This window comes from Longispora fulva (genome assembly GCF_015751905.1).
Classification (GTDB): Bacteria; Actinomycetota; Actinomycetes; order Mycobacteriales; family Micromonosporaceae; genus Longispora; species Longispora fulva.
In genome coordinates, this window is the sequence record NZ_JADOUF010000001.1 from 3,380,875 (window position 1) to 3,438,056 (window position 57,182).

Annotated in this window: 51 protein-coding genes and 1 pseudogene (2 of these 52 only partly in view); 21 read left to right on the forward strand and 31 right to left on the reverse strand. The window is 72.9% G+C overall.

The genetic code is table 11. The features are described from left to right. Positions 1-16: the 5' end (the start) of a hypothetical protein gene (locus tag IW245_RS14855; protein WP_197003763.1), read on the reverse strand. Its footprint begins 920 nt before the window's first position; the window shows 16 of its 936 coding nt (coding positions 1-16); the start codon lies at positions 14-16; its stop codon lies beyond the left edge, outside the window. 260 nt (positions 17-276) lie between these two features. On the opposite strand from IW245_RS14855, the gene IW245_RS14860 reads away from it, so the two are divergent. The 3 genes from IW245_RS14860 to IW245_RS41635 all read left to right on the forward strand — a co-directional run bounded on the left by IW245_RS14860 (position 277) and on the right by IW245_RS41635 (position 3,227). Further along, on the forward strand, positions 277-789 hold the full coding sequence (locus IW245_RS14860; RefSeq protein ID WP_197008513.1) for a SigE family RNA polymerase sigma factor: 513 nt from the start codon (positions 277-279) through the stop codon (positions 787-789). Further along, positions 779-2,191: a PQQ-binding-like beta-propeller repeat protein gene (locus IW245_RS14865; RefSeq protein ID WP_197003764.1), complete on the forward strand. Its 1,413-nt coding sequence runs from the start codon at positions 779-781 to the stop codon at positions 2,189-2,191. The genes IW245_RS14860 and IW245_RS14865 overlap by 11 nt, the downstream gene beginning before the upstream one ends. 259 nt (positions 2,192-2,450) lie before the next feature. After that, complete coding sequence (locus tag IW245_RS41635; RefSeq protein ID WP_197003765.1) at positions 2,451-3,227, forward strand: M23 family metallopeptidase; 777 nt, start codon at positions 2,451-2,453, stop codon at positions 3,225-3,227. 118 nt (positions 3,228-3,345) lie between these two features. On the opposite strand, the gene IW245_RS14875 is transcribed toward IW245_RS41635, so the two are convergent. Next, positions 3,346-4,149, reverse strand: a complete 804-nt coding sequence (locus IW245_RS14875) for an MBL fold metallo-hydrolase (RefSeq protein ID WP_197003766.1) — start codon at positions 4,147-4,149, stop codon at positions 3,346-3,348. 236 nt (positions 4,150-4,385) lie between these two features. Between IW245_RS14875 and IW245_RS14880 the strand changes: the two genes are divergently transcribed. Both IW245_RS14880 and IW245_RS14885 read left to right on the forward strand, forming a co-directional pair. Then, on the forward strand, positions 4,386-5,090 hold the full coding sequence (locus IW245_RS14880) for an MOSC domain-containing protein (RefSeq protein WP_197003767.1): 705 nt from the start codon (positions 4,386-4,388) through the stop codon (positions 5,088-5,090). A gap of 258 nt (positions 5,091-5,348) precedes the next feature. Continuing rightward, positions 5,349-6,668: a hypothetical protein gene (locus tag IW245_RS14885; RefSeq protein ID WP_197003768.1), complete on the forward strand. Its 1,320-nt coding sequence runs from the start codon at positions 5,349-5,351 to the stop codon at positions 6,666-6,668. Positions 6,669-6,677: 9 nt separating this feature from the next. On the opposite strand, the gene IW245_RS42205 is transcribed toward IW245_RS14885, so the two are convergent. Further along, positions 6,678-7,484 (reverse strand): FAD-dependent monooxygenase, encoded by an 807-nt coding sequence (locus tag IW245_RS42205; protein ID WP_197003769.1) that lies wholly within the window; start codon positions 7,482-7,484, stop codon positions 6,678-6,680. 141 nt (positions 7,485-7,625) lie between these two features. Next, positions 7,626-8,093 carry a cupin domain-containing protein gene (locus IW245_RS14895; protein ID WP_197003770.1) on the reverse strand — a complete coding sequence of 156 codons (468 nt, stop codon included), beginning with the start codon at positions 8,091-8,093 and terminating at the stop codon, positions 7,626-7,628. Between the two features lie 107 nt (positions 8,094-8,200). Between IW245_RS14895 and IW245_RS14900 the strand changes: the two genes are divergently transcribed. Then, on the forward strand, positions 8,201-8,680 hold the full coding sequence (locus IW245_RS14900; protein ID WP_231398805.1) for an RrF2 family transcriptional regulator: 480 nt from the start codon (positions 8,201-8,203) through the stop codon (positions 8,678-8,680). Between the two features lie 34 nt (positions 8,681-8,714). Here IW245_RS14900 and IW245_RS14905 read toward each other — a convergent pair whose 3' ends face one another. From IW245_RS14905 to IW245_RS14930, 6 genes are all read right to left on the reverse strand, one after another. Further along, a complete protein-coding gene (locus tag IW245_RS14905) occupies positions 8,715-9,908 on the reverse strand; it encodes an FAD-dependent monooxygenase (protein ID WP_197003771.1) in 1,194 nt (397 codons plus the stop codon). 274 nt (positions 9,909-10,182) lie between these two features. Next, positions 10,183-10,545, reverse strand: coding sequence for a YciI family protein (locus IW245_RS14910; RefSeq protein WP_197003772.1), 363 nt, complete (start codon positions 10,543-10,545; stop codon positions 10,183-10,185). Positions 10,546-10,753: 208 nt separating this feature from the next. Beyond that, positions 10,754-11,002, reverse strand: a complete 249-nt coding sequence (locus tag IW245_RS14915) for a hypothetical protein (RefSeq protein ID WP_197003773.1) — start codon at positions 11,000-11,002, stop codon at positions 10,754-10,756. 179 nt (positions 11,003-11,181) lie between these two features. Beyond that, positions 11,182-11,460, reverse strand: a complete 279-nt coding sequence (locus IW245_RS14920) for a YciI family protein (protein WP_197003774.1) — start codon at positions 11,458-11,460, stop codon at positions 11,182-11,184. A gap of 451 nt (positions 11,461-11,911) precedes the next feature. After that, positions 11,912-12,178, reverse strand: a complete 267-nt coding sequence (locus IW245_RS14925) for a hypothetical protein (protein WP_197003775.1) — start codon at positions 12,176-12,178, stop codon at positions 11,912-11,914. A gap of 126 nt (positions 12,179-12,304) precedes the next feature. Continuing rightward, positions 12,305-12,613 carry a hypothetical protein gene (locus tag IW245_RS14930; RefSeq protein WP_197003776.1) on the reverse strand — a complete coding sequence of 103 codons (309 nt, stop codon included), beginning with the start codon at positions 12,611-12,613 and terminating at the stop codon, positions 12,305-12,307. Positions 12,614-13,208: 595 nt separating this feature from the next. Here IW245_RS14930 and IW245_RS14935 point away from each other — a divergent pair. The 3 genes from IW245_RS14935 to IW245_RS14945 all read left to right on the forward strand — a co-directional run bounded on the left by IW245_RS14935 (position 13,209) and on the right by IW245_RS14945 (position 15,737). Then, entirely contained in the window at positions 13,209-13,415 is a 207-nt protein-coding gene (locus tag IW245_RS14935; protein ID WP_197003777.1) for a hypothetical protein, read from the forward strand. A gap of 86 nt (positions 13,416-13,501) precedes the next feature. Continuing rightward, positions 13,502-14,035: a hypothetical protein gene (locus tag IW245_RS14940; RefSeq protein WP_197003778.1), complete on the forward strand. Its 534-nt coding sequence runs from the start codon at positions 13,502-13,504 to the stop codon at positions 14,033-14,035. A 187-nt stretch (positions 14,036-14,222) separates the two neighbouring features. Beyond that, on the forward strand, positions 14,223-15,737 hold the full coding sequence (locus tag IW245_RS14945) for a chitinase (RefSeq protein ID WP_197003779.1): 1,515 nt from the start codon (positions 14,223-14,225) through the stop codon (positions 15,735-15,737). Positions 15,738-15,970: 233 nt separating this feature from the next. Here IW245_RS14945 and IW245_RS14950 read toward each other — a convergent pair whose 3' ends face one another. From IW245_RS14950 to IW245_RS14960, 3 genes are all read right to left on the reverse strand, one after another. Next, the gene (locus IW245_RS14950; RefSeq protein ID WP_197003780.1) at positions 15,971-16,354 is read right to left on the reverse strand and encodes a VOC family protein; all 384 of its coding nucleotides are present in this window, start codon (positions 16,352-16,354) and stop codon (positions 15,971-15,973) included. 119 nt (positions 16,355-16,473) lie between these two features. Next, positions 16,474-17,733 (reverse strand): MFS transporter, encoded by a 1,260-nt coding sequence (locus IW245_RS14955; RefSeq protein WP_197003781.1) that lies wholly within the window; start codon positions 17,731-17,733, stop codon positions 16,474-16,476. Positions 17,734-17,858: 125 nt separating this feature from the next. Continuing rightward, complete coding sequence (locus tag IW245_RS14960; RefSeq protein WP_197003782.1) at positions 17,859-18,893, reverse strand: PHP domain-containing protein; 1,035 nt, start codon at positions 18,891-18,893, stop codon at positions 17,859-17,861. A gap of 122 nt (positions 18,894-19,015) precedes the next feature. Here IW245_RS14960 and IW245_RS14965 point away from each other — a divergent pair, with 122 nt between their 5' ends. Beyond that, positions 19,016-19,420: a DUF6855 family protein gene (locus IW245_RS14965; protein WP_197003783.1), complete on the forward strand. Its 405-nt coding sequence runs from the start codon at positions 19,016-19,018 to the stop codon at positions 19,418-19,420. On the opposite strand, the gene IW245_RS14970 is transcribed toward IW245_RS14965, so the two are convergent. The 6 genes from IW245_RS14970 to IW245_RS14995 are packed head-to-tail and all read right to left on the reverse strand — an operon-like array spanning position 19,410 to position 37,253. Continuing rightward, complete coding sequence (locus IW245_RS14970) at positions 19,410-20,786, reverse strand: condensation domain-containing protein (RefSeq protein WP_197003784.1); 1,377 nt, start codon at positions 20,784-20,786, stop codon at positions 19,410-19,412. The genes IW245_RS14965 and IW245_RS14970 overlap by 11 nt on opposite strands. Continuing rightward, the gene (locus tag IW245_RS14975) at positions 20,783-21,028 is read right to left on the reverse strand and encodes a phosphopantetheine-binding protein (protein ID WP_197003785.1); all 246 of its coding nucleotides are present in this window, start codon (positions 21,026-21,028) and stop codon (positions 20,783-20,785) included. Before IW245_RS14975 ends, IW245_RS14970 begins: the two co-directional genes overlap by 4 nt. After that, a complete protein-coding gene (locus tag IW245_RS14980) occupies positions 21,025-24,156 on the reverse strand; it encodes a non-ribosomal peptide synthetase (protein WP_197003786.1) in 3,132 nt (1,043 codons plus the stop codon). Before IW245_RS14980 ends, IW245_RS14975 begins: the two co-directional genes overlap by 4 nt. Beyond that, positions 24,153-25,643 (reverse strand): class I adenylate-forming enzyme family protein, encoded by a 1,491-nt coding sequence (locus IW245_RS14985; protein WP_231398807.1) that lies wholly within the window; start codon positions 25,641-25,643, stop codon positions 24,153-24,155. Before IW245_RS14985 ends, IW245_RS14980 begins: the two co-directional genes overlap by 4 nt. After that, on the reverse strand, positions 25,640-31,111 hold the full coding sequence (locus tag IW245_RS14990; RefSeq protein ID WP_197003787.1) for a non-ribosomal peptide synthetase/MFS transporter: 5,472 nt from the start codon (positions 31,109-31,111) through the stop codon (positions 25,640-25,642). Before IW245_RS14990 ends, IW245_RS14985 begins: the two co-directional genes overlap by 4 nt. Continuing rightward, a complete protein-coding gene (locus tag IW245_RS14995; protein WP_197003788.1) occupies positions 31,104-37,253 on the reverse strand; it encodes a non-ribosomal peptide synthetase in 6,150 nt (2,049 codons plus the stop codon). Before IW245_RS14995 ends, IW245_RS14990 begins: the two co-directional genes overlap by 8 nt. Positions 37,254-37,564: 311 nt before the next feature. Here IW245_RS14995 and IW245_RS15000 point away from each other — a divergent pair, with 311 nt between their 5' ends. Then, positions 37,565-37,975, forward strand: coding sequence for an STAS domain-containing protein (locus IW245_RS15000; RefSeq protein ID WP_197003789.1), 411 nt, complete (start codon positions 37,565-37,567; stop codon positions 37,973-37,975). 6 nt (positions 37,976-37,981) lie between these two features. Here IW245_RS15000 and IW245_RS15005 read toward each other — a convergent pair whose 3' ends face one another. Together IW245_RS15005 and IW245_RS15010 are read right to left on the reverse strand one after the other, a co-directional pair. Continuing rightward, positions 37,982-38,251 (reverse strand): DUF3040 domain-containing protein, encoded by a 270-nt coding sequence (locus IW245_RS15005; protein ID WP_197003790.1) that lies wholly within the window; start codon positions 38,249-38,251, stop codon positions 37,982-37,984. A gap of 163 nt (positions 38,252-38,414) precedes the next feature. After that, complete coding sequence (locus IW245_RS15010) at positions 38,415-39,953, reverse strand: MFS transporter (RefSeq protein WP_197003791.1); 1,539 nt, start codon at positions 39,951-39,953, stop codon at positions 38,415-38,417. An 87-nt stretch (positions 39,954-40,040) separates the two neighbouring features. On the opposite strand from IW245_RS15010, the gene IW245_RS15015 reads away from it, so the two are divergent. Beyond that, the gene (locus IW245_RS15015) at positions 40,041-40,814 is read left to right on the forward strand and encodes a TetR/AcrR family transcriptional regulator (RefSeq protein ID WP_197003792.1); all 774 of its coding nucleotides are present in this window, start codon (positions 40,041-40,043) and stop codon (positions 40,812-40,814) included. Positions 40,815-41,111: 297 nt separating this feature from the next. Here IW245_RS15015 and IW245_RS42690 read toward each other — a convergent pair. Beyond that, a pseudogene (locus IW245_RS42690) lies at positions 41,112-41,225 on the reverse strand (ClpX C4-type zinc finger protein); the annotation flags it as partial. Positions 41,226-41,477: 252 nt separating this feature from the next. Beyond that, positions 41,478-42,116 carry a helix-turn-helix transcriptional regulator gene (locus IW245_RS15025; RefSeq protein ID WP_197003794.1) on the reverse strand — a complete coding sequence of 213 codons (639 nt, stop codon included), beginning with the start codon at positions 42,114-42,116 and terminating at the stop codon, positions 41,478-41,480. Positions 42,117-42,218: 102 nt separating this feature from the next. Between IW245_RS15025 and IW245_RS15030 the strand changes: the two genes are divergently transcribed. From IW245_RS15030 to IW245_RS15045, 4 genes are read left to right on the forward strand one after another with little or no spacing between them, the layout of a single operon-like run. Then, positions 42,219-42,728: a DUF2231 domain-containing protein gene (locus tag IW245_RS15030; protein ID WP_231399710.1), complete on the forward strand. Its 510-nt coding sequence runs from the start codon at positions 42,219-42,221 to the stop codon at positions 42,726-42,728. Between the two features lie 2 nt (positions 42,729-42,730). After that, positions 42,731-43,129 (forward strand): hypothetical protein, encoded by a 399-nt coding sequence (locus IW245_RS15035; protein WP_197003796.1) that lies wholly within the window; start codon positions 42,731-42,733, stop codon positions 43,127-43,129. Positions 43,130-43,139: 10 nt separating this feature from the next. After that, positions 43,140-44,648: an FAD-dependent oxidoreductase gene (locus IW245_RS15040; RefSeq protein ID WP_197003797.1), complete on the forward strand. Its 1,509-nt coding sequence runs from the start codon at positions 43,140-43,142 to the stop codon at positions 44,646-44,648. 29 nt (positions 44,649-44,677) lie between these two features. Beyond that, positions 44,678-45,544 carry a YihY/virulence factor BrkB family protein gene (locus tag IW245_RS15045; RefSeq protein WP_197003798.1) on the forward strand — a complete coding sequence of 289 codons (867 nt, stop codon included), beginning with the start codon at positions 44,678-44,680 and terminating at the stop codon, positions 45,542-45,544. Here the strand turns inward: IW245_RS15045 and IW245_RS15050 are convergent. The 3 genes from IW245_RS15050 to IW245_RS15060 form a co-directional block, all read right to left on the reverse strand. After that, positions 45,525-46,088: a dihydrofolate reductase family protein gene (locus IW245_RS15050; protein ID WP_197003799.1), complete on the reverse strand. Its 564-nt coding sequence runs from the start codon at positions 46,086-46,088 to the stop codon at positions 45,525-45,527. The two genes, IW245_RS15045 and IW245_RS15050, sit on opposite strands and share 20 nt — an antisense overlap. Before the next feature lie 61 nt (positions 46,089-46,149). Further along, on the reverse strand, positions 46,150-47,544 hold the full coding sequence (locus tag IW245_RS42210; protein WP_197003800.1) for a GGDEF domain-containing protein: 1,395 nt from the start codon (positions 47,542-47,544) through the stop codon (positions 46,150-46,152). A gap of 126 nt (positions 47,545-47,670) precedes the next feature. Then, complete coding sequence (locus IW245_RS15060) at positions 47,671-48,261, reverse strand: TetR/AcrR family transcriptional regulator (RefSeq protein ID WP_233473023.1); 591 nt, start codon at positions 48,259-48,261, stop codon at positions 47,671-47,673. 125 nt (positions 48,262-48,386) lie between these two features. Between IW245_RS15060 and IW245_RS15065 the strand changes: the two genes are divergently transcribed. Then, positions 48,387-48,983: a hypothetical protein gene (locus tag IW245_RS15065; protein ID WP_197003802.1), complete on the forward strand. Its 597-nt coding sequence runs from the start codon at positions 48,387-48,389 to the stop codon at positions 48,981-48,983. 151 nt (positions 48,984-49,134) lie between these two features. After that, entirely contained in the window at positions 49,135-50,607 is a 1,473-nt protein-coding gene (locus IW245_RS15070; RefSeq protein WP_197003803.1) for a hypothetical protein, read from the forward strand. A gap of 31 nt (positions 50,608-50,638) precedes the next feature. On the opposite strand, the gene IW245_RS15075 is transcribed toward IW245_RS15070, so the two are convergent. After that, complete coding sequence (locus IW245_RS15075; RefSeq protein ID WP_197003804.1) at positions 50,639-52,105, reverse strand: xylulokinase; 1,467 nt, start codon at positions 52,103-52,105, stop codon at positions 50,639-50,641. Next, complete coding sequence (gene xylA, locus IW245_RS15080) at positions 52,102-53,289, reverse strand: xylose isomerase (protein ID WP_197003805.1); 1,188 nt, start codon at positions 53,287-53,289, stop codon at positions 52,102-52,104. Before xylA ends, IW245_RS15075 begins: the two co-directional genes overlap by 4 nt. A 76-nt stretch (positions 53,290-53,365) precedes the next feature. Here xylA and IW245_RS15085 point away from each other — a divergent pair, with 76 nt between their 5' ends. Together IW245_RS15085 and IW245_RS15090 are read left to right on the forward strand one after the other, a co-directional pair. After that, positions 53,366-54,571, forward strand: a complete 1,206-nt coding sequence (locus tag IW245_RS15085; protein ID WP_197003806.1) for an ROK family transcriptional regulator — start codon at positions 53,366-53,368, stop codon at positions 54,569-54,571. A 36-nt stretch (positions 54,572-54,607) separates the two neighbouring features. After that, complete coding sequence (locus tag IW245_RS15090; RefSeq protein ID WP_197003807.1) at positions 54,608-55,264, forward strand: DUF2278 family protein; 657 nt, start codon at positions 54,608-54,610, stop codon at positions 55,262-55,264. A gap of 64 nt (positions 55,265-55,328) precedes the next feature. On the opposite strand, the gene IW245_RS15095 is transcribed toward IW245_RS15090, so the two are convergent. From IW245_RS15095 to IW245_RS15105, 3 genes are all read right to left on the reverse strand, one after another. Next, complete coding sequence (locus IW245_RS15095) at positions 55,329-55,601, reverse strand: hypothetical protein (RefSeq protein WP_197003808.1); 273 nt, start codon at positions 55,599-55,601, stop codon at positions 55,329-55,331. Positions 55,602-55,778: 177 nt separating this feature from the next. Beyond that, a complete protein-coding gene (locus IW245_RS15100) occupies positions 55,779-56,402 on the reverse strand; it encodes a hypothetical protein (RefSeq protein WP_231398810.1) in 624 nt (207 codons plus the stop codon). 97 nt (positions 56,403-56,499) lie between these two features. Beyond that, positions 56,500-57,036 carry a hypothetical protein gene (locus IW245_RS15105; protein WP_197003809.1) on the reverse strand — a complete coding sequence of 179 codons (537 nt, stop codon included), beginning with the start codon at positions 57,034-57,036 and terminating at the stop codon, positions 56,500-56,502. Positions 57,037-57,130: 94 nt separating this feature from the next. Here IW245_RS15105 and IW245_RS15110 point away from each other — a divergent pair, with 94 nt between their 5' ends. After that, positions 57,131-57,182, forward strand: the 5' portion of a protein-coding gene (locus tag IW245_RS15110; protein WP_197003810.1) for a sensor histidine kinase. The gene runs 1,037 nt beyond the window's last position; the window shows 52 of its 1,089 coding nt (coding positions 1-52); its start codon is at positions 57,131-57,133; its stop codon lies beyond the right edge, outside the window.

The window sequence follows — 57,182 nt, forward strand, 5'->3', positions numbered from 1 at the left end:
GGAAGAGGGCGTCCACTCGGCGAACCATGGCGGCACGCCGCAGGCCTTGGGGTTCTGTTCTCGTCATCCACGTGCCTCCCGAGCCGGTGAAAGTTGCGGTCACGATAGCATCACGGTCACCCTAAGTAAGCCTCTGACTACTCCAAATCGCCGGGGGGCCAGTTTGGAGTAGCCGATCCAGAGTCCCGCCACCATGTGGTGACCTGGGTCACATCTGCCACCGTCCCCGTCGATCCGCCGTGTTCCTATCGCTGACAAACAATGAGGGCGGTGGGCATGGCGGACGCGGACGAGTTCGACGTCTTCTTCCGGCAGACGGGCCAGCGGGTGCTCCGCTACGCCTACGGGCTGACCGGCGATCGAGCCGAGGCGCAGGACCTGACCCAGGAGGCGTACGCGCGCGCCTGGGAGCGCTGGTCGCGGGTCCGCGGCTATGACGACCCCGAGGCGTGGCTGCGCCTCGTCGTGACCCGGCTGAGCACTGACCGGTGGCGACGATTGCGGGTGCGGTGGGCCGCGGCTTCGGCCAGCCGGCCGCCGGAGCAGGCCCCGCCGCCCTCGGAGGACACGATGGTGCTCGTCGCTGCCCTGCGTCACCTGCCTGCGACCCACCGACAGGTGATCGTCCTGCACTACCTGCTCGACCGCTCGGTCGCCGATATCGCCACCGAGATCGGCAAGGGCGCCGGCACCGTGAAGTCCTGGCTGGCCCGGGGGCGCGCCGGCCTGGCCGCCCAGTTGGCCGAGACCCCGCACGAGACCACGACCGGAGGTTCCGATGTCCGATGACCTCAAGGCGCTGTTCGGCGCGCTGCGGGCCGACGCCGACGAACTCCGGCTGCCCGCGCCGTCGGCCGCCCGGCGGATCGGCACCCGCCGCCGACGGGTACGGCTCGGCGCCGGGCTGGCCACCGTGATCCTGCTGGTGGCCGGAGTGACGGTCGGCGCGTCCTGGTGGGGCCGAACCCCGGCCGACCCGGTCGGGTTCGCACGGCTGCGTCCCGTGGGCGTGCCCGTGGCGGAGTCGGGGGTCGGGGCGGGCGGTGCGGTGAAGGCCCGGACCGTGGACGGCCGCACGATGTTCGTCTGGCCCGACAAGAGCGGCGAACTCCGGCTCACCGTTGTCGACCTGGCCACCGGGACCGCCGCGCGACCGACGAGCAGCCTCGGCCGGTACTCCTTCGTCAGTGGCATGTGGACGGTCGCCGGCGTCCTGGTGCTCACCGTCAGGGGCGGGTCGGACGCCAGGAGCTCCGAGATGCTCGTCGTGGACCCCGCGACCGGGACGACGCTGTGGCACCGCGCGATCCAGCCGACCGCGGAACGGAGCGAGTTCTTCCTGGCCGGGCTGGTGGTGAACTCCGTCGCCACCCAGCGCACCGAGCTGCTCGACTGGCGGACGGGCGCGACCCGCTGGTCGGTGCCGACCACGGGACTCCAGAACGTGCTGAGCGTGCGGTCCGTCGCCGGCCTGGGCGTCAGCACCGACCATCGGCTGTTGCTGGTCGGCCAGGACCACGTGCTGCGGGTGTACGACGTGCGCGACGGTTCGCTGCTGCTCACCGGTCCGACGGTCGACGGCTCGGTGCAGGCCTACGACGGCAAGGCCTACGTCCTGGGCCTCGGCCCCGACGGCGTCAGCGGGCGGCTGTCGGTCTTCGACCTGGACGATCCGGGCCGGGGTCTCCGGCTGCTCTACACCGCAAGGACGGAGGTGACGAGCGTGGCCAACTGCGCGCCCGGGCTGGTGTGCGCGCTGGAGCAGGCGGTCGTCGAACCGTCCGGCGCGGCCGTGGACAGCGCCGTGGTGGCCGTCGACCTGAACGGCGGCGGCGAACGCTGGCGGTACCGGCTGACGATCCCGTTCGGCGTGCTGGGGATGGCCGGGGACCGGGTGCTCGCGCCGGGCGTGGTGCTCGACCCGGGGGGCCGGAAGCTCGTCGGGCCGCCGGCGGAGCACCTGTCCCTCACCGGCCCCACGGTCGACGGCGGGCTGCTGGCCTACTCCGTGCCGGCGTCCGGGCCCGCCACCCGCAGCGTCGATCTCGACGTGTACGGGGTGCTGCTGGCCGACGGGAAGGTGACCACCCTCGGCACGGTGACCGTCCTGCCGAACTCCTGCTCCGCCGACCAGCGGTTCCTGGCCTGCGCCACGGACCGGGGCTTCGAGGTGTGGCAGTACCGGACATAACGGGCGGTGAGCACGTTCGGGTCGGGATGTCCGCCGCCCCGGGTGACCGGCCCCACGCCGGTCTCCGGGGCGGCTTCCGGATCGCAACCGCGTCGCCGTAGCCGACCACTCACCCGGCGTAGTCACAGGGGCACCAAACCTCCTCCGGACGGTTGGGAACGATGTGCGAACGGCCACGAAAGGCCGCCAGGACTTGGCGTCCATCGATGTCAGCGGCGAGGGTGGGCAGGCCCAGTCCCCCGACTACGGAGGGTGTCGCGTGCGACATACCAACGAAACCGAAGAGATTGATGGCCCGGGTAATGCCGCAGGTCACAGCACCACCTTCGAGAAGTTCACCATCTGGCTGCACCGCACGGGACTACTCCGCGTGACGCGCCGGCACTACATCACCGCAGGAATCCTGCTGGTCGCCGGGATCGTGGCCGCCGTCACCGCCCTGTCCCAGGCCCCCGCCGCCCCCTCCGCCGCGCCGGCCGAGAAGCGTGCGATCGCCGACCGTGCCGACCGCGCCCACCGGGCCGCCGTCGCCAGCCCGGCACCGACCGCCGCCGCACCGACCACGGCGGCTCCCGCGCCGCCCGCGCCGAAACCCGCGTGGGTGTCGCCCGTCAGCACCTACGCGTTCACCAGCCCGTTCGGTGTGCGCTGGGGCGCGCCGCACGTCGGCGTGGACCTGGCCGCCAGTACCGGCACGCCGGTCATGAGCGCCGCCGCCGGCACCGTGGAGATCGCCACGACATACGACTGGGGCGGCTACGGCTTCGTCGTCATCATCGACCACGGCAACGGCATCCAGACCCTGTACGGCCACAACTCCCAGGTCAACGTGACCGAGGGGCAGCACGTCGAGGCCGGCCAGACGATCGCCCTGATGGGCAGCACCGGCAACTCGACCGGCCCGCACTGCCACTTCGAGGTGCACACCGGCGGCGGAGCGGTCCTCAACGGCAACGCCGTGGACCCCGAACCGTTCATGCTGGCGCACGGCGTGAACCTGCGCACCCTCGCGCAGTCGGTGGAACCGAACCACTAGGCGACCCACCCAGAAGGACCCCGGCTCCCCTCGCCGGGGTCCTTCGCCGTCGCGAGTGGACTCCGGCCGGTGGTACACGGCGCCGTCCCGGGCGGACCCGGCCGGGCGTACGCGTCGGTCAGTGGCCGGCCGGCTCGAAACTGGCCAGCATCTCCTCCAGGGCACGCTGGTCGGGTCCCACGAACGGGTCGGCCTCCGGAGCCGCTGTGAGCATCTCGAAGAACTCCTCTGCACGCCCGGTCGCCGACGGCAGGTGGGTGCTCAGGATCATCGACGGATCCATCCCGCGCAGCGGTTCGATCGTCGCGCCATACCTCGCCCGGTCCGTGTTGTGCACCCACGGACTGTCCACGGTGGCCCACAGCAGTTGCCCGGCCCGGAGCACGTCCGGCGGCACGTCGCCGACCCCGCTCCCCGCCGCGATCTCGGCGCTGGGCAGCACCGCGCCGAAGCAGTCGGAGCTGACGCACACCCGGGAACGGTCGTCGTAGAAGCCGACCGTCGCGGGGTTGTCGTACAACGGGGGCCGGAAGCCGGTCAGGGTCCGGTCGCCGACGTCGATCGACTGGCCGGGGTTGAGCAGGAACACCCGGTCGAGCGGGAGCGGACGTTCCGTGGACATGATCCCGGCGCCGACGAACGTGGTGATGACCCTGGCCTGCGGGGCCGCTTCCAGCAATGCGAACAGTCCGCCGGTGTGGTCGCGGTCCGGGTGGGTCAGCCAGATCCAGCGCACGTCGCGCGGGTCCATGACCGAACCGAGGGCCGCCACGAAGTCCCGGTCCGGGAGGCTGAGACCCGTGTCGACGACGACCGGCTCGGCCGCGTGCAGCACGAACGCGTTCACCGGCAGGAAACCCAGACCGGGAACGGGCAGATGGTCATTCAGCACACTGAAGGCACCGAGGCGGTGGATCTCCATGGGACCCTCCCCTGCTCGTAGGGCGAGGGGCACCCTTCAGACTAGCGACCCCGGGGACGCGACGCGCCGGAACGGCCGGGGTTGACAGCCCCCGTCCACCCGGGTGATCCTGGCCCGGTCAGTGCGCCCGGTCCCGGGCGCCGCCGGGGTCGAGAGGCGCTGCGACGGACCTTGTCCGCCACGCTCGACCCGCCGGTTGTGGCCAAGGGCGCCTCCTTTCACCGGGAGGCGGTCCCATGATGGAGCGCGTAGTCGGACGGGTGGCCGCGCTGTGGCGCTACCCGGTCAAGTCCCTCGCCGGCGAATCCCTCGACGCGGTCGACGTCTCGTGGCACGGCCTGGCCGGCGACCGGCGCTGGGCGTTCGTCCGCGACGACGCGGCACACAACGGATTCCCCTGGCTGACCGCACGGCAGCGCGCCGACCTGGTGCTGTACCGGCCGTCGTTCGCCGAACCCGACCAGGCGGACGCGTCGGACGTGGTCGTGCGTACCCCCGAAGGCAAGGATCTTGATCTGTGGGAACTCGCGGCCGAACTGGGCGGCGGGATCAGGGCCATGAAACTGGACCGGGGCACCTTCGACGCCCTCCCGCTGTCCCTGATCAGCACCCGGACCGTCGTCGACCTCGGCGCGACGCTCGACGCCACCCCGGACATCCGGCGGTTCCGGCCGAACCTGGTCGTCGAGGCGGCCGCGGACACGCCGTTCCCCGAGGACGCGTGGGTCGGCCGGGTACTGCGGGTCGGCGGCCTGCGGATGCGCGCCGACCGGCCGGACCGGCGGTGCGCCGTCATCACCATCGACCCGGACACGGCGGAGCGCGACCCACGGATACTGCGCGCCGTCGTCACCGAACGCGACCTGTGCCTGGGCCTGTACGGCGCGACAGTGGAGCCGGGCAGAGTAGTCGTCGGCGATCCGGTCGTCCTGGAGTCCTGAACCGACCTGGCCGGACCGAAACAGTGACCGCTTTCATGCGCTGCTGGGTGTCTCTGTGCGCGTCGCGTCGCACCCGCACGTCACCCGGAACGACCTTGACCGGCTCGTCGTGGCGTTGGCCAGGCGCATTGTGACGACGGACGCCTGTTGTGGACTGCCGAACCACCGGTGTAGGTTGGCGCCCAATGTCGACCGCGTGGGGTCTCGGGGGCCCCACGACGTCGGAAAGCCCGCGACAGCAAGGCAGGACTGACCCCCATGACGAGTTACACCATCACCATCACCCCCGACGACGGGGACCTCGCGACCACCAGTGTGCGGGTGAACGCCACCGATTCCGTCGTACACATCACCGAGCTGCTGATCAGCGCCGGCGCCGGCAAGGGCCTGGCCGCGGCGCAGTTGCCGGCCGTCAATCTGGACCTCCTCCTGCAGGCGGTCACGCCGGCGGTCGTCGCGGTTCCGGCCCTGGACCGGGCCGCGGTGCTCGGGTCGGAGGCCGGGGACGTGCCGGCGGTGGCCCAGGACGGAACGGGAGCCGAGGCCGAAGCCGGTGCGGTGATCGAGACTCCGTCGACGGTCGAGGCCCCACCGGTCGTCGTGGCCGAGGCTGTGATCGAGGCTCCGGCAGCGGTGATCGCCGGAACCGAAATCGACACTCCGGCGGCGGACGCCGGGGCGGAAGTCGACACTCCGGTGGCGGTCGAGGCCGCGGAGGAAGTCGCCGGCGCGGTGTCGGCGGAGGTCGCCACAGAGGCCGTCACGTCCATTGTGGAGGATGTCGCGCCCGTCGCCGCAGGCCGCAAGCGCCGCGCTGCCGCGCCGGTGGCCACGGCCGCCACCGAACCCGCGACGGCCGGCCGGAAGCGCACGCGCGCCGCGGCGCCGGAGGCCACGGCCGCCACCGAGTCGGCGACGACCGGGCGCAAGCGCAAGCCGGCCGCGGCTTCGGAGCCCAAGGTCGCCGCGAAGGCGCGCAAGGACGCCAAGGCCGCGCCGGTCGCCGCCGCCAAGCCCGGCGGACGCGCGGCGAAGGCCGAATCCGCGTCGACCAAGCGCGGCGCGAAGGCTGAGGCGTCGACCCCGAAGCGGGGAGCGAAGGCTGACGCCCCAGCCGCCAAGCCTGAGGCCCCGGCGGCCAAGCGTGGCGGCAAGGCGGACGCTCCGACCGGTGCGAAGGCGACCGCGGCCACCGCCCGGGTCAAGGCCGACGCCCCGGCCGGCAAGCGCGGCGCGAAGGACGGCACCTCCCCGGCGGCCAAGCGTCCGGCGAAGGCCTCCGCGACGACCGAGCGCCCGGCCAAGACCGTGGCCGCACGCCCCGCCAAGCCGACCGCACGCACGGCGACGGCGGCGGCCACCCCCGCCGCGGCCAAGCGCACCAGGGCCAAGGCTGCCGACCCCGCTCCCGCCGAGGCCAACGGTCGCGCCTACCGGCGGATGCCCGACGACCTGGCCGAGGTGTTCACCCAGGCCGGTACGGTCACCGGAGTCGCCGACCACTACGGCGTCCCCCGGCACACGGCCCAGAACTGGGTCGGCCGCGCCCGCAAGCAGGGCACGATCGCCGCAGGCTGAGCCGGTGCGTCACACCTCGGCGAGGTAGTCCGCGAGTGCGTTCTCCGACGCGGTGACCACGCCGATGTAGCCGTCCGGCCGGACGAGGACGTGCGCGCCCGTGCCGTACGCGGCGCGGATGTGGCCGGCGTCGTCGACGAGGTCCGCGCCGACCCGGTACCGCCGGACGGTCGGGTCGAGCGGGCCCACGTCCGGGGCGCCGTCGAGAGACAGCAGGGTGGGGTGCGGGCCCCGGTACACGTCGAAGAGTCGGGTCGCGGAGCCGTCCGCGGCCCGGCACGGCGCGTCGGGAGCCCGCTCGCCGCCCCGGTCGCCGCGCGCGAGGGGCCCGCCGGCATAGCCGAGCAGCAACTGACTGGTCTCCTCGTCGCGCTTGTACGCCTTGCGCCCACCCTTGGACGCCATGTCGTGCAGCCGGGTACTCAGCCCGAGCATGCTCTCCGCGATCGGCCGGCGTTCCTGTTCGTAGGTGTCCAACAGCGCCGTGGGCGCGCCGGCGAGCACCCGGGCGAGTTTCCAACCCAGGTTGTAGGCGTCCTGCACGCCGGTGTTGAGTCCCTGTCCGCCGGCCGGGGAGTGCACGTGGGCGGCGTCGCCTGCGAGGAAGACCCGGCCGACGCGGTAGCGCTCCACCATCCGGATGTTGACCCGGTAGACAGAGGCCCAGCTGACCCCGGTCAGACGGACGTCGCGGCGTCCCGACCGCGCGAAGTACCGCTGAAGGGTCCGCAGCGAGAAGTCCGGGCTTCTTGTGCATGTGCGCCGTCCACACCGGAACCGGTCCGGCGTTGATCCGGATCGGCGGGTACACCTCACCGGTGCGCAGGATCTCCCCGATCACGCCGAGGTCGTCGAACACCTCGAGGGTCCTGGGCTGCAACCCTTTGCCGCGCGAGCCGGCCAGGTGCGCGGAATCCGGGTCGCCGGTGCGGCCGTCGCAGGGCGGAGCGTGGCCGTTCAGGCGTGCCGGGCGGCCCAGACGGCGCTTTCGGCGTAGTGGTTGTCGTAGAGGTCCTGGGTCTGCCCGACCTGCTCCCAGGTCGCCTCGCCGACGTGCACCTTGTCCAGCAGCCGGTAGTAGTCGAACCGCGGCTTGCCCGGGGTGATCACGACCAGGAAGTCGGCGTCGTGCCCGGCCGCCGGGGCGAAGGCGTGGGTGGTGCCCGGCGGGACGAAGAGCGCGTCGCCGGCGCGCAGGGTGTGCACCTCGTCCTCGACGAGCATGTCGAGGACGCCGTCGAGGATGAAGAACAGCTCGCCGGACCGGCTGTGCTGGTGTGGCGGGGCGCCGACGTTGCCGTCCCGCAGCAGGGTGCGGTTGGAGGTCAGGGCGCCGCCGGTGTGCTCGGGGTCGAGCAGCAGGGTGATCACGCTCGCCGGGTCGGCGTCGAGGACCTCGGCCTGGGATCGGCGTACCAGTGTCATTGTCTTGCTCCTTCGTTTCGGTGATTCCTAGACATTAGATGTCCAGGATTAGCGCGCACAATGAATCATGATGGGCGTCACAAATCCTGGACATGTAGAGTCCAGGAATGCGGATGAGTCAAGGCGTCGAGTGGGCCCTGCACACGTGCCTCAACCTGAGCTGGCTGAACACCCCGGTGCCGACGGGCACGCTCGCGGCGTTCTACGAGCTGCCGCCGGCCTACCTGAACAAGCAGCTCCAGGCACTGTCCCGGGCCGGGATCCTCACGTCGACGCCGGGGCCGCGCGGCGGCTTCCACCTGGCCCGCCCGGCCGAGGAGATCACCCTGCTGGATGTCGTCACCGCGATCGAGGGCCCCGACGAGCTGTTCCGATGCGACCAGATACTCGACAAGGGGCCTGGCGAACACACGGGCGTCGACTACCGGCAGTCCTGCGCGTTCGCCCGAGCCATGAGTGGCGCCGAGCTCGCCTGGCGCCGCGAGCTCGCCGCCAGGTCCGTGGCCGACGTGCGGGCCGACGTGGAGAGGGCACACCCCGAGTCCCCGGCCAACACCCGGGAACGGATCACCGAACTACGCGGGTAGACGCTCGGCCCGGATGTGGGCCGGGCACCCTGACTCACGGCCGGTGAACGCCTGTCCGCAGGTGCTGGTAATCGGGCAGGGTGATGGCCTCGGCGGTCTTGCGGGCCATGGTGGCGGCCATCTGCTTGCCGGGCAGGTAGGGCATGATCCGCATGTACTGGTTGAGGAGCGCCGTCACGACCTTCCCCTCGGGCACCATCAGCTTGCTGACCCCCTCACCGGACTTCTGCGCGCTCTCGGCGTACGGGCGCATCACCCGCTCGTAGGCGTCGAAGGCGACCCGGTGGTCGCCGCGCGCCGCGGCCAGTTCGCCGGCGAGGACGTACGCGCCGACGATGGCCAGGCCCGAGCCCATTCCCGACAGCAAGCACGGCGAGTACGCGGCGTCGCCGAGCAGCGCGACCCGCCCCTTCGACCAGCGGTCCAGGCGGATCTGGGCGACGGAGTCGAAGTAGAAGTCCGGCGCGTCCCACATCCTGTCGAGCAGCGTCGCGGTCTCCCAACCGACGCCGGCGAAGGCCTCGGCGAGCAGGGTCTTCTGCCGTGTGACATCGCGCCGGTCGTACGTCAACGGCGGCGACCCGAACAGGAACATGGCCCGGGCCTCGGCGTTGTGCCGGGCGCTGTAGACGGCGACCATCTTGCCGGCCGGCCGGTACGCCAGCCCGGTGTGGTCCAGGTCGAGATAGTTGTCCAGCGGGAACACCGCGCAGTGCACGCCGAGGTGGCGCACGAACTGGCTCTCCGGGCCGAACGTGAGCGCGCGGACGTTGGAGTGCAGTCCATCGGCGCCGATCACCAGGTCGAAGCGGCGGGCCGGGTGCCGCTCGAAGGTCACGGTCACGCCCTGGGCGTCCTCGGCGAGGGAGGTGACACTGTCGTCGAACAGGTACTCGACGTCGGCCGCGTCGGACAGGATCCGGGCGAGGTCGCCACGGAGGATCTCGACGTCCCCGGCGAACAGGTCGGCCGGGATACTGCCGAGCTTCCTGCCGGCGGCGTTCACGTAGGACATGGCACCCATGCCGGTCCGGTTGCGCTCGACCTCGTCGAGGATGCCCATCTGGCGCAGTACCGAAAGGTGCGCCCGACCTCGGAAGTCGACGGCATGGCCGCCGTCGCGCAACCGTGGAGCGCGCTCCACTATGGTGGTCGAGAAGCCGTATCTGCGCAGCCAGTGCGCCAGGGCGGGGCCGGCGACGCTCGCGCCGGAGATCAGAATGTCCATGCCATCAAGATCACCATGGTGGGCGACGGGGATCAACGACGAATACCGCGGGGCACCGATAACCGTGTGGTTATGGCCCGGCGGGCGGCGACCCGTCCCTCATGTGGCCTGGCCCGCGACCACATGATCGTCGAGCACGCCATCGTGCCGTCCGGCGCCTGCACCAGGACGTGCAGGTCGCCGCGACAGGACCCGACACGGCCGTCGCGCCACTTTCCGGAACCCACCGCGGCGGCCAACAGGGTCGTCGTCGTACCCCTCAGACGTGGCGATCTCAGCTCTGAGCCGGGCGCCGCGGTTTGAACCGGCGAACCTCCTGGGGCCAGCCGCACGCCTCCGCGATCTTTCCGGCCCACATCCTGGCCGTCTCCTCATCGGCCACGTCCACCACAGTCAGTCCGCCCAGGAACTCCTTGCTCTCCACGTAGGGCCCGTCAGTGAACAACACCGTGCCGCTCGTGGCGTCGGCACTGAACACCGGCCCGTCCTCCTCCTCCAGACCACCGGCGAAGACGTACGCCCCGGCGGCCTTGATCTCATCCACCACCGCCCTGGCCAGCGGCCCGCGCCCCCGGAACCACTCCTCGGAGTGCTCACCGACCCACTGCTGGTTGAAGTAAATGAGATATTCGGGCATGTCTACTCCCTCAACTCGGCCGGACCCTGCATCCGTTCCCACCTACGCTACGAACAGCGCCCAACGGATCCGACACCTTCGGGCCAGAAATCTTCCACGCCCGGCCGAGGACGTGGTCCCGACCCGGTTGTCACGCGGTGGCGACGACGACCGGCTCCCCGGTGTCGAGGCGTCCCGGCAGGTCCTCGACGACGACGTCGGGTCCCGGTCAGCCCAGTCGCACCGGAAGCGCGATCTCCATCCCCGCGTGCAGGCGACCGGCCACCCTCTTCAGCGCCCGCAGCGCCCCGAACTCCCGGGCGAACTCGGCCTCCACCGGCCGGTTCCAGTGGATCCCGACGAGCGGGCCCTCGGTGGAGCCGCGGAACGCGTACCGGTCGAGGTGTCCGTCGCGGTCCACCGTCAGCTCGAAACTGTCCGGGGCGAGCAGGAGCACCCCGATCAGGGTCATCGTCATCCCTGGTCACCGACCCGGGCGGGGAGAACACTCGACGGTCGAGGTGTGCTGTGCACGCTGCGCTTCTTCCTGTACCGGACGGTAACCACCCCCCGACGCTAGAACCAGGCGCTCGACGTTTTCCGTACGTTCGCTGTCAGCCCAGGTCACAGCCGGGAGGGCGCGCTCCCGGTGGCGGATCAGGCGAGTTCGACGAGTGGCCCGCGGGACGGTGTGAACTCCACGACCTGCGCCGTCGCCACCGCGTCGCGGAGGAACGGCTCCTCGGCCAGGGCCGCGTCCAGCACGTCCCGGGCCGCGTCGCGGACCACGATGACGCCGCCCTCGCGCGGGATCCGCCGTCCGGATCCGACCAGCAGGCCTGCGGCGTAGTGGTGCTCCAGCCAGCCGTTGTGTTCGTCGAGTCGGGCGTCGATCTCGGTGAGCGGGGCGGTGTAGGTGAGCGTCACGATGTACATGCACCCGATCGTAGGGTCCGCGACCGCGCTCCGACGAGGCTCGTCAGCTGCGCCGCCAGAAGAGCGGACGCACGAGATCCGAGCGAAGCATTCTGAAGAATCCATATTGACGACGGAGGTGTTCGGAGCCTCCCTCGCCAGTTCTATTGGTCACCGTGAGGGCGAGAAGGGAATCCAACCGACGCCAGCGCCGGCAGCGAACATGATCGCGGAAGTGTTGATCAGAAACCATCCGACCCTGGCCGACAAGCCCGCTGCCATGCCGAGTCCACTGGCAATCAGGCCGAGGATACCCGCGCCCAGGACCTGTAGGGCGGTCACAGCGATCCGATACAACGCGCCCGACCGGATCCGTCGCAAGAAGTTTTCAGATTCCATCTTCACTCGCAAGGTCTCCGGGGGCAGGGGCTACAGATATTGGAGTCTCCCGCGAATATCGACCAGTCACTCGTTAGCGCGAAGGATGAAAACGCACTTCGCCCACGTCGTGTGTCTCGACGTGGCGGGCGCTGTCGCCGTAGCCCTGCCACACGAACACGAGCTCCTCGAAACCGCCGATACACAGTTCCGGGCCATCCACAACCAGTACGTCTCCCACGAAGATGAGGTACTGGCGGTTGTCCAGCTCCAACAGCAATCGCCCCGGGCGCTGTTCCGCCCATGTCAGTTCGTGGGCGTTGTCGAACGGCCGACCGAACCAGCGGTCGGGAAGCTGCATGCTCGCGGTGAGTTCTCGACCGAACCATGCCTTGATCTTCTCCAGATCCGTGTCAGCGGTCGCCGTCCTTCTCCCTCCCCGCGCTAGCCCAGTCCGCATGCATGGCACCGGGCAGGGATCGACAGTTTACCTGCGCCACCACGAGAACGGATGCATCAGGTCTGTGAAGAACATTCCCGTGAACACCATCTGACCCTGGCGGTCGACGAGTTTCCGCTTCCGGAGCATTCCCGAGAAAGTCAGAGCAAGAGCCGAAATCCAATAGAGAAAGCCGCAGAAGAAGAGGGCGAACAGCAAGACGAACAGAATCGGCCTGCCCGTCGACATCGGCAGTCCACCGGCGATACTCAGTCCGGTGACGAGTAGGAACGCGATAAGTGCGCCCATCACGTGTAGACCGGTGACCATCGCCCGGTACAGCAGCCCTGACCTCATGCGCCTCCACCCATTCAGGCCCGATCGGCGACTCAGGAAGGAGCGCCGCCCATTCCCTGGACGGCACTCCTCTTCCCGCACACGCACCTATAGGCTCGGGAATATTACGGCCCGAAACCTAGAGGTCAACAAAACCCCAGGTCAAATGGCATAACAAGTTGTCACCGAGGATGTCCGGTGCCTGTCGGGGTGAGAGGTTCCGCAGTAGCTCAGAGTGATGGAGCAGGTGAATTCCGCGACGGAGCCTCACGCTCCGCTGTCGACGAAGAGCGGTCGCGGTCGCGGTCGCGGCGAACACATTGACGAGTACCAGCGTCCGGTGTCGCCCCGTCAGGGACCCGCGGACCGGTGGCGACCTTCCCCGACCGGCCCGCGGGCGTGGACCTGAGGAGCTTGATCGGAGACACCCCGTGGTCCGGCGCCCCCGGGTGGGGACGACCCTCGGTCTCAACGAGTCACCGACGGAGCGGGTGTCCCGATCCGGGTCGCGGCGCAGATAGTGAAAAAGACCCATCCGGGGCGGGACCTGCAACGAATCGAAGCGGGTGTCCACGCCCACCCATTCCACACCGGTTCCTGCCCCCCGGAGGCCCTGATGCGCCTGATGCCCCGCCACCACGACCGGCCCTCCTGGTCGGCGCTGGCCGACACCGCCCGCCGGGTCCTCGACGACCATCATCGATTGGAGGACTCCGGGCAGTGCGCCAGTTGCCTGCACCACTTCGGCCGGACAACCTCGTGGCCGTGCCCGGCGGTGGACCTCGCGCACCTGACCCTCGCCCATGCCGCCCGGCAGCGGTGATCGTCGATCGCCCTGTCGGATGGACGACCGCCGGACGCCGCGTCGGCGGTGCGATACTGGCCGCCTGACGAGGTGAGGGTGGTGCCATGGGCTCCCAGGAAGCCGCGGTCGCCGTGCTCGTCCCGATTGTCACGGCCGCGGTCGGCGGGGCCGGCATCGTGTTCCAGGACTGGTGGAACCAGAGGTCCCGGGCCGGCCGGCGGTCGGCGGCGTTCACCGACGCCGCCCGGCAGGTGGAGTTCGCCGTCGCGTGGTGGAAGGCCCGCGAGCTGCTCGGGCCCGTACCGGACGGGGACGCCGAGGCCCGCGAGCGGACGCTGAGCCGGCTGCGGGCCGCCGCCGAGCTCGTCGACCGGACCGAGCACCCGGTGGCCGGAAGCCGCGGCCCGGGAACCATCCGCCGGCTACTCCTGCTCTACGGCTTCACCCGCTGGTCGGCCCGCCTGCTGCGCCTCGCGTACTACGCGGCGCTGGTCCTCCTCTTCCTCATCACCACCGTCGTCCTCGACGAGCCCGGCAGCGCCGAACTGACCTGGGACTTCTACTGGGCCTTCCTCGTGGCCGTCCTCGCGCTCGGCCTGCGGTTCTGGGCAGCGACCCTCAACCCGCCCACTGAGTAGCGCAGCCTCCGCTTCAGGTGGTCGGGGCTGAGCACATCGGCACCCTTGACTGCCCCTTGTCGACGGGCCCCCTCTTGACGTGGGTCATTGGGCGCGCGTACGGTTCCCCCAATTTAGTAAACCTTCCTAAATGAACTCGGATCGCCTCCCCTCAGCGCACCGTCCACCCCGGAAGGATCCACCCCTCATGCAACGCATCCGATCGATCGTCGCCGCCTCGGCGGTGGCGGCCGTGGCCGCGGCCTCGGCGTTCCTGGTCGGCTCCGTGCCGGCCCACGCCGCCGGCACCCCGCTGCCGGCGCACGTCTTCGCGCCCTACTTCGAGGCGTGGACGGGCGACAGCCTCAGCGCCCTGTCCCAGCAGTCCGGCGCGAAGTACCTGACCATGGCCTTCCTCCAGACCGCGTCGAAGGGGTCGTGCACCGCCTACTGGAACGGCGACAGCACGATGCCGATCGCCACCTCCACCTTCGGCGCGGACATCGCCACGATTCGCGGCACTGGCGGCGACGTGGTGCCGTCGTTCGGCGGGTACACGGCGGACAACACCGGTACCGAGATCGCCGACAGCTGCACGGACGTCAACGCCATCGCCGCGGTGTTCCAGAAGGTCGTCACCACCTACAACGTGACCCGGATCGACCTCGACATCGAGGACAACTCGCTGACCAACACCGCCGGCATCGACCGGCGGAACAAGGCCATCAAGCTGACCGAGGACTGGGCGGCGGCGCAGGGCCGGACCCTGCAGTTCGTGTACACGCTGCCGACCACCACCCACGGCCTGGCCGACAGCGGGCTGGCGGTCCTTCGCAGCGCGGTGGCGAACAACGCCCGGATCGACATCGTGAACATGATGACGTTCGACTACTACGACAACCAGCCGCACCAGATGGCCACCGACACCAAGACGTCGGCGGCCGGGCTGCACGGCCAGCTCACGCAGCTGTACCCGTCGAAGTCGCCCGCCCAGATCTGGAACATGATCGGCGTCACCGAGATGATCGGGGTCGACGACTTCGGGCCGGCCGAGACGTTCAGCACCGCCGACGCGGCCACCGTGCTGAGCTGGGCCAACGCCCAAGGCATCGCCGAGCTGTCCTTCTGGGCGCTGCAACGCGACAACGGCGGCTGCCCGGGCGGCACGGCGAACGACAACTGCTCCGGCATCCCGCAGACGACGTGGCAGTTCAGCCAGACGTTCGCGCCGTTCACCAGCGGGGGCACCACCCCGACGTCGGCGCCGCCCACCTCGCAGCCGCCCACGACCGCGCCCCCGACGAGCCAGCCGCCCACGACCCGACCTCCGACGTCCGCCCCGCCGACGTCGCGGCCGCCGACCTCGGCGCCGCCGACCAGCACCCCGCCGAACCAGTGCGCGGCGGCGGCCTGGAACATCGCCTCGGTGTACAACGGCGGGGCTCTGGTGTCCTACGCCAACCGAACCTGGAAGGCCGCGTGGTGGACCCAGGGCGAGACGCCCGGGGTGGCCGCAGTGTGGCTCGACCAGGGAGCGTGCGGGCCGCAGACCACCGCCCCGCCCGGGACGTGCACGGTCGCGGCGTGGGTGTCCAGCCGCGCCTACAACGGCGGGTCGGTCGTGTCCTACAACACCCACAAGTACCGGGCGAAGTGGTGGACCCAGGGCGAGACGCCCGGGACAGCTTCTGTGTGGGAGGACCAGGGGGTCTGCAACTCCTGACCGCCTCCGGGGCGGGCATAGCGTTCTCCCGCGGTGTCCACAGCGGAGGGATCGGTCGAACTCGCCCCGGGCGCGGCACCGTGGAACCGTGCCGCGCCGGGGCCTGTCCTGCCAAAAACAGTACGGCGGACGCGTCGTGACCAGCAAGACCATTTACCGGGTACGCGTTCCCCGTGCGGAACGCCGGCGGGCGGGCCGGTCGGGCCCGCCCGTCGCGCCGTCCGCCGCCGCGGTCAGTAGGGCAGCGGGGTGGAGATGCTGATCAGGTTGCCCTCCGAGTCGTGCAGCCACGCGGACCTCGTGTCGCCGTCGGACAGGATGCTGTTCTCCGTCTTGAAGCCCGGCATGTCGTAGTCCTCGAACACCACACCGTGCGCCTTCATGCCCCGCACCTCGGCCTCGAGATCGTCGACCTCGAAGGCGACCTGGGTGTGGGTGCCGCTGGCCCGCCCGGTCGACGGGAACAACAGGACCTTCGTGCCGGCCTTGAGGTCGTAGAGCAGCCCCTGCTCCGTCTCCATGGCGGGTTTGAGGCCGAGGATCTCCGCGTACCAGCTCTTCGCGCGCTCGATGTCCGAGGCCGGCAGTGTCGCGACACCGCGTCCGGTAATCGTCATGTTAATCGCCCCTTTCATCCCTATTGGGCCCGATTTGAATACTACTCGCGTTCGGGAGTGGTCGCGGAGCCCGTTAGGACTCGGTAACCATTCCCGCGAGGCCGTCCGGTGTGGAGGAATCAGGCCGCGACCGGTACCGGGCGGCGGACCTCGACGGGGTGCACCGCCGCGCCGGGCAGCCGGCGCTCGAGGCGGACGAGCAGGCCCGCACCGAGCAGCGCCGCACCCCCGAGGCCGACCCAGATCTGCCAGTCGCCGAGGCCGAGCAGGAACGTGATCAGGACCGGGGCGACGGACTGGGCGATGGCCCAGGACAACTGGTAGGCGGACAGGTATCGGCCGCGCAGGTGGTCCGGGGCCGCGTGCACCGACAGACCCTGGGCCGGGGTGGAGTGCAGGAGCTCCGCGCCGGTGTAGAGGGTCGCGACGACGAGCACCGCCCCGATCATGGTCGGCCCGGTGGGCAGGAACGGGAGGAGCGCGAACGCCGCGAACGACGCGGCGAACGCCACCCCGCCGAGGGCCGCCGCCCTGGTCCGCCGGGCCCGAAGCGCGAGCCGGGACACCGGGACGCCGAGGGCGGCGACGAGCACGGTGTTGACCGCGAACACCGTTCCGGCCAGGGCCTCGGGGAGGCCGAGCGCCTGGTGCAGGTAGACGGGCATCGCGAGTGCGAGGGCGACGTAGCTGAAGGCCAGGAGGAAGTTCGTGGCGGTCAGGGCGAGGTAGGGACGGTCGGCGAACACCGCCCGGTAGCCGGTCGCGTCCCCGCCAGACGCCGTGGCCCTCGCGGGGGAGGCTTCGGAGGCGGCGCGCGAGAGGGCGGCGCGGTAGCCCGGCGAGGCGCGCAGGATCAACGGGATGGCCACCGCGAAACTGGCGGCGTTGAGCAGCGCGATCGCGAGGTAGCCGAGGTCGCCGTCGAGGAGCAGGAGCCCGCCGGCCAGCACGCCGCCCACCCCCATCCCGCCGTTGCGAACACTGCGGTTCAGCGCCAGCAACCGGTCGCGGTCCGCGCCCGCCGCGATCTCGCTGATGAACGCCGGGGTGGCCGGGGCCGACGCCTGCTGACCGAGGGCCGTGGCGGCCGTGACCAGCAGGAACAGGGGGAAGGAGTGCGCGAGCGGGTAGCACGCGAAGGCGAGGGCGCGCAGGACGAAGCTGGCCAGGAGTACCCGGCGGGCGCCGAGGCGGTCGATCAGGGAGCCGGCGAGCGGCGACAGCGCCAGGGCGGCGAACCCCGCGGCGGTCAGGCCGGCGCCGACGGCAGTGAGGGACAGGCCGCTGACGCTGTGGAAGAACAGCAGCGAGAACGGCATGTACAGGCCGGTCCCGACGGCGTCGATCAGCATGCCGGTGACGAAGGCGCGGCGGTTCATCGAATTCCTCCCCATGTTGCTTGACGGTGATTAGCTTAGCCCTAAGCTACTTGTGATCAAGGGTGTCGGCGGACACAGCGGAGCAGGTCAGGTCCGTGCGAGGAAGGCGTCGCAGGCGTGCGAGGTCAGGCCCAGGCCAGCAGGGCCTCGACCGGCCAGGTGTTCACGATCCGATCGGCGGGCACCCCGCAGCGAGCCGCCCGCTCGCAGCCGAACCGCAGCCAGTCCAACTGGCCCGGGGCGTGCGCGTCGGAGTTCACGGCGAACTGGCAGCCTGCCTCCACGGCCAGCCGCAGCAGGCGCTTGGGCGGATCCAGCCGGTCCGGCCGGGAGTTGATCTCGACAGCCACGCCGTGCTCGGCGCAGGCCGCGAACACCGCCGGGGCGTCGAACTCGCTCGGCGGCCGGGTCCGCCCGCCGGCCCGGACCCCGCCGGCCCGCACGATCCGACCGGTGCAGTGCCCGAGGATGTCGACGTGCGGGTTCGCCACCGCCGCCAGCATCCGGGGCGTGAGCACCTCCGACGGGTCGCGCAGTCCGCTGTGCAGACTGGCGACCACGACGTCGAGCCGGCCGAGGAGTTCGTCGGACTGGTCGAGGGAACCGTCGGCGAGGATGTCGACCTCGATCCCGGTGAGCACCCGGAAGCCGGGCGGCACCGTGGCGTTCAGCGCGGCGATCGCGTCGAGCTGGGCGGCGAGCCGGTCCGCCGACAGACCGCGCGCGACCGTCAACCGCGGCGAGTGGTCGGTGACCACCAGGTACTCCCGGCCCAGCGCGATCGCCGCCGCCACCATGTCCGCGATCGGGGAACCACCGTCCGACCAGTCCGAATGGCTGTGGCAGTCCCCGCGCAGCGCGGCGACGAGCGCCTCGGTGGCCGCGTCGACCGGCGTGTCGGCCGTGGCGAGCATCCGGCGCAGGTAGACGGGTTCCTCACCGGCGAGGGACTCGGCCACGCACCGGGCGGTCACCTCGCCGATCCCGGGGACCTTGGTGAGGGTGCCGTCCAGCGCGCGGCGGGACAGCTCGTCCCCGGCGAGGTCGGCGACGACGTCCGCGGCCCGGCGGAACGCCTTCACCCGATAGCTGGCCTCGCCGGCCCGTTCCAGCGCGAAGGCGATCGCGAGCAGGTCGGCCACCGGATCACGTGCGGTCACGGGCGCCCTCCTCCCCCTCCGAGCCTGCCACGCGGTCCCGGCGCGGCAGGCCGGAACGGGCGGACCGGCGACGTTCGCCCGTTCGACGGCAGGCGCGGCCGGGCGGGACTAGATTGGGCGGCATGGGATCTGGTACCCGGGACGATCCGTGGCAGCTGACCACCCCGCCGGGCAAGGCCGGCTACGAGATGTGGCGCGACGAGGCGGCCGACCCGCCGGCCCTCGTCTGCCAGGTCGGCGGCACCCAGCTGCGCTACCACCTGCGGGCCGTCGAGGACCTGCACGCCATGCTCGTGGCGCACGGGGACTGGATGGACCTCGGCGGCACCGACGAGCAGAAGGACGCGCCCGAAGGCACGGTCGAGGCGTGGGGCCGCTCGGCCGACAACCCGGTCGGCGGCTGGTACGGGCTGAAGAAGGGGCTGCGGGGCCGGTTCGGGGTGTACCTGCCGCCGCTGTTGGAGGCGTTGGGCCTCGCCGAGGTCACCCACGAGGCCCGCAACAACCGGATGCGCGCTACGTCCTGACCGCCCTGCCGTCCCGGGCGACGGCGTGCGACAGCAGAGCGGGAAGCTCCGCCATCGGCACGTCCCGGAACGCCGCCTCCACCAGTAGCCGCTCCAGCGCCCACAGGAACCGCTCGATCAGCTCCGGCGGCAGGTACGCCGTGTCCCCGGTCAACGACACTCCCAACCGCCCCGGCTCCCCCTCCACGTGCAGGCAGAACCGGCACGCCAGCTGATCGAGCCGCTTCGACCAGACCACCGTCGTCTCCGCCATCGCCGCGCGGACCAGGTCCTCCCCCGGCGGCGGCCCGGAGAACCCGGCCAGGTCGGCGAAGCGCACGTCGTTGAAGCAGCAGTACGGATGCACGGGCTCGCCCCGTTCCACGCCGATCCCCGCGACGGCCGCGTCGAGGGCCACCTGGTCGTAGCTGGCGTGCCGGAACGCCGACAAGGCCGCCTGCCAGCCGGGGCGCAGCAGCTCGCCGAACGTCGCCGCCTCCAGGTCCAGGACGAACAGGCCGTCCTGGGCGAGGGTGGTGACCATGTCGCGGTCGGCGGCGGCGAACCGGTTGTTGACGATCGGCATCATCGCGCACACCCGCTGGCCGGTGACCGCCCCGACCAGGGCCGCCGCGGCCGTCATCAGCACAGTGGAGCTGCTCGCGCCGTGCCGCGTGGCCAGCAGCCGGGCCGCGTGGTCGGCGGCCCGGGAGGTGAGCAGGGCGCACCAGTACGGCTGCTCGCGCGGTGCGGCGCGGCGCTCGGCGAACATCGTCGGCGGCACGCGGCGCAGGCCCGTCGTCCAGTGGCTCAGGGCGGCGCGGCCCGCCCGCCGGCCCGCCGGGGACAACTGGTGGCCGGCGAGGTCGTAGGGCTGGCGGCCGGGCGGGGTGTGCAGGACGCCGCGCAGCAGGAGCAGCCGCAGGTCGCGCACGACCACGTCCGCGCCATTGCCGTCCGCGGCGAGGTGGCAGAAGACGACTATCACGGTACTGACGAGCCCGTCGCCGACCAGCAACGCCACCCGCACCGGCCACTCGGCCGGATAGTCGAACGTGTCGGCCTCCAGCCGGTCGCGGACCGCCTCCGGGTTCTCGGAGTCGGCCAGTTCCAGCACGTCCAGCTCCCCTGCGGCGCTGATCCGCTGGCGCGGTTCGCCGTCGGACACCGGGAACACGGTGCGCAGGGACTCGTGCCGGGCCACGAGGTCGGCGACCGCCCGGCGCGCCCGTTCGACGGGTACCGGCGTGCGCAGCCGCAGGATCCGGCCGAAGTTGAAGAAGTGGTCCCCGGGGACGGTGCGCATGATGGCGTTCCAGATCGCCCGCTGGCCCCAGGTGAGCGGGGCGTCGCCCGCGCGCCCGCCCTGGAACGTCACCCTGGTCACCGCTGGTCCGCCCGGGCGGTCACGTGCTCGACGAGTCCGTCGAGGGTGTGCAGGAACGTCGCGTCCGCGTCGAGGTCGAGGGCCAGGCCGTAGCGGTCCTCCACGGCGTCCACGAGGCGGAGAATGGTCAGGGACGTCACGCCGATGTCCGGCAGACTGTCGGCGGCCAGTACCTCCGCCCGGCTGACCTCGCCGTCGCTGGCTGCGCTGACCAGGGCGGCGAGCTCGTCTCGTACCGTCATCGGGGGTCCTTCCGTTCGATGGCCGCGACCACCCCGGCGATGGTGGGGGTGTCGTAGAAGACGTCGAGGGCGACGTCGGCGCCCAGCCGTTTGCGGATCCGGGCGGAGATCTGGGTGATGGTCAGGGAGTGGCCACCGAGATCGAACAGGTCCTCGTCGGAGCCGATGTCGCCGACGCGCAGCACCTCCTGCCAGATGGCGCGCACGGTGTCCAGCACGGACGCCACTCCGGAGGTGTCGGGTGGCACCAAGGCCGTGCGGGGCGCGGCCGTGGCGACGCGGGGCGGGGCCGGGAGCGCCGCGCGGTCGAGTTTGCCGTTCGGGGTCAACGGCAGGGCCGGCAGCGCGACGAACACGCCCGGCACCATCGGCGCCGGCAGTACCCCGGACAGCCGGGTCCGCAGCTCCTCGGCCGTGGCGGCCCCCACCGTGTAGCCGACGAGCGTGTCGCCGCGGACCGCCACCGCCGCGCCGGTCACCCCGGGACAGCCGAGGAGGCACGCCTCGACCTCGCCGGGTTCGATCCGGTGGCCGCGCAGTTTGATCTGGTCGTCGAGGCGGCCGAGGAACACGAGGTTCCCGTCGGGGCGACGCCGGGCGAGGTCGCCGGTGCGGTACAGCCGCGCGCCTCCCACCGTCGCGAAACGTTCGGCGGTCAGGTCGGGGCGCCGGTGGTAGCCGCGCGCCAGGCCGGTGCCGCCGATCCACACCTCTCCGGGGGTACCGTCGGGCACCGGCCGGCGTTCCTCGTCGAGCAGCTGAACCGTGGTGTTCGCGATCGGGGTACCGATCGTGACGTCCCCGGGATCGTCGACCTCCGCGAGAGTCGACCACACGGTCGTCTCCGTCGGTCCGTACACGTTGAGGAGTCGGCGCACACGGGGCCTCAGCTCCCGGGCCAGAGCCGACGGGAGCGCCTCGCCGCCACACAGGGCGACCAGGGTCGCACCCCCCGGCGCGGCGTCGATCGGGTCGGTCGTGCCGGGGTCGGTTTCGCCGAGGCCGGCGTCGAGGAGCATGCGCCAGCCGGACGGGGTGGCCTGGGCGACCGTGACCCGCTCGTCGCCGATCAGGCGGACGACCGCCGCGCCGTCGCGGGCGTCGCCCTCCGGCACGAGAACGACCCGGTCGCCGCCGACGAGGGGACAGAGGAGTTCCAGGATCGAGATGTCGAAGGACAGCGACGTCCAGGCCAGCCAGGTGTCGCCGGTGACAGTGGTGCGCATGGCCGCCAGGAGGTTGGCCAGGGCGCGGTGCTCGATCACGACGCCCTTGGGGCGGCCGGTGGAGCCCGAGGTGTACAGAACGTAGGCCACGTCGTCGGGCCCCGGAATGACAGCGGGCGCCTCCGAGGACGGTCCGGCGGAGTCCGCTGGTCCGTCGACATCGGCCGCATTGTCGAGGTCGGGGCTGGCGAAGTCCTCGACGAGCACCGTGACCGGGTGGGTGGCTTCGGGTTGCGCCACCGTCGGGGCGAGGTCACGGGAGGTCAGGAGGACCGGTGCGCCGCAGTCGGCGAGGATCAGGGCCTGGCGTTCGGCCGGGTAGCCGGGGTCGACCGGGACGTACGCGCCGCCGGCCCGCCACACCGCGAGCACCGCGACGAGCAGGTCCACGGAGCGGGGCAGCCGGATCGCGACCAGGGTGCCGGTCCGCATGCCGGCCGTGCGGAGCCTGCGGCCGAGGTCGCGGCTGGCGGCGTCCAGTCCGGCGTAGCTGAACCGGTGTTCTCCGCAGGACGCGGCCGGCGCGTCGGGGCTGGCCGCGAGCTGTTTGTCGAAGGCGTCGAGCACCGTGTCGTACGGCAGGTCGACGGACGGGCCGTGCTCCCCAGGGGACGGGCCGGCGAGCGGGGCGTCGGTCGACCGTGCAGTGACGGGTGTGGTGGCCAGCGGCAGGTCCGCGACGGCGACGGTCGGGTCCGCCACGGCCGCCATGAGCAGGGTGCGCAGGTCCGCGGCGATCCCGGCCGCCGCTGCGCCGTCCAGGACGGCGGGGTCGTGGCGCAGGCTCACGGACAGTCCGGGGTGGTGGTCGAGGATCTGCAGGTGCAGGGGGTTGCGGGCCGCGCCGCAGAACACCATCCGGTCCACTGTGGCCCGGACGACGCCGGGGAACTCCGGGTCCGCGGGCGCCGCACGGTAGCTGACCGAGACCGGGGCCATCGCCGCCCGGGGCGCGAGCCGGCCGACCGCCCGGGCGAGGGGCACGGTGCGGTGCGGGTAGAGCGCCCGCAGCGCCGCCCGGCCGGTCGTGACGACGTCGGCGAAGGAGTCCGTCGCGGCGGCCGGGGCGGTCACGGGCAGCTCGTTGACGTACAGGCCGATCTGGTCGCGTTGCTCCGGCGTGCGGGTGGACAGGTCGACGGCGACGGTCGGGGCCGGGTTGCCGTACCGGGCGAGGAGCGCGCGCACCGCGCCCAACAGCACCTCGAACCGGGTGACGCCGAGGGTGCGGGCCGTCCCGGCGAGGGCGTGGTCGAGGTCCGCGCTGATCGGCACGTCCAGGGCCCCGCCCTCCCGCGGACCCGTTCCGGCCGCGGCGGGCGGCACGCCGGGCAGGACGACGCCGGCGGGTTCGCGCCACCGCCCGGCCCAGAACTCCCGGGCCGCCGCCACCTGACGCCCGGAAACCCCCGCATGCCCGAGGTCTGACCGTGGCGAGTCACCGGGCTGCGGCCCCGCGCCGGTGCGGTGGGCGTAGGACGAGGCGAGGGTCGCGGCCAGCAGGTCCTTCGAGTGGCCGTCGAACACCACGTGGTGGACCACGACGACCAGGAGGTGGTGGTCGGGGGCCACGACCAGGGTGAACCTGGCCAGGGGCCCGGATTCGAGGTCGAAGGGCCGGCGGATCTCGGCGGCCACGACCGCGGCCGGGTCCGCCCCGGCGAGCAGCGTCACGTCCGGCGGGACGAGCGCGGGGACCAGCAGAGGCTCCCCGTCGTGGTCGCGCAGGGCCAGGCCCAGCGCCGGGTGCGCGGCGACCGCGTCCCGGCACGCCCCGAGCATCGCGTCCGGGTCGAGGACGCCGTCGAAGCGGATGGTCAGGGCCAGGTGGTGCGCCGGGCCGCCGTACCCGGCGCGTTCGGTGATCCAGAGGCCGTGCTGGGCGGCGGTGGGCGTCGTCAACGTCGGGGCTCCCGTTCCGGTAGCAGGGTGCGGAGTTCCCGCTTGAGAACCTTGCCGCCGGCGTTGCGCGGCAGGGCGTCGAGCACGAGCAGGCGGGTCGGCAGCTCGTGCTCGGCGAGGTGGTCGGCAAGGAACCCGCGCACCGCCCGGAGCGTGAGCTCCGCCGGGCCGTGGGCGTTCGGGCCGGACCCTTTTCGGGGTACGACGGCCGCGGCGAGCACCATGCCGAGCACCGGATGGTCCACCCCGAACACCGCGGCCTCGACCACGTCCGGGTGCTCGTGCAACGCGGCCTCCACCTGCAGCGTGGACACCTTGAACGCCCCGGACTTCACGACGTCGGAGTCCCTGTCGACGAGGTGCAGGTACCCGTCGGGGTCGAGGTAGCCGAGGTCGCCCATCCGGACCCAGCCGGATCGGAACACGTCCCCGCTCGCAGCCGGGTCGCCGAAGTAGGCGCGCGGCACGGGCGAGCGCAGCCACACCTCGCCGACCTGGCCGGCCGGCAGGGGCGTGCCGTCGGGGTCGGCGATCCGCAGGTCCCCGGCGGCGGCCCGACCGAGGGAGGCGGGCCGGGTGGGGTCGAAGACCATGGTGGTCTGGGCGGGGGCCGCCTCGGTGGAGGTGTAGTAGTTGACGATCGTCGCGTTGGGCAGCGCCTCGGAGAGTTCCCTGGCCACAGCGGGCGGAAGGGCGGCTGCGGTGGAGCCGAGGAGCAGGACGCAGGACAGGTCGTGGCGTTCGTGGGCGCGGGCCGACAGGAGTTCGATGGCCATCGCCGGGACGACGAACACGGAGCCGACCTCGTACTCGGCGATCAGGCGGGCGAAACGGCCCGGGGTGAACCGGCCGAGCACCAGGGCCGTCGGGTGCGCGTTGAGGGCGTTGAGCAGCATGGCCTGCCCGGCGTTGGTGCCGATCGGGAAGGCGTGCAGGAAGTGCTCGGAGTGGCCGAGCGGGCGGCGGCGGGGGTCGGTGGCGAAGCCCAGGGTCAGGTTGGCGTGGCTGGCCGCGACGGCTTTGGGCCGGCCCGTGGTGCCGGAGGTGTACAGCAACTGCGCGAGATCCCCGGTCGGGCCGGGGGCCAGCGGCGCGGTCGGCCCGGCGTCCAGACCCTCGAACGGCAGCGCCCAATGCACCCCCTCCGGTGGAGCGAGTTCCCGGCCGTGCACGACCGCCGCCGCCCCGCTGTGCTCCAGCACGTGCCGGATCTCGGCCCGCCCGATCCGGTCAGACACCGGCACCGCGACCCCGCGGGCGGCGAGCACCCCGCAGTACGCGACGGCGTAGTCGATCCACTCGCCGCCGGCGAACGGCAGCACGACCCGCTGGCCGGGCGCCAGGCCCCGCTCGACCAGCGCCCGCGCGACCGCCCCGGACCGGACCGCCCAGTCGGCGAACGTCAGGGTGCGCGCGCCGTGCCGGATGGCCACCTTGTCGGGGCGCTCGGCGGCGCGGGCGGCCAGTACCCCCGGAATGGTCGTCATCGGTGTCGCTCCGCGAGCCTGCGCTGCCGGGCCTCGAATCCGACCAGGTCGTCGGGTCGGGCGTCGGGCACCTCGTCGTCGAACCGGGCGAGCGCGCCGAGCCGGCGGGACACCAGGACGTGGGCGGCGATGACGACGGCGAACAGCGGGTACATCAGGGCGATGCCCCGGCCGGGTCCGACGCCGATCACCGCGCCGACAGTGGACGCCAGCGCGCCGTCCGGGGCCATCAGCGGCTCCAGGAACCTGCTCGTGTAGGGCGCGACCAGCAGCCAGCCGACCGGCAGCGTCGACCAGGCGATGACGGTGTTGAGGGCGAACACCCGGCCGTGGAAGCGCTGCGGCACCTTGACCAGCACGACCGTGGCGTAGATCCCGTTCACCATGGTGATCCACATGCTCATGCCGAACCCGCCGACGGCGATCACCCACACGGTCGGGTGCAGGCCGGTGACCGCGCCGAACACGGCCAGGCCCAGTGCGCACAGCAGCATCGTGGCGACCCTGCGGTGCCGGGGCCCGCCCCAGGCGGTCATCACCAGGCCGCCGAGGAACGCCCCTGCCCCGGAAGCGACCGCCACGTGCGACACGTCGACGAGGTCGCCGAAGGACAGCACCAGCGGGGTGACCATGATGAACAGCGGGGCGAGCACGATGTTGAGCAGCGCGAAGAAGCCGAGGATGGCGCGGAAGCCGCGCTGGCCCCAGGAGTACCGCAGGCCGCCCATGATCTCCTGTCCGAGGGACTCCCGCCGGCTCCAGGCCATGGTGCGCGGGAACCGGACGCAGGACACGACGACGATGGCGAACGCGTAGCTCGCGACGTCGAAGACCAGGATGCCGCCGAGGCCGATCCAGGCCATCAACCCCGCTGCGCAGAGGGGTACGAGCACCGCCGACACCCCGCCGAACATCTGCAGCACCCCGTTGGCGTGCCCCAGGTACTGCTTGGGCACCAGTTGCGCGGTGGCCGACCCGTACGCGAGCCGCTGGAACGTCAACGACACCGACAGGCAGACGATGAGCGCGTACAGGTGCCAGACCTGCAGGCCGCCGGTCCACACCAGCACGCCGAGCAGCAGTTGGATGCCGCCGGCCGCGCAGTCGCCGAGCAGCATGACCTTCCGCCGGCTGATCCGGTCGACCACCGCGCCGGCGACCGGGGCGACGAGCAGCCCCGGGATGAGGCCGAGCGCGGCGAACAGGGTGAACTGCCCGAGCGACCCGGTCTTCTGCAGGATCCAGATCGGCACGGCGAACTCGGTGAGCGCCGAGCCGAGGATCGAGGCCAGCTGGCCGATCGCGATCATCAGGAACCGGCGCATGCTGGGCTGCGGCCCGACGGGTACGACGGCCGACGTGGAGTGCGACCTGTCCTCCCGCCACCAGCCGGCCTCCTCGCCCCGGTCCGCCCGGGTGAGCGGCAGGTCGAGGTGCGCGGTGGTGACGATCTCGGCGAGTTCGGCGGCCCGGTACTTCAGGAAGAAGTGCCCGGCCTCCTCCAGCACCACGAGCGCCGCGTCGTCGGTGAGGAAGTGCCACTCGCGGAAGCGTTCCTGGTAGTAGTCGGTGGCCGGGTCGCGTTCGCCGGCCACCGACACGATCGGGGCGCGCAGCCGGAACGCCTCGTCGCCGAACAGCCCGGTGAAGTACGCCTCGGCGTTGCGGGAGTCGCGGCGCATGTTGGCGATGATCTGGCGGGCCTGGGCCGGTTCGATGTCGCCCATGTCCACGCCGAGGGACGTCAGCCAGTTGATGTCGCCCTGGTCGGAGCGCAGCCCCTCGAGTTGCGCGATCGCCGACAGCCTGCTCATCAGCCCCTTCGGCCGGGCGAACGGGAAGATCGCCCCGATGTAGACGGCGTCGAGGTCGCGTCCGGCGGCCTCCAGGCGGCGGGCGATCTCGACGGTCAGCGCGGAGCCGACCCCGCAGTGCCCGTACAGCACCACGGGGCCGGTGACCCGGTCCTGGATCTCGGCGACGCACCGGGCCGCGAGGTCGGCGAACGGGACCGCCTGCTCGTCGAGGCCCACGTCGTGGCCGGGGATGGCGATGGAGAACAGCCGGTGGCCGGGGGGCAGGGCGTCGGCGAGGGGCTGGTAGACGACGGCGCTGCCGCCGCCGTACGGGACGCAGACGTAGGTGAGCTGCGGGGCCCTCATCGGGCGGGTGAGTTCGTGCAGCAGCTGGCGGGGGCCGCGTTCGTCGGGCGGGACGTCCACGTAGCCGGCCAGGTCGGCGATCGTGCGGTACCGGAACAGGTCCATCACGGACACGCCCGCGCCGACCTCCTTGCGGAGCCGGGCGACGACCTGGGTGGCGAGCAGCGAGTGCCCGCCGAGGTCGAAGAAGTCGTCGTCGACGCCGACCTTGTCGAGCCGGAGGATGGCCGCCCAGATGCCGGCGATCAGGGTCTCGGTGGGGGTGCGCGGTGCGGTGAACACGCTCGCCGCGTCCCGGCCGGTGACCGGGGCCGGCAGCCGGGACCGGTCGAGCTTCCCGCTCGGTGAGAGCGGCAGAGCTTCGACGGGTACGTACGCGCCCGGCACCAACTGGTCCGGTAGGCGGCTCTTCAGGGCGGCCCGCAGTTCCGGGCCGGTGGCGTCGCCCACGATCCACGCGACGAGCCGGTCGTCGCGCACCCCGGCCGCCGCGTCGCGCACCCCGGGCAGCGCGCGCAGGGCCGCCTCGACCTCGCCGAGTTCGATCCGCATGCCGCGCAGCTTGACCTGGTCGTCGATCCGGCCGAGGAAGTCCACGGTGCCGTCGGGGCGCCACGCGGCCAGGTCACCGGTGCGGTACAACCGGCCGAACGGGCTGTCGACGAACCGTTCGGCGGTCAGTTCGGGGCGGTTCCAGTAGCCCCGGGCGAGGCCGACGCCGGCCAGGTGCAGCTCGCCGGGGACGCCGATCGGGGCCGGGTCGCCGTGCGCGTCGAGGACGTACACCCGGATGTTCTGGATCGGTCCTCCGATCGGCACCCGGGACAGGCCGGCCAGGGCCTCACGCGTACACCGCCAGGCCGTGACCTCCACCGACGCCTCGGTGGGGCCGTAGAGGTTGTGCAGCTCGGCCGGCAGGGTCGCCAGGCAGCGCCGGGCGAGGTCGACGGGCAGTTCCTCGCCGCTGCAGATGATCCGGCGCAGCTTTCCGGTGTCCGCGCGGGTCTCGGCGACCTCGACGGCGTCCAGGAACAGGGCCAGCATCGACGGCACGAAGTGCGTGACCGTGACGCCCGCTGAGGAGATCAGTTCCCGGAGGTACTCGGGGTCGCGGTGCCCGCCGGGCCGGGCCAGCACGAGCCGCGCCCCGCTGACCAGCGGCCAGAAGAACTCCCACACCGACACGTCGAAACTCGCCGGGGTCTTCTGCAGCACCGCGTCGGAGCCGTCGAGCGGGTAGGTCCGCTGGATCCAGTCGAGCCGGTTGACGATGCCCCGGTGGGTGTTCACGACCCCCTTGGGCCGGCCCGTCGAGCCGGACGTGTAGACGCAGTACGCGGCGGTGTCAGCCGTGGCGAGGTCGGGCAGCGCCGCCCCGTCCCGGCGGGACCCGACGGCCAGATCCTCCAGGTACAGGGTCGTCGGGCCGGTCAGGGTGCCCTTGCGCTGGGTCAGCAGCACCGGAACCGCCGCGTCGGCCAGCATGAACGCCAACCGCTCCGGCGGGTACTCCGGATCCAGCGGCACGTACGCGCCACCGGACTTGAGCACCCCGACCAGCCCGGCGACCAGTTCGAGGGACCGTTCGGCGCACACCCCGACCAGGGTCTCCGGCCCGACGCCGAACAGCCGCAACCGACGGGCGATCCGGTTGGACCACGCGTCGAGTTCGGCATACGTGAGGGTCCGGCCCTCGCACTGCACGGCCACCGCGTCCGGGGTCCGCACCACCTGGGCGGCGATGAGCCCGTGCAGGGTGGCGGCGTCCGGGAACGGCACCGTCGTCGCGTTGAACGTCTCCAGGGTCAGGGTGCGTTCCGCCGGGGTCATCAGGTCCAGGCGGGCGACCGGGGCGGTGGGGTCGGCGACGACGAGCCGCAGCAGCCGGTCGAAGTGGCCCGCCATCCGCTCCACCGTCGCCGGGTCGAACAGGTCCACGTTGTACGTGAGGGACACCGCCAGGCCCTCGGCCTCCTCGGCGACGTAGAGCTCCAGGTCGACCCGGGTGGCGACGGCACGCCAGCCGTGCCCGGAGACGGCCAGCCCGCCGGGAGCCGCCGGCCTGCCCGGGTCGGCGTAGTTCTGCACCGCGAACAGGACCTGGAACAGCGGCGACCGCGCCGGATCCCTGGGCAGCCGCAGAGCGCTGACGAGACGCTCGAACGGCAGGCCCTGGTGGGCGAACGCGTCCAGCGCCGTCTCCCGCGCGCGCCCGAGCAGCGCGACGAAGTCCGGCTCCCCGGCCAGGTCGCAGCGCATCGTGAGGGTGTTGACGAACATCCCGACGAGGGGCTCCAGCTCGCGGTGCGACCGCCCGGCGACCGGGGTACCGACGGCCAGGTCGGTGCAGCCGGCGTACCGGCCCAGCAGCGCCCCCCACGCGGCGAGCAGCGTCATGTACAGCGTCGCGCCGTGCGCCCGGCCGAGTTCCCGGAGCGCGACGGTCAGGTCGGCGTCGACCTGGAAGCCATGCGCGGCCCCGCCGAAGGTCTGCTCGGCCGGCCGGGGGCGATCGGTGGGCAGCGCGAGGGGCTCCAGGCCGGTGAGCTGGGCCCGCCAGTAGTCGAGGTCCCCGGCCTCGGTGTCGGCGGTCCCGCGCTGCCATGCCGCGTAGTCGCCGTACTGCACGGCGGGATCCGGCACCGGTGACGGGTCGCCGACCGCGAACGCCGCGTAGTCCGCGAACACCTCGGCCGTGAGCACGTCCACCGACCACCCGTCGCAGGCGATGTGGTGCACGGTCAACACGAGCACGTGCTCGTCCGGCCCGACCTCGACGAGCAGTGCCCGCAGCACCGGCCCGTCGGCCAGGTCGAACGGCTCGGTGGCGGCCCCGGCGATCAAAACGTCCAGTTCCACGACGTCCCCGCCCGGGCCGGCCACGCCGCCCACGCCGGCCACCGGGGGCCCGCCGGCCGCCCCGGGCCCGGTGGAGTCTCCGCGCACGACCGCCCGGCGCAGCTCCACCGGCCCGGCCGGCTCGACGCGCGCGACGGCCCGGCCGTCCTCCGTGGCCGGGTACCGGGTCCGCAGCACCTCGTGCCGCGCGACGAGCGCGTCCAGCGCCCGCCCGAGCGCGTCGACGTCCAACGCCCCGACGATCCGTCGCACCACCGGAATCGTGTACGCGGCCGTGCCCGGCGCGAGCTGCTCCATGAACCACACCCGCTCCTGCGCGTACGACAGCGGCGGGGCCGTACCCGGCGCGCGGCGCGGGACCGCATCCGCCGTCGCCGTGCGTGCCCCCAGGAGGCGGCGTTCCAGCAGCGCGCGTTTCGCGGCCGAGAGCTCGGACACCTCAGACATGCGGTCCTCCCTGGAGCAGCAGCTCCGCCTCCTCGTCGGAGAGCGCGTCGAGCTGGGCGACGATCAGGGCCTCGACGACTGTGGCGAGACCGGCGACGGTGGGGTGCGCGAACAGGGTCCGGACGGTCACGTCCAGCTCGGCGGCCCGCAGCCGGGCGACGACCCGCACGGCGAGCAGCGAGTGCCCGCCGAGGGCGAAGAAGTCGTCGTCGGCCCCGATGCCGTCGAGCCCGAGCACCTCGCCCCAGATGCTGGCGACCAGCTCCTCGGCTGCCGTCCCGGGCGCCCGGCCGGGTGCCGGCGGGGCCGGGGCCGGCAGGGCGCGGCGGTCCAGCTTGCCGTTGCCGGTCAGCGGCAACCGGGCGAGGGCGACGAACGCCGTGGGCACCATGTGTCCGGGCAGCGTGGCCGCCAGGTGCGCGCGCAGCTCGGCGTCCGCGACGTCGCCGACGACGTAGCCGACGAGCGCCCCGTCCCGGACGGCCGCCACCGCCGCCGACACCCCCGGATGGCCGAGGAGCCGGGCCTCGACCTCGCCGAGTTCGATCCGGTGGCCGCGGACCTTCACCTGGTCGTCGAGCCGGCCGAGGAACTCGAGCTGGCCGTCGCCGGTCCACCGGGCCCGGTCCCCGGTGCGGTACGTCCGCTCGCCGTCGAGGGTGACGAACCGGTGCGCGGTCAGCTCGGGCGCACCGACGTACCCGTCGGCGAGGCCGACACCCCCCACGACCAGTTCCCCGGGTACGCCCGGGGCCGCCAGCCGCCCGGCCTCGTCCCGCACGGACACGGTGGTCCCACCGACCGGCCGGCCGATCGGTGGCCGGCCGCCGGAGCCGGTCGCCGTGCCGGTCAGGTCCGTGGCCGTCGCGATGACGGTGGCCTCCGTGGGCCCGTACGTGTTGACCAGCCGCACCTGGGGGAACCGTCGCCGCCACACCGCCACCGCGTCGCCCCGGACCGCGTCCGCCCCGAGGATGACGAGCCGCAGGCCGGCCGGCCAGTCCACAGCGTCGAGTCCCGCGACGAGTTCGTGCCAGTACGGCGTCGGCAGGTCCAGGACCGTCACGTCCCGCCCGGCCGGCGAGGCCAGCAGCTCCGGCAGCGCCGTGCCGCCGCCGCGCAGGACGAGCAGGCACGCCCCGGCCGCGAGCGCCGGCCAGATCTCCTCGGCGTGGGTGTCGAAGCCGACCGACGCGAACTGCGGGATCCGGTCGGCCGGGGTCAGCGCGTACGCCTCGACCATCCAGGCGACCCGGGCGGCGAGGGCCGCGTGTCCGACGAGGACGCCCTTGGGCCGCCCGGTCGACCCGGACGTGTAGATGACATAGGCGAGAGGCCCCGATGCGCCGCCGTCCGCCGGGCCGGAGACGGCGTCCTCGACGACGACGGTCCGGGGGAAGCGGGCGCGCCACCGCTCGTGGGTGACGACCAGCGCCGCCCCGCTGTCGGTCACCATGTGTTCCAGCCGGGCCGCCGGATAGTCCGGATCCAGCGGCAGGTACCCGCCGCCGGCCTTCCACACCGCGACGAGCGCCACGACCAGGTCGGCGGACCGCTCCAGACAGACCCCGACGACGGCGCCGGCGCGCACGCCGTCGGCCACCAGCACCCGTGCCAGCCCGGCCGCCCGGCGGTCCAGTTCCCGGTAGCTGAGGGTCCGGCCGCCGTCGACCACGGCCGGCGCGTCCGGCCGGGCGGCGACCCGTTCGGCGAACAGGTCCAGCGCCGTGCGCGCCCCGGAGACCAGCGGGCCGGTGCCGACCGTGGTCAGCCAGGCCCGTTCCACCGCGGTCGGTCCGACCAGTGTGGACAGTCGGACCCCGGGATCGGAGGCCACGGCCACCAGGAGACGCTCCAGGCGGGCGGCCAGGGTGCCGGCCGTGGCGGGGTCGAACAGGTCCACCCGGTAGCCGAGGCTCAGGTTCAACGCGTCCGGTTCCCGCCAGGCCTCCAGCGCCAGGTCGGTCTTGACGGCCCGGTACCCGGTGTCGAAGCCGTCGAGGAGCACCCCCGGTGGCGGCTGCGCCGGTACCCCCGAATTCTGGTTGTGCAGCACGAGCATGGTCTGAAACAGCGGAGTCCGGCTCAGGTCCCGGTCGGGCCGCAGCCCGGCGGCGAGCCGCTCGAACGGGATGTCCTGGTGGGTGAACGCGTCCAGGACGGCCGCCCGGGTTCTGGCCAGCAGCTCGCGGAACGTCGGGTCCCCGGACAGGTCCCCGCGCAGCACCAGCGTGTTGAGCAGGTAGCCGATCATCGGTTCGAGTTCGACCCGGTCACGGCCGGCGACCGGCGAGCCGACGCAGATGTCGTCCTGGCCGGCGTGCCGGGCCAGCAGCGTCTGCCACGCGGCGAGCAGCAGCATGAACAGGGTGCAGCCCTCGGCGCGGGCGACGGCCTCCAGGTCGGCGGCGAGCGCGGCCGGCAGGCGCAGCCCGACGGCGTCGCCGGTCGAGTCGGGAGCCGTGGTCCGTGGCCGGTCGGTGGCCAGGTCCAGCACGGGCGGATCCGCGAGCTGGGCGGACCAGTAGGCCAGTGCCGCGCCGTCGGGCCGTGCCCGCTGCCAGTGCGCGTAATCCGGGTACTGCACCGCCAGCGCCCCGGCCGCCGCACTCCCCCCGAGCTGGGCGAGCAGCTCCGCCAGGAACACGTTCACCGACACCCCGTCGGCGACGATGTGATGCACGACGAGACACAGCACGTACTCGTCGTCGGCGAGCCGCAGCACGGTCACCCGCAGGAGCGGCCCACTGGCCAGGTCGAACGTCCCGTTGGTCCGCTCGGCCACCAGCTCCCGCGCCCACCCCTCCCGATCGGCTGCCCGACCGGCTCCTAACCCCCCGGTGCCGGGATCGGGCCAGTCGGCGGTCAGCCGTCCGGTCAGGTCGATTCGTTCGGCGCGGAACGGCGCGGGCGGGTCGACGATCGCCCGGGGCCCGTCCGGGCCGGCCACGAACCGGGTCCGCAGGCTCGCGTGCCGGCCCACGATCGCCGTCAACGCCCGGTCCAGCAGGTCGGCGTCGAGCGGCCCGCGCCACCGCCGCGCCGCGCACATCGTGTACGCCGGATCCCCCGGATCGAGCTGGTCGAGGAACCACAACCGCTCCTGCCCGTACGACAGCACCAGCTCGGCGTCCGCCGGCCGGACCGGAATCGGCTCCGCGCCACCGGCCAGCCCGTCCACGACCCGCGCCAGCCCCTCGACCGTGGGGTGGGCGAACAGTTCCCGGATCGGCACCTCCCTGCCGGCGGCGGCCCGCAACCGGGCGACGACCCGCACGGCGTGCAGGGAGTGTCCGCCGAGGGCGAAGAAGTCGTCGTCGGCCCCGACCCCGCTCGCGCCGAGCAGGTCGGCCCAGATCCCGGCGATCAGCTCCTCGGTCCCGGCGGCCGGGGTCCGGCCCGCCGGCCGGGGCGCCGGCGCCGGCAGGGCGCGGACGTCGACCTTGCCTGCCGGAGTCAGCGGCAGCGCCCCGACGACGACCACGGCCGACGGCACGAGATGCGCCGGCAACAGCCGCCCGGCGAATTCCCGCAGCTCCTCTCCCGTCACGGCCCCCACGCCGAGCGGTTGCACGACGTAGGCGACGAGCGCGCCGTCGCGGACCACGACAGCCGCCTGGGCCACGGCCGGGTGTTCGCGCAGCCTGGCCGCCACCTCCCCCGGCTCGACCCGGTGCCCGCGGACCTTCACCTGGTCGTCGAGCCGGACGCGGAACTCCAGTTGCCCGTCGGGCCGCCACAAGGCCCGGTCGCCGGTGCGGTAGTACCGCTCGCCGTCGATGTCGACGAACCGCGCGGCCGTGAGGTCGGGATCGTCGAGGTAGCCGTCGGCCAGTCCCGCCCCGCCGAGGTGCAGTTCGCCCGGCACCCCGGGCGGGGTCAGCCGCCCGGCGGCGTCGAGCACCAGCACCCGGGTGCCGCCGAGCGGCCGCCCGATCGGCGGACGGCCACCCACGCCACCGGCGGAAAGCTCGGCGGACGTCGCGATGACCGTGGCCTCGGTCGGGCCGTACGTGTTCACCAGCCGGATCCCCGGGAACCTCGCCAGCCACGCCGCCACCGCCGCCCCGTCCACCTGCTCCCCGCCGAGGATCACCAGCCGCAACGCCGCCGGCCAGGCGACGTCGTCGAGGTGCGCGACGAGTTCGTGCCAGTACGCGGTCGGCAGGTCCAGCACCGTGGTGTCCGCGAGTCCGGGCAGCGCGTCGGTCAGGGTGCGCGGCCCCTCGGGCAGCACGACGACGGTCCCGCCGGCGACGAGGGTCGGCCAGATCTCCTCCGCGTGCGTGTCGAACGCGACGGAGGCGAACTGCACCACCCGGTCGTGCGGCCCGAGCCCGTAGGCGGGGACCATCCACGCGACGCGGGCGGCCAGGGCCGGGTGTCCGACGACGACGCCCTTGGGCCGGCCGGTGGACCCGGAGGTGTGCAGCACGTACGCCGCCCCCGGCCGCGCGCGCCGCCCGGCGACGGGCCGCACCCCGTCGCCGGTGACCAGGGCGGCGACTCCGGCGTCGGCGACGATCTCCGCGCGCCGGTCGGCCGGGTGCCCAGGATCGAGGGGCACGTACCCGGCCCCGCACCGCCACGCGGCCAGCAGCGCCGCGACGAGCTCGACGGACCGGGGCAGACACACGGCCACCAGGTCGCCGGGGATCACCCCGGCGGCGCGCAGCTCGCGGGCGTGGGCGTCGGCCAGGGCGGACAGTTGCGCGTACGTCCACGTGATCGCCCCGCACCGGACGGCGGCGCGGTCCGGGTGGGCCGACACGGACCGCGCCACCTGCTCCGGTACCCCCGACAAGGGTGGCAGGTCCTCGCCCTCGCCCCAGGAGAGCAGCCGGGCGCGCTCGGCCGCGCCCACCATCGGCAGGGCGGAGATCCGGCACGCCGGGTCGGCGAGGATCCCGGCCAGCAGGGTGGCCCACCGGTCGGCGAGCGCGGCGACGGTCTCCGACCGGAACAGGTCGGTGCTGTAGGCGAAGCCGACGTCGAGGCGGTCGGGGCTGACGAACACGTCGAGGGACAGGTCGAACTTCACGTGCTGGTCGCCGGGGTCGCCGTCCACGCCGGGGAAGCCGGGGCCGGCCCGGCCGCCGAACAACGCGGCGTCCACGTCGGGGTCGGTGCGGTGGAACCCGAACATCGTCTGGAACAGCGGCGTGCGGCTCGAGTCCCGGTCGACGCCTGGCTCGGCCACGAGGCGTTCGAACGGCAGCGCCGGATGGGCCATCGCCGCCAGGAACGACGACCGGGTCGCGGCCAGCACCTCGACGAACGTCGGGTCGCCGGACAGGTCGGCGCGCACGACGACGGCCGACGTGAAGTACCCGATCAGCGGCTCGAGGTCCACGTCGTCGCGGCCGAGCACCGGCGTGCCGACGCACACGTCGGTCTGCCCGGTGTGCCGCGCCAACAGGATCTGGTACGCGGCGAGCAGCACCACGAACGGCGTGCACCGCCGCTGCCGGGCCAGCCGCCCGACGGCCTCGAACGTGCCGGCCGGCATGGTCCGGTGCACGAACGCGCCCCGCGAGGACCGCACCGCCGGGCGGGGCAGGTCGGTGGGCAGGTCGAGGACGGGCGGATCGGCGAGCCGGTCCCGCCAGTACCCGAAGGACGGCCCGTCGTCGCGGGCCCGCTCGGCCCGTGCGTGGTCGGTGAAGGTGGTCGGCAGCGGGGCGGGGGCGCCCCCGTCGTAGAGGGTCGCCAGCTCGGACAGCAGCACCCCCATCGACCAGCCGTCGGCCACGATGTGGTGCAGGACGAGGCACAGCACGTGCTCCTCTGGCCCAAGCCGGAGCACGCTGACCCGGAACAGTGGCCCCCGGGCCAGGTCGAACCGCGTGTTGGTGCGCGCGGCGGCCAGCGCGTACGCCTCGGCCTCCGTCGCGTCCACCAGCTCGACCTCGACCGGTCCCGGTGCGGCCACCCGCTGGACCGGCTCGCCGTCGACCTCAGGGAACGTGGTGCGCAACGGCTCGTGCCGGGCGACGATCGCGGTGAACGCCCGGGTCAGCGCGTCGAGGTCCAGGGGCCCGTACACCCGACTGACCTGGTTGATCGTGTACGCGGGGTCGCCCGGGTCCAGCCGGTCGAGGAACCAGAGCCGTTCCTGGGCCAGGGTGAGCGGTGCGGTCACGATCGGTCCCCTCAGTGCTCGGCGTCCTCGGCCTGAGTCACCGTAGGGCCTGCCCGAAGAAACAGTCAAGAGTCTTAACTAAAGATTCCGTCCACTGTCGACCACATCTCATCCATTATGGACCGAACGGGGCGTGACCGCCCCGACAGACCGGGACAGACAGGACGGGTCGCCAGGCCCTGGCCCGGCGGATCGCGGGAGCCTCACCGCCGGGTGGCCAGGCCCCGACCGGGCCGATCCTCCCGGTGCGGCGGCCGGGCCCGGGCGGGCCGGATCCCTGCCGGAGCGCCGCCGGCCGATAGAGTCGGGAGGTGGCGCAGTGGGGAATCGACGAGACAGGGCTCACGATCGGCTTCGACGACCGCGACGGGTGCCGGGTGCTCACCCTCACCGGCGTGATGGACCTGGCCATGCTCGGCGCCCAGGAACGCGAACTCATCGGCCTCGCCTCGGGCGCGCCGGGCCGGGCCACGGTGATCGACCTGTCCGGGGTGCAGTTCTGCGACTCGACCGGACTGGGCGTGCTGGTGCGAGCGGCCAAGTCCCTGTGGGAGCTGGGCGGGTCGCTCTGCCTGGCGGCGGCGCAGCCGTGGGTCCAGAAGATCATCGTGACCAGTGGCATGCACCTGGCGATCCCGCTGCACCCGACGCCGGAGTCCGCCCGCGCGGCGGCCATCGCCGCCGTGGCCCGGCTCGACGCCGACGAAACCCCGACGGGCTGAGCCCGACTACCGCCGCTCGACGGCCTTCCGACGCCGACTGGCCCACCACGCGGCGAGCGCCAGGAGGAGGCCGAGCAGCAGCGCCGGCATGACCGAGGGCCAGTGCCCGCGCAGGCCCAGGGTGGGGATCGCGACGCTGGCCACCACGTACCCGACGAGAATCCAGATCCAGGCGCGGGGCCGCGGCCGGCGCATCCGCGCGACGAACCGGGGATCCTCCGCCTCCAGCCGGCGCTCGATGGCCTCGAGCCGGCGCCTGTCGTCCTGATTGAGCATCGCTGTTCCCCCACACCCCGGAAACCGATTCACATTGCGTCCTCTACCCCCTTCAGGGTCCCACCAACCGCCGCCCACGTCACCCGCTCTGTTGCGCCAGTACCGGATTCCCCGGCAAAAGGGGGCCCGACGGATCCGCCGGGCCCCGTTCGCGCGCCGCCGGCTACGACGATGCGGCCGTCAGCACCTTCTCGGGCGCGGGGACACCGGCCGGGCGCTGCCGGAGCCAGACGTAGGCCGCCACCGCCCCGACCAGCGCGATCGCCGCGCACACCCGGGCACCGTTGTCCATCGCCGCCGTGAACGCGTGGTCGGCGGCGGTGAGCAGTTCGGCGGACCGCCCCGGGGGCAGGTGCCCTGCGACGATGTGCGCCGAGGTCAGGTCGTCGGCGGCGCGGGCCGGGGCCCCGGGCAGATCCGAGGCGAGTCCGGACCGGTATCCGGCGGAGACGACGCTGCCGACGACGGCGATGCCCAGTACCCCGCCGAGTTCGCGGACCACGCTGTTGATGGCGCTGGCCGAAGGCGCCTTCTCCCTGGGCAGGGCCGCGACGGTCGACTCGCTGGCCGGCGCCATGATCAGGCCCATGCCCGCGCCGGTCAGCCCCATGGTCACGGCGAGCAGGGCGAACGGGGTGTCCACCGTGGTCAGCGACAGGCCGCCGAGGCCGAGGGCCATCACCGCCAGGCCGGCCGTGATCGTGTACCGGGTGCCGAACCGCGCCACGACCAGGTTGCTGGTCCCCGCCGTCGCCGCCATCGCCACCGCGAACGGCAGCGCGCCGAGCCCTGCCTGCAACGGGCTGTAGCCGTGCACCAGTTGGAGGTACTGGGTGTAGACGAACAGGGCGCCGAACAGGGCGAAGAACGTGACGGCGAGTACCAGGCTGGCGGTGCTGAACGCGCGGTGCGCGAACATGCGGATGTCGACCATCGGCTGGCTCGCGAACAGTTCCCAGACCGTGAACGCCGCGAGCAGGACCGCGGCCAGCGCGGCCTCGCCGAGGGTGGGCGCCGACAGCCAGCCGCGTTCGGGGCCGTGCACGATCGCGTCCACGAGCGCCCCGAGGCCGGCGACGGACAGCAACAGGCCCGGCACGTCGAACCGGCCACCGCGACGCCCCGGCAGGGCGGGGACCAGGGCCAGGGCGCCGAGGAGCGCGACCCCGACGAGGGGCACGTTCACCCAGAACACGCTGCCCCAGGCGAAGTGGTCGAGGAGCAGCCCGCCGAGGACGGGGCCGACGACGATGCCGATCCCGGCCGTCGCCGACCACACCGCGATGGCCTTCGGGCGCTCGCGGGGACCGAACAGCGCCACGATCATGGACAGCGTCGCCGGCATGACGAAGGCGGCGCCGAAGCCCATCAGCGCGCGGTACCCGATGAGTTGGGTCGTGGTCGTCGCGGTCGCCGCGGCGACGGACCCGGCGGCGAAGACCACCAGGCCCGCGACGAGCGCGCGGCGGGGACCGAACCGGGCGCCCAGGCCGCCGGCGACGATCAGCATCGACGCGAACACCAGGGTGTACGCGTTGTTGATCCACTGCAGGTCGGCAGTGGAGGCCCGCAGCGCCCGGGCAAGGGCCGGCAGCGCCGTGTTGAGCACGGTGTTGTCGATGGTCGTGACGATGAGGGAGGTGCAGAGTACGGCCAGCGCTGGCCAGCGGCGGGGGTGTCCCGCTTCCTCGTGGGCGTGCACGCCAATCTCCTAACGTTCGTAACTTTACAACTGTTAACCGATGCGGGGGACGCTAGCATCTCGCCTAACACGTGTAAAGTCATGGCGGTGAAGACCGAAGAGGCGCGGGGACGCAACCGCAACCGGCGCGGCGAGGGCGACCTGCTCCGGGGCGAGATCCTGCGCGGCGCCACGGCGATCATCGTGCGGACCGGTTCCGACGAGGCGGTGACCCTGCGCTCGGTGGCCCGCGAGGTGGGCATCTCCGCCCCGTCGATCTACGCGCACTTCCCCGACCGGGACGCGATCGTCGCCGCGGTGGTCGAGGAGGCGTTCGCGCAGCTCGGCGAGACGGTGCGCACGGCGGCGGACGAGTACGCCGACCCGGTGGCCAGCCTGGTCGCCGGGTGCGCGGCGTATGTCGGATTCGGAACCCGGGAGGCTGCCCGCTACCAGGTGCTGTTCGGCTGGGCCCGACCGAAGGCCGAGTCCGCCTCCGAGCCGGCCCCCGAAGCCGGTGACGACGGCGGACCTGTCGGGAAAGACGGCGTCGCGCCAGGCTCGGAAGACGGTGACGGCCTGGCGCCAGGCTCCGGCGACGGAGACGCGGACGCCGCGGGGGAACCCGACGCGCCGGCCGACCGCGTCGTGACCGACCTCGGCGGCTTCGAGCGCCTCGTCGACAATCTGAACCGGTGCGTCGCCGCCGGCCGTTCGGCGAGCACCGACCCGTTCGCGGACGCCGTCGCGATCTGGACCGCGCTGCACGGCCAGGTCGTGCTGCGCGCCCATCTGCCACACTTTCCCTGGCCGCCGACCGACGGGGTCGAGCAGGTGGTGCTCCGCCTGGCCCGGATCACCGACCCACCGACCGGCCCCTGACGTCCCGCCGGTCGCCGGGTCCGCGGCGTCGCGGACCGGCCGCGCGCCCCGGCCCCGTTCCCGCTACTCCTCGCCGGAGAACCGCTCCCACGCCGACTGCCGACTGATCCCCAACGCCTCCCCGATCCGCGCCCAGGTCACCGACCGCCCCCGCAGCCGCCGGACCCGGTCGTGCACCGCGACGTCGACCTGGCCGCGGGACGCCTCGATCCGCGCCACGTCGGCCAGCAGCTCCTCGTCGTTCTTCCCGTCCAACGGCGGGAACGACGGCGTCGGCCTACCGGCCAGCACCAGGGCGCACAGGTCGACGCACTCGTCACAGATGTAGACCCCGGGGCCCGCAACGATCTGCGCGGTCTCCCCCTCCCGTTTCCCACAGAACGAACACCGCACCGCATCGGTGGACACCATCGCACTCTCCCGTCGCCCCGTCAGGACTACCCTGACATCTGTCAGGTTAACCCTGACAGTCAAACCCATCAAGAGCCTTGTGCGATTACGGAGGTCCCCGACCCAGTTTCCCTCGGCAACACCGCCGCACCCGACCGGCGCGTCCGCGCTCCGCGGCCCAGGATCCGCCTCAGTCCACAGTCGCGTCAGGTGCCGATGACCACGCCAACCCGGACACCCGCAGGCGCCCGCAGCTCAACGACGGGCCGCGCGTCAGCAGCCGGTCACGCGCACGCAGCACGTGTCCGGACCGCGGTCGAGTCGCGCCTCGCGCCCGGTCTCGCCCAGTCCGTCGAGCATCCCGGCCACGAAGCACAGGTTGATCCCGCACACCAGGTCGGTCTCGCGCACCGCGAGCCGGTGAAAGGGACAGTTGCGCAGCACGATCCCCCCGGCGTCCTCCGCCGGCTCGAACCCGAGCCCGGCCAGCACCGCGACGACCGGCGTGGGCCGTGCCGCCTCCCCGACCCCCGCGCCGTGCCGGTGCGCGATCCGCCGGGCGGCGTCCGCCGCATCGTGGGGTTGCCGGGCGACGGCCTCGGCCAGGATGTCGCCGAGGAGTTCGTACCGGCGCTCGGGGATCGTCAGGCTGACCTCGACACCGGACGGCTCGTAGACCTTCGGGGCCCGACCCCGGGCGCGCGGCCTGTCCAGCGGTGCCTCGTGCCGGGCGGCGAGCAGGCCGGCGTCGACGAGTTTGTCGAGATGAAACGCCGCGAGGCTCCGGGACACCCCGACGGCCGAGGCCGCGTCCTCCCTGTTCACGGGCACCCGGACGGCGCGGACGTGGTCGTAGAGCGCGCGGCGAACCGGGTCGACGAGGACGGCGGTGGCCTCCCAGGCTGTGATCACGGTACGAGAATAACGCTAACCGTGGCTATTGAAAATCCCGGGGCGCGGGGTCATGATGGCGATATAACCAACTCCGGTTAGCGATATTCTGGAGAGGTGTCGATGGACGGCATGCGCCAGGCCAAACACCCGGTCACGAGACTCGCCGGGCCCTACGGCCATCCGTTCCACCCGATCCTGGTGACCGTGCCGATCGGGGCATGGGTGGCCAGCCTCGTCTTCGACGTCGGCTCGCGCCTGGTGTCCGCCGACGCCGCGGCACTGTCGACGGGTTCGCGCTGGCTGATCGCGATCGGCGTCCTCGGGGCGGTCGCCGCGGCCATGGTCGGATTCCTCGACCTCTTCGCGATCCCGACCGGTACCCGGGTGTTCGGCACCGCCCTGGTGCACATGGGACTGAACCTGACGATCACGGTGGCGTACCTGATCAGCTTCCTGCTCCGCGACGCCGGCCGCGCCGTGCCCACCGGGCTGATCGTGCTGTCGGCCGCCTGCCTCGCCGGGCTCGGGGTCTCCGGCCTGCTCGGCGGCAGGCTCGCCTTCCACTACGGGGTCCGGGTCGCCGACGAGGACACCCAGGCCACCGGCTTCCACCCTCGAAAGAAGGACTGACCATGGCCGTCGCAGCACTCATCACCTGGCTCGTCACGGCAGTCCTCGGCGTCAGCATGCTCGGCATGTGGCTGGCCGGGGGCGGCGTCCGCGCGGCGGGCGGCACCCCGACCCGCCTCGTCCCACCGCTGATCTTCGGCCACTTCCTGCTCGCCGCGTCCGGACTGGTGGTGTGGATCATCTACCTGATCGTCGACAAGGACGCCCTGACCTGGGTGGCGTTCGGGCTGCTCGTCCTCGTCGCGACCCTCGGCGACGTGATGTTCCTGCGCTGGCGGCGCAGCCGGGCCCAATCGACCCCGGAGGCACGCTTCCCGGTCGCCCTGGTCTACGGCCACGGGCTGTTCGCCGTCACGACGGTCGTGCTGGTGCTGCTGACGGCCCTGGGCGTCGGCGAATGAGGTGAGGGCGATGGCGCGACGGCTCGAAGGCGAACCGGTCTCCCTCTGGGTGGCCACCGCCGGCGGCACGGACTATCCGCCGCTGGTCGGCGAGGTCGAGGTCGACGTCGCCGTCATCGGCGGCGGGATCGCCGGCCTGACCACCGCGCTGGCCCTCAAACGCACCGGCCGCACCGTCGCGGTCCTGGAGGCCGCCCGGGTCGGCACCGGCGTCACCGGACACACCACCGGCAAGGTCACCGCCCTGCACCGGCTCGTCTACACCGAACTGCGCGCCAGCCACAACGAGAACACCGCCCGGGTGTACGCGGCGGCCAACCAGTCCGCCGTCGGACACGTCGCCCAGGTGGTGGCCGACGAGGGCATCGACTGTGACCTGCGCCGGGTGGCCAACTACACCTACGCGGAGTCCAAGGACGCCGTCACGGCCGTGCGCGCGGAGGCGGAGCTGGCCGCCCGGCTCGGACTGCCGGCGGAGTTCACCACCGACGTGCCGCTCCCGTTCGCCGTCCGGGGCGCGGTGCGGTGCGCCGACCAGGCCCAGCTGCACGCGGTGAGGTACCTGCAGGGGCTCGCCCACGCGGTGCACGGCGACGGCAGCGCGGTGTACGAGGAGACCGTGGCGGACAAGCCGCACGACGGTACCCCCTGCGTGGTCGCGGCCGGGCGGGGCACGGTCCGGTGCCGCGCGGTCGTCGTGGCCACCAACCTGCCCTACGGCGGGCAGGGGCTGTTCGAGACCCGCTGCCACCCGCACCGCTCCTACCTGGTCGCCGGCCGGGTCGACGGACCGCCGCTGGACGGAACGTTCATCAGCGCCGACGAGCCGATGCGCTCGATCCTGTCCGCCGTGGTCGACGGCGCGACGTGGCTGCTCGCCGGCGGGGAGGGCCACCGGGTGTCGCGGGGCGGGGACGCCGCCGAACGGTACGGCCACCTGGCGGCCTTCGCGCACGACCGGCTGGGCGTGCCGACGATCGGCCACCGGTGGTCGACCCAGGACGGCATCCCGCTCGACGGCCTGCCCTACGTCGGCCTGATGAGCCCGACGGCACACCACGTGTACGTCATCACCGGGCTGCGCAAGTGGGGGCTGACCAACGGCACGGCGGCAGCCCTGATCGTCACTGATGCCGTCAACGGCCGGGACAACCCGTGGGCGAAGGTGTTCAACAGCAACCGGATCACCCCGGTGGCCAGCGCCGCGCGGTTCGTGACGGAGAACGTCCGCACCGCCGTCGCGACGCTGGGCAGCAGGTTCCGCGGCCATGCCGGCACCGGCGCGCCCGCGCCGGGCGAGGGGGCCGTGACCGAGGTGGACGGGGAGAAGGTCGCGGTCTACACCGACGAGGAGGGCCGGCGGCACGCCCTGTCGGCGGTCTGCACCCACCTCGGGTGCACGGTCGAGTTCAACGCCGCCGACACCACCTGGGACTGCCCGTGCCACGGTTCCCGGTTCGGCACCGACGGGCACGTACTGCAGGGTCCGGCCACCCGGAGCCTGCCCGCGCGTGAGTAACGACGGCCGGTACCGGGTAACGGTCGACCATGCGATGGTGGATTCAGCTTCATGGGCACGGTCGGGTCAGGCACCTGGTCCGGGCGCTCGGCCGCTACAGCGACACCTCGGCCGGCCTGCTCGCCGCCGGAGTCACCTACTACTCCTTCTTCGCGGTACTGGCCCTGACGGTGTTCGGCCTGGCCATGGCCGGCGTGCTGTTCGGCGACGTGCCGCAGGTCCGCGACGCCGTGCGCGAGTTCGTCGTCGCGAACCTGCCCCGGGTGCAGGTCGACGGACTCCTGGCGGCCAGCGGCCGGGTCGGCGCGATCGCGATGGCCGGCTTCGTGCTGGCCGGCCTGTGGTGGGTGGAGAGCACCCGCTCCTCGATCCGTGCGATCTGGCGGCTGCCGCGCGACCCCGGCAGCATCCCCGTCCGGTACGCGCTGGACCTGGCCGTCCTCGCCGGCCTCGGAGTACTGCTGGCGGTGTCCCTGGGCGTGCAGTTCGGCACCAACGCGCTGCTGCGGGCATTGGTCCCGCACGCCGCCGGCTGGGCGTCCGCCGGCCTGGCGGTGATCCTCGGGGTGGCCGTCAACGCGGTCCTCGCCGCGGCGCTGCTCGTCGGAGTCCCCCGGCTGCGGATGACCCCTGGCCGGGTGGCCGGGCCCGCGCTGATCGTGGCCGTGGGGCTGGAGGGCCTCAAGACGGTCGGTCGGCTGTACGTCGGTGCCACCGTGGCGAACCCCGCGTACCAGGTGATGGCCGGGTCGGTGGGGCTGCTGGTGTTCCTGTACCTGCTCAACCAGCTACTGTTCCTCGCCGCCGCCCTGACCGCGACCAGCGACACCGGCGCCGTGTACGACCTGGGCTGCCGGCGCCGGGCACGCGCCGAGGTCAGCGCAGCGCGTAGCTGAGCACGACCGTGCCGTCGCCGAGCTGCCGGTTGCCGGTCAGCCGCAGCACGGAGGGCCGGAACGCCGCGGACAACAGCGGCACCCCCGTGCCGGACACCACCGGGTAGACCTTCACCACCAGCTCGTCGATCTCCGACAACAGCGCGCCGGCGAGCCCGGAGCCGCCGGCCAGCCAGATCCCCGCCCCGTCCTCCGCCTTGAGCGCGCGCACCGTGGCCAGCGGATCGGCCGTGAACGTGACGGCCGGGTCGGGACTCTCGGCCTCACTCGACGCCACGTACTGCCGCAGGTGCCCGTACGGGCTGGTGAAGCCCGCGTCGAGCCCCGGCTGGTACGTGCGCCGGCCCATCACCACGGTGTCGAACCGCGTGCCGGGGGCGTCCACACCGAGCGCCGAGCGGACATGGGTCGGCAGGGTCTCGGGGTACTCGGTGGACAGGAACCCGACGACCTCTGGACTGACCACATAGTGGTCGACCTGGTCCTCGGGGCCCGCGATGAAGCCGTCCACGGTGGTCCCGACGAAGTAGGTGAGCTTACGCATCCGGTGTCCTCAGGGTCGTCGTGGCTGGATCCTCCACCGAAAACAGTACAATGGTGGCGTTCTACGCGGAGACGACCCGCACCCCGGGTGTCGACTCGCTGTCGAGTTTGGCGGCGTACATCGCCTCGTCCGCGCGCCGGATCAGGTCCTCGGCCGCGACGTCGAACTCCGCCCCGGTCCGGATCACCGCGCCGATGCTCGCCCAGACCGGCACCGACTCCACCCCGAGGTCCACCGGATCGCGCAGCGCCCGGACGATCCGCGCGCTGAGCCGCTCCACGTCGGCCCGGCCGGCGTCGCGGAACAACACCAGGAACTCGTCGCCACCGAACCGGCTGACCAGGTCGCCGGCCCGCACGCACCCGCCCAGCCGGCGGGCGACCTCCACCAGCAGCCGGTCGCCGATCGGGTGGCCGAGCCGGTCGTTGACCGCCTTGAACCCGTCGAGGTCGCAGAACAGGATCACAAGGCCGCCCGGCCGGCGCAGTTCGGCGCGGAGCTGGGCGACGAACTCGCGGCGGTTCGGCAGGCCGGTCAGCGGGTCGTGCGCGGCCTGGTAGCGCAGCGCCTGCTCCGCCCGGGCCCGCTGGGCCGACAGCCGGCCGATCCGCCACATCACGAGCGGCGTGATGGCCGCGGCGCCCGCGACGAGCAGCAGCCCGTCCACCGGCTGGCCGAGCAGTTGCCGGCCGCCGCCGACCAGGGGCAGCGCCGCCAGCGCCCCGCCAAGGAACGCCAGCCGGCCGCCGGTGAGCGTGTCGTCGGGCGCGTGGCCGAGCCGGGCCAGCCGGTGCGCGGAACCGTCGAGGCCGAAGAGTCCGAGGGCCACGTACGCGGCCATGAACATCATCTCCGCGCCGACGGCGACCGGCCCGGTGTCGCGCAGTTCCAGAATGACGTTGCCGGTCAGCGACAGGGCGAGGGCCCCGACGAGCAGCCACAGTGCCGGGATCGGCTCGCCGGCCGTCTGGAGCAGGCGGACGAGCGCGCCGAGGACACCGGCCAGGACGAACACCGTGGCGAACGTCGACGCCTCCGCCGCCGGGTGCTCCTCGGCGATCCGGGGCAGCAGGACCACGTCCCACAGCAGGCCGCCGAGGGTGGCGGAGACGATGATGGTGTCGATCAGGCCGCCGACGTCGTTGCGGCCGCGCCGGACCACCACGGCGAGGACGGCGACGAGCATCAGCGCGTTGCCCACCGCGTCGAACAGCCGCCCCGCCAGGGTCAGGCCGGTCAGCTGCCGGGTCAGGTTGCCGAGGTTGAGCACGACGAGCGCGCCGAGGAGCAGCCGCCACGGCCGGCGGTCGACGAGGCGGGCCCGGCGCAGGCCGACGAGGACGGGCGGTACGGCGGAGCAGGTGACCACCAGAAGCGCCGCCGTGCGGGCCCCCGACGGCAGCAGGGGGTACGCGGCGATCAGGCCGACGGACACCAGGAGGTACGCCCGCCGCACGCCTAGCCGCCCCGTTCTTCCACGGGTACGGAGCCTAACCGCCCGGCACGGGGCCGGTGGCCGATTCGGGGAAACGCCGAGGTCCGGCCACCGGGCCAGCCAGCCGGCGACCGGGGACGGCCCGGGTCACCGCGCCGCGAGGCCGTGCCAGACGGCGCGCACGCCCTCGCGGTACACGCCCGGCCAGTCCTCGGCGATGGACCAGTCCGGCAGGGCCGTGCGGTCGCGGTGGGTCAGCTCGATGCCGACCATGCCGTGCATCGCCGCCCAGACGAGGTAGGCGGTCCGCTCGACCCGGTCGGGCGGCACGGCTGCGGCGACGGCCGCGCGCAGTTGGCCGAAGGTGCTGTCCAGCGCCCGGGCGCGCAGCTGAGGGCCGGGGTCGAAGTCCACGACGGACCGCTCGAACATGAACGCGTACCGGCTGGGGCTGTCCACGGCGAAGTCGCGGTAGGCGTCGGCCAGCGCGCACACGTCCGCCAGGGCGTCCCCGGTGCGGGCCGCGGCGGCCATCGCGGCGCTGAGCAGCTCGAACGCCCGGGCGTAGAGCGCCCCGAGCATGCCGGTCCTGCCGCCGAACCCGCTGTAGACGCCCATCGTGGACGCGCCGGCGGCCTCCGCGACCCGGCGCACCGTCAGGCCCGCCGGCCCGTGCTCGGCGGCGACCCGGAACGCGGCATCGATGAACTGGTCGCGCAGGTCGTCGCTGTCGGCCACGCGGTCCCCCTTCGACATCTTTCGGAATCATTACAGGGCCGGTCCGAACGCGCGGCACCGGGCGTCTATGACATACGTTATTACAACCGTTATAGCAGCTCGCACCCCTCGATGGAGAGAAACCCATGTCCCTGCGCACCCTGTATCGACTGGCCGGCTGGTCGGGCCTGTCCTCCGCCGCGATCCTGGTCCTCAACTCCGCCCGGCGCGCCGGCCTGATCCCGGACGACATCGCGGTCACGCACGTCCTGGCGCCGCTGGCCGAGGCGTTCGGCCTGTTCCTGATCACCGGCCTGTTCCTGGCCGCCCGCCGCAGGGCCGGAGCGCTCGGAGCCGCCGGGTACGTGCTCAACTCCCTCGGCATGGCCGGCCTGCTCGGGGTGGAGTTCATCCTGAACCTGGTCTTCCCGGAGCTGTCCAAGGACCAGATCAAGGAGCTGGTCGACGGCCTGACCGGCGGGGTGTTCAAGGCGTCGTCGATCGTGTTCCTGCTGGGCGCGATCGTGCTCGGCGCGGGACTGTGGCGGGCCGGCGGCATCCCCCGGGGCGCGATCGCCGTCTATGTCCTCGGCGCGGTCCCGGTCGCCCTGCGCGGGGTGCTGCCCGCCGTGACCTTCCCGCCGGGGCTGCTGCTGATGGGGGCCGGGGTCGCGTGGCTGGCCGTGACCCTGGTGCTGCACGCGGCCCGGTTCGCCGAGAACGAGACGGTCCGGACCGTCTGACGGATGCCGGCCCGCCACAGGAAGTGTGGCGGGCCGGTCCGCCGAGGACCGGGCGGGACGTCCGGCGGCGGTCCCGCGTCGCCGCCCGGGGTTGCGCCCCGGCGGCATACTCGGGGGACCATCATCCTCTGTGGACCCTGGAGGAAACGCTGTGGCCTCTCGTACCGGTCGGATCCTGCTCTGGATCGGCATCCCCGTCCTGCTGGCCGACCTCCTCGTCTGGATCAGCACCTACTATTCGACACTCGTGGTGTGGGAGCTGCGCAAGTTCACGCCGTTCCTCGCCGCGGCCCTGCTCGTCGCGGCCTGCGTCGTTGCGCCGGTCACGGCCGCCCGAAGGGTGGCTTTGCACCGGTGGGAGAACGCCGACGGCGCGGGGAAGTTCGTGGGCACCCTCGGGCTGCTGATCGGCGTCGGTGCCGCGTGCTGGTGGATCACGCACACCTTCTACGACCAGGACCGCACGTACGCGGCGGCGACCCGGGTGGTGACCGAGCGGCTGCCGGACCTGGAGGCCCGGGCGCCGTACGTGGTCGGCAAGGCCCAGGCCGGGCCCAGTCTCGGCGACGTGGCCGGCGACATCTCCGACGTGACGTACCTGCCGGACGTCGCGCGGTTCGCCACCCTGGTGGAGAAGCGCGGTTGGCTCGCCGGCTACGAGGTCGGGGTCACCCAGGAGATCGCCGTCGAGGGCCCCGGGCACGACACGCGCAAGTGCCGGTTCGACGCCGCGGCCGACGCGCGGATCGGCGGCTCGTTCGGCCACAACCTCGGCCGGCTGATCTCCACGAAGAAGCGGTGGGTGGCGTTCACGGCCAAGGACGCCTACGTGTACTGCGACGGGGACGTGCCCAAGGTCGTCGTGCCCCTCAAACGGCAGGTCGGCATCCTGGTGGTCACCGAGCGGCCGGCCGGTGTCGCGGTGTACGACGGGCGGACCGGGCAGGTGACGGTCACGACCGACACCCGGGGGATCCCGGGGCCGACGTACCCGATCAGTCTCGCCAAGCGCCAGCGGGAGGCCACCCACGGCCTGCACGGCTTCGCCGACTGGTGGTTCGACCGCTCCGGCTGGGACGCCTCCGACGACGGAGCCAACGGCGCTAACGAGTCGGAGTTCACCCTGAACCGCGCCGACCACAGCGGCCCGGTGTACGTGACGCCGTTGACCCCGCCCGGCTCGGCCAGTTCCGTCGTCGCCGTGTCCACCGTGCCGGCCCAGCACAGCGGCGCGGGCCTGGCGCCGCTGACCGTGTACCGGCTGGAACCGACGTGGGCCTCCCCTGCCGCCATCGTCGCGCGGATCAAGGCCGACTACCCCGACGCGTGCTGCTACAACCAGGACACCGTGTTCGAGGTGATCCCGACCGGCGGCGACAGCTGGGTGGCGACGACGGGCAGCGAGCAGGCGCTGCGCTACCGGGTGGTGGGCAACGGCCAGCTCCAGGGCCTGGAGGCGACCTGTCTGCGGACCGCGGACGGCCGGCCGATCCGGTGCGGCAGCAAGCCGGCCCAGCAGGCCCCGCCGCCGGTCGGCGACCCCAGGACGCTGAGCAACGAGGAGCTGGCGGACCTGCAACGCAGGGTCGCGGAAGAGGTGGCGCGACGGCTGCTGCAGAAGTAACGCTCATCCGGCTCCGGCGGACCGCATCCGGTCAGCCCAGGTCGCGGACCTCCGCGTACCGGTGCCGGACGGCCGGGGTCGGGTCCGCCTCGTACAGCAGGCTGCCCGGGTCCGCCCAGACCGGGGCGTCGGGCGTGCCCGCCAGGCTCCAGGCCGCCTGCCGGGCCGCGCCCACCGCGACGTACTCCCCCGGTGACGGCACCACGACGGGCCGACCCAGGACGGCTGGCGCGATCCGGCGGACCGCCTCGGAAGCCGCCCCGCCGCCGACCAGCAGGACCCGGTCCACCCGGACCCCGCAGGCCACCAGGGCGTCGAGACCGTCGGCGAGCCCGCACAGCAGCCCCTCGACGGCGGCCCGGGCGAGGTGCGCCGGGGTGGCGGTGGCCAGGGTCAGCCCGTGCACGGAGCCCGTCGCGTCGGGTCGGTCGGGGGTGCGTTCCCCCGCCAGGTACGGCACGAGGACCAGGCCGCCGGCCCCGGGCGCGGCGGACAGCGCCAGGTCCGACAGTCGGGTGTGGTCGACGCCCAGGAGCGCGCACGCCGCGTCGAGGACCCGGGCGGCGTTCATGGTGCACACCAGCGGCAGGTGTCGGCCGGTCGCGTCGGCGAAACCGGCGACGGCCCCGGTCGGGTCGGCCGTCGGGGTGGCCGAGACGGCGAAAACCGTGCCGGACGTGCCGATCGAGACGACGACGTCGCCGGGGCGCGCGCCCAGGCCGAGCGCCGCCGCGGCGTTGTCGCCGGTGCCGGGGCCGAGGAGCAGGCCGTCGGGCGTCGCGCCCGGGGACTCCGCCGGGCCGAGCACGCGGGGCAGGTCGGGGAGGTGGCCGAGGGCAAGAGCCGCGAGGTCGGGGCGGTAGCGGCCGGTGGCCGCCGAGTAGTAGCCGGTGCCGCTGGCGTCGCCCCGGTCGGTGCTGAGCTCGGCCCCGCCGACGGGCGGCCCGACCCGGCCGGGCGCGGAACCGGAACCGGAACCGGCCGGCGTCGGTTCCCAGTGGTCGCCGGACCGGCGGGGGCGGCCGGTGAGTTGCCAGGTCAGCCAGTCGTGTGGCAGGCACACGGCGGCCGTGCGCCGGGCGGACTGCGGCTCGTGTTCGGCGAGCCAGCGCAGCTTCGTGACGGTGAACGAGGCCACCGGAACGCTGCCCACCGCCTCGGCCCAGGCCCCGGGCCCACCGAGGTCGGCGATCAGGTCCAGGGCGGCGTCCGCCGAGCGGGTGTCGTTCCACAACAGTGCCGGCCGGACCACGCCGCCGTCGCCGTCCAGGCACACCATGCCGTGCTGCTGGGCGGCGACGGACACCGCGGTGCAGTCGCCCAGGCCGCCGGCGTCGGCGACCGCCCGGTCCAGGGCCGCCCGCCACGCGTCAGGGTGCGCCTCGGTGCCGTCGGGGTGCGGAGCCCGGCCGGAGCGCAGCACCGCGCCGGTGGCCGCGTCGACCACGACGACCTTGCAGGACTGGGTCGAGGAGTCGACCCCGGCGACGAGCGTCATCGCGCGCCGAGCAGATGTTCGACGGCGAGCTGTTCGAGCTGGGTGTAGGCGTAACCGCGCCCGGCCGCCGCGTCGAGGTCGAAGTCCTCCCAGGCTGTGCGGTCGGCGAGCAGGTCGGCGGTGGTCTCTCCCGGGGCGAGGGTCGGCACGGCCAGCTCGGCGACCCGGCTGGCGGCGAGGGCCGCCTGGACCTGCGGGTCGGCGCGGAAGGACCGGGCGCGTTCACGCAACAGCAGATACGTGCGCATGTTCGCCGCCGCCGACGCCCAGACGCCGTCGATGTCCTCGGTACGGCCGGGCTTGTAGTCGAAGTGCCGCGGCCCGTCGTACCGGGGGCCGCCGGCCAGGCCGCCGTGTTCGAGGAGGTCCACGAGGAAGAAGGCGCTGAGCACGTCGCCGTGGCCGAACACCAGGTCCTGGTCGAACCGGATGCCGCGCTGGCCGTTGAGGTCGATGTGGAAGAGTTTGCCCTGCCAGAGGGCCTGGGCGATGCCGTGCACGAAGTTCAGCCCGGCCATCTGTTCGTGGCCGACCTCCGGGTTGACCCCGACCATCCCGTGGTGGTCGAGTGTGGACGCGAACGCCAGGGCGTGGCCGATCGTGGGCAGCAGGATGTCGCCGCGCGGCTCGTTGGGCTTGGGTTCCAGGGCGAACCGTAGCCCGTAGCCGCGCTCGACCGTGTAGGCGGCGAGGGTGTCCAGCGCCTCCCGGTACCGGTCGAGGGCCGCCCCGACGTCCTTGGCCGCGTCGGTCTCCGAGCCCTCCCTGCCGCCCCAGAACACGTACGTGTGCGCGCCCAGTTCCGCGGCGAGGTCGAGGTTGCGCATGACCTTGCGCAGCGCGTACCTCCGAACGGATCTGTCGTTGCTCGTCAGCGCGCCGTCCTTGAACACCGGGTGGGTGAACAGGTTCGTGGTGGCCATCGGCACGACCAGGCCCGTGGCGTCGAGCGCCTTGCGGAACCGGGCGATCCGGGCGTCGCGGTCGGATTCCGTGCTGCCGAACGGGACGAGGTCGTCGTCGTGGAACGTCACGCCGTAGGCCCCTAGTCCGGCGAGCCGGTGCACGGCCTCGACCGGGTCCACGGCCGGGCGGGTGGCGTCCCCGAACGGGTCGCGCGCCTGCCAGCCCACCGTCCACAGGCCGAACGAGAACTTGTCTTCCGGGGTGGGACTCAGCGCCATGACGTCCTCCGACTTAGTTTTGACTTTAAACTTAAGGCGGATATGCCGAGCTGTCAACGGCCGCTAGAGTTGGGCCGTGATCACCCAGCAGTCCGGTCCCCGGCCGGCCGACGTCGCCGACGTGCGGACCACCAACCTCGTGGTGGTCCTGCGGTTCGTCCGCGCGCACGCACCCTGCTCCCGGGCCGACGTCGCCGCCGCCACCGGGCTGACCAAGGCCACCGTCTCCAGTCTCGTCGCCGACCTGCTCGACCGGCGGCTGCTCCGCGAGACCGGGGTGACGGAGAACCGGATCGGCCGGCCGGCGACGATGCTGGAGGTCGACGGCAGTCCGTACGCGGCGATCGGGATGGAGATCAACGCCGACTACCTGACGGCCGTGGCCATGGACGTCGGCGGCACCCGGCTGCTGTCCTGGCGGCGCGCCTTCGACGGCACCGCCGGCCCCGCCTCCGGCACCGCCGCGCTCGCCGCACTCGCCCGGCGGGTGATCGCCCGGCTCCGCGCGGACGGTCGCGGCGTGCTCGGCGTGACGGTCGGGGTGCCGGGGCTGGTCGACGCGGCCGGCGTCGTACACCTCGCGCCCAACCTGCGGTGGCAGGACGTGGACCTGCGCGCCGACCTGCACCACGCACTCGGCGGGGCCTTCGACGTCCTCGTCGACAACGACGCGAACCTCGGGGTGGCCGCCGAGTACCGCTACGGCCCGCACGCCGGCACCCCGGACCTGGTCTACCTGACCGGCGAGGTCGGCATCGGCGCCGGCATCATCGCCGAGGGCCGGTTGCTGCGCGGCTCCCGGGGCTACTCCGGCGAGATCGGCCACGTCCCGGTCGTGCCCGACGGCCCGCCGTGCGGCTGCGGCCGGCGCGGCTGCCTGGAGGCCGTCGTCGGCCTCGGGGCCCTGATCGGCGGGCCGCCGCCCACCCCGGAGCACCTCACGTCCGCCGTGCGGGACCTGGTGACCCGCGCCGGAGCCGACGACCGGCACGTCCTGGAAGCCCTCGACCTGGCCGGCGACCGGCTCGGCCGCGGACTCTCCGTGCTGGCCAACCTGCTCAACCCCGAGACCATAGTGCTCGGCGGGTACTACGTGCCCCTCGCCCCCTGGCTGCTCCCCTCCGCCCGCGCGGCCCTGCGGTCCGGGGTGCTCGCCCCCGACTCCGGCGGCACCCTGCTGGCGGCGTCCACCCTCGGGCACAGCGCCGCGGCACTGGGCGGGGCGGCCCGGGTCATCGACCTGGTCGACGCCGGCCGGATCCCGCTCCTGGACCCGGCCTGACGCCCATACTGAAAGGAGCCCGTCGAGGGAGGACACATGGCTCTGGCTGCGTACGGGGTCCTGGTCGGAACCCTGAACCGGTTCGCGCGCGAGGATCCGAACAACTTCGGCTCGTGGTACCACGGCAAGATGTACGTCCAGGCGCCCGCCGGCGAGTACGAGTGCGCGGTGGACGTGTCGACCCCGAGCGGGATCCCGGTGCAGTACCGCGAGGTCCGGGGCCTTGACCCCGCCCTGTTCGCCACGGTGCACGCGCTCGCGCCCGGCTGGCACCCACTGGCCAGCACCCCCACCTCCGGCGCGATCGACTACCTGCGCGACCCGCTGCTGCGCGGCCGGGCCGGCTGCGTCGCCGTCGTCGCCAGCCCCCTGATCGCCCTGCTCAACGCGATCGTGCGCTCGCCGCGGTTCGGCTGGGTCGAGAGCACCGCCGACAACGCGCTCAATCTGCTGGAGCAGCGGCTGACCGGGTGCCGCAAGCTGTTCGTGTTCGGAGCGCCGTACACGACCGGGCGCGGGGTGCACGACGTGCACATGAACCAGGGCGACCCGCCCGGGCAGTTCCAGCACCTCGACGGGATCTGGCAGGACGGCGGCACGATCATCGAGTCCGCCACCGGGGAGTTGAACGCGTTCCTGACGAAGTTCAAGCCGCAGTCGCTGAACACGGACAACAACGGACTGCCGGTATGACCCTCCGCGGGGACACGGCACGACGGAGGGCGGGCCTCCACTGAGGCCCGCCCTCCCGACCGACCTAGAAGTCGACGTTGTTCCACGCGCCGTTGGTGCACGTCCCCGCGCCGACGCCGAGGCCGACGATACCGAGGCCGATGCCGCACACGTTGATCGGCGCCTGGACCACGATGTAGAACTGGTTGCCGTTCCCGATGCCGCTGTTGCCGATCGAGATCTGCCACACGCCGGCTTCCGGCGTGTGGTCCGCCGCCTGGGCCGGTCCTGCGCCAGCGGCCACAATGGCCGCCGACAGCATGCATGCGCCGATACCCTTGCTGATCCACCGCTTCATGACAGTTACACCTTCCACGAATGAATAGTGGCGTACCTGGACCAGCGTGACATACCGAGGACTTAACGGGATCCTTTATGGAAAAAAGGCAATCCCCTTATACGGTCAGAATTTTTCAATATCTGTATAAAGCTATTTTAAGTGCGATAATAGACATTAACAACCATTATTGTACGATCAGGCTGACGGGTGCAGAAGGGGCCGGTAGCCGGCGGACAGGATGGCCGTGGTCACCGGCGGGGTGAGGACCTCCACCACTTCGGCGGCTGGGACGGGCTCCGGGAAGCCGTACCCGTCGAAGGTCCAGGTCGCGAACCGACCGGCCGTGACCAGGCCGACCCGCCCGTCCCGGCGGACCAGCACCCCGTCGGGCAGCGCACCGAACACGCCGGAGCGGGTCCGCTGCCGGCGAGTGTGCGGCTCGACCCGCTCCGCGTGCAGCCGGGCGTCCATCTCGAACGCCTTCGGCCGCGCCGCCAGGCCCTGCGAGCGCTGCCAGAGCCCGACGAACTCCACGTACTCGGCGCGCCGGCAGTAGCCGCACGGCCGGTGACCCGCCGCGAGGGCCGTGGCCTCGTCGAGGAAGAACAGCGCCGTCCAGCGGCCCGGCGGCATCGGATCCCTGCGCCAGCCCCGCCACTCCAGCACGCAGCAGATCCACAGCTTCGACCGCCAGCGGGTCACGCCGAGCCGGCGGTCCGGGCCGTGCAGACAGCCGCGGTTGCCCATCAGGAGTCCGCGGGAGTCCACGGCGAGGATCTCGCCGGTGGGGGCCACCCGGTTCTGCAACGGCGACGGCATGGCTCCATCCTGCCGCACGGCAGGGCTGCCGGCGTCCCGCCCGACCGGCGGGTCCGCCGGCGGGGCCTGCCGGCAGGAAGTCGGTGCGCCTGGCCCCTCAGGACCTCTCGCGTTTCGGGAAGACGGTGTAGGTCGCCGACCACACGAAGCCGATCGCCACCACCACCCCCATCCGCGTGATCCACCCAGTCAGTGCCGCCGTGCGGGAGGCGTCGTCGACGTACAGTACGCCGACCTCCAGCAGACCGGCGGCGATCACGCAGGCCAGGGCTAATTTGCCGAACTCGCGCCACTCGTGCAGGGCGCGGGCCGTGCCGTAGCGGGGCGGGCGGGCGGGGGGCGGACCACCCGCGAAGCGGTGCGCGAACCGCTGGTCGGCCCAGCGGACCATCGAGTGGCCGTACGCCACCGAGAATCCCAGGTACACAGCCGCCAGCCCGTGCCCGACGCCGGCCGTGCCGCCCCGCCCCAGGTCGACGGCCGTGGCGACGAGCAGCACCAGGTCGATCACGGGCGCGGCGAGGAGCAGGGCCGCACCGGTCCGGGGCATCCGCAGCGGGTACCGTGCCACGAGCCCGGCCAGCAGAGACAGCAGGAACAACACCTCGCCGGTGGCGAGTATCGCGAGAACCATGGTCACAGTCTGTGCGCGGCGGGCGCCCGAATCCTCGGCCGCGGCGGTGAACCCGGGGTACCTCCTTCGTCGTACCCGTGTTGTGATGGTCGCGATGAGGCGTGATCTCCTGACCTCCGGATTCGTGGCCGCCGGCGGGTTCGGCC

Coding starts and splice junctions, on each gene's coding strand:
- IW245_RS14860 (WP_197008513.1), top strand. CDS start 277: ATGGCGGACGCGGACGAGTTCGACGTCTTCTTCCGGCAGACGGGCCAG.
- IW245_RS14865 (WP_197003764.1), top strand. CDS start 779: ATGTCCGATGACCTCAAGGCGCTGTTCGGCGCGCTGCGGGCCGACGCC.
- IW245_RS14875 (WP_197003766.1), bottom strand. CDS start 4,149: ATGGAGATCCACCGCCTCGGTGCCTTCAGTGTGCTGAATGACCATCTG.
- IW245_RS14880 (WP_197003767.1), top strand. CDS start 4,386: ATGATGGAGCGCGTAGTCGGACGGGTGGCCGCGCTGTGGCGCTACCCG.
- IW245_RS14885 (WP_197003768.1), top strand. CDS start 5,349: ATGACGAGTTACACCATCACCATCACCCCCGACGACGGGGACCTCGCG.
- IW245_RS14895 (WP_197003770.1), bottom strand. CDS start 8,093: ATGACACTGGTACGCCGATCCCAGGCCGAGGTCCTCGACGCCGACCCG.
- IW245_RS14900 (WP_231398805.1), top strand. CDS start 8,201: ATGCGGATGAGTCAAGGCGTCGAGTGGGCCCTGCACACGTGCCTCAAC.
- IW245_RS14905 (WP_197003771.1), bottom strand. CDS start 9,908: ATGGACATTCTGATCTCCGGCGCGAGCGTCGCCGGCCCCGCCCTGGCG.
- IW245_RS14910 (WP_197003772.1), bottom strand. CDS start 10,545: ATGCCCGAATATCTCATTTACTTCAACCAGCAGTGGGTCGGTGAGCAC.
- IW245_RS14915 (WP_197003773.1), bottom strand. CDS start 11,002: ATGACGATGACCCTGATCGGGGTGCTCCTGCTCGCCCCGGACAGTTTC.
- IW245_RS14920 (WP_197003774.1), bottom strand. CDS start 11,460: ATGTACATCGTGACGCTCACCTACACCGCCCCGCTCACCGAGATCGAC.
- IW245_RS14925 (WP_197003775.1), bottom strand. CDS start 12,178: ATGCAGCTTCCCGACCGCTGGTTCGGTCGGCCGTTCGACAACGCCCAC.
- IW245_RS14930 (WP_197003776.1), bottom strand. CDS start 12,613: ATGAGGTCAGGGCTGCTGTACCGGGCGATGGTCACCGGTCTACACGTG.
- IW245_RS14935 (WP_197003777.1), top strand. CDS start 13,209: ATGCGCCTGATGCCCCGCCACCACGACCGGCCCTCCTGGTCGGCGCTG.
- IW245_RS14940 (WP_197003778.1), top strand. CDS start 13,502: ATGGGCTCCCAGGAAGCCGCGGTCGCCGTGCTCGTCCCGATTGTCACG.
- IW245_RS14945 (WP_197003779.1), top strand. CDS start 14,223: ATGCAACGCATCCGATCGATCGTCGCCGCCTCGGCGGTGGCGGCCGTG.
- IW245_RS14950 (WP_197003780.1), bottom strand. CDS start 16,354: ATGACGATTACCGGACGCGGTGTCGCGACACTGCCGGCCTCGGACATC.
- IW245_RS14955 (WP_197003781.1), bottom strand. CDS start 17,733: ATGAACCGCCGCGCCTTCGTCACCGGCATGCTGATCGACGCCGTCGGG.
- IW245_RS14965 (WP_197003783.1), top strand. CDS start 19,016: ATGGGATCTGGTACCCGGGACGATCCGTGGCAGCTGACCACCCCGCCG.
- IW245_RS14975 (WP_197003785.1), bottom strand. CDS start 21,028: ATGACGGTACGAGACGAGCTCGCCGCCCTGGTCAGCGCAGCCAGCGAC.
- IW245_RS14985 (WP_231398807.1), bottom strand. CDS start 25,643: ATGACGACCATTCCGGGGGTACTGGCCGCCCGCGCCGCCGAGCGCCCC.
- IW245_RS14990 (WP_197003787.1), bottom strand. CDS start 31,111: ATGTCTGAGGTGTCCGAGCTCTCGGCCGCGAAACGCGCGCTGCTGGAA.
- IW245_RS15005 (WP_197003790.1), bottom strand. CDS start 38,251: ATGCTCAATCAGGACGACAGGCGCCGGCTCGAGGCCATCGAGCGCCGG.
- IW245_RS15030 (WP_231399710.1), top strand. CDS start 42,219: ATGGACGGCATGCGCCAGGCCAAACACCCGGTCACGAGACTCGCCGGG.
- IW245_RS15035 (WP_197003796.1), top strand. CDS start 42,731: ATGGCCGTCGCAGCACTCATCACCTGGCTCGTCACGGCAGTCCTCGGC.
- IW245_RS15040 (WP_197003797.1), top strand. CDS start 43,140: ATGGCGCGACGGCTCGAAGGCGAACCGGTCTCCCTCTGGGTGGCCACC.
- IW245_RS15045 (WP_197003798.1), top strand. CDS start 44,678: ATGCGATGGTGGATTCAGCTTCATGGGCACGGTCGGGTCAGGCACCTG.
- IW245_RS15050 (WP_197003799.1), bottom strand. CDS start 46,088: ATGCGTAAGCTCACCTACTTCGTCGGGACCACCGTGGACGGCTTCATC.
- IW245_RS15065 (WP_197003802.1), top strand. CDS start 48,387: ATGTCCCTGCGCACCCTGTATCGACTGGCCGGCTGGTCGGGCCTGTCC.
- IW245_RS15075 (WP_197003804.1), bottom strand. CDS start 52,105: ATGACGCTCGTCGCCGGGGTCGACTCCTCGACCCAGTCCTGCAAGGTC.
- xylA (WP_197003805.1), bottom strand. CDS start 53,289: ATGGCGCTGAGTCCCACCCCGGAAGACAAGTTCTCGTTCGGCCTGTGG.
- IW245_RS15090 (WP_197003807.1), top strand. CDS start 54,608: ATGGCTCTGGCTGCGTACGGGGTCCTGGTCGGAACCCTGAACCGGTTC.
- IW245_RS15095 (WP_197003808.1), bottom strand. CDS start 55,601: ATGAAGCGGTGGATCAGCAAGGGTATCGGCGCATGCATGCTGTCGGCG.
- IW245_RS15100 (WP_231398810.1), bottom strand. CDS start 56,402: ATGCCGTCGCCGTTGCAGAACCGGGTGGCCCCCACCGGCGAGATCCTC.
- IW245_RS15105 (WP_197003809.1), bottom strand. CDS start 57,036: ATGGTTCTCGCGATACTCGCCACCGGCGAGGTGTTGTTCCTGCTGTCT.